Origin of the sequence: Streptomyces javensis, from assembly GCF_039525925.1 — a bacterium.
GTDB classification, from domain to species: domain Bacteria; phylum Actinomycetota; class Actinomycetes; order Streptomycetales; family Streptomycetaceae; genus Streptomyces; species Streptomyces asiaticus.
The window spans coordinates 1-53,372 of record NZ_BAAAIF010000073.1 but is presented as its reverse complement, the minus strand read 5'-3'; the positions used below and the strand labels follow the sequence as shown (position 1 = coordinate 53,372).

At 69.1% G+C, this 53,372-nt stretch carries 58 protein-coding genes and 4 pseudogenes; 14 read left to right on the top strand and 48 right to left on the bottom strand.

Annotation, left to right across the window (positions count from 1 at the left end; translation table 11 throughout):
- Positions 1-217: 217 nt before the first annotated feature.
- Together ABD329_RS39825 and ABD329_RS39820 are read right to left on the bottom strand one after the other, a co-directional pair.
- Positions 218-1,198: pseudogene (locus tag ABD329_RS39825) on the bottom strand (CehA/McbA family metallohydrolase).
- Positions 1,199-1,386: 188 nt separating this feature from the next.
- Positions 1,387-1,842, bottom strand: a pseudogene (locus tag ABD329_RS39820) (transposase); the annotation flags it as partial.
- A gap of 53 nt (positions 1,843-1,895) precedes the next feature.
- Here ABD329_RS39820 and ABD329_RS39815 point away from each other — a divergent pair.
- Positions 1,896-3,980: an ISAzo13 family transposase gene (locus tag ABD329_RS39815; protein ID WP_198278206.1), complete on the top strand. Its 2,085-nt coding sequence runs from the start codon at positions 1,896-1,898 to the stop codon at positions 3,978-3,980.
- Positions 3,981-3,995: 15 nt separating this feature from the next.
- On the opposite strand, the pseudogene ABD329_RS39810 reads toward ABD329_RS39815, so the two are convergent.
- The 3 genes and pseudogenes from ABD329_RS39810 to ABD329_RS39800 form a co-directional block, all read right to left on the bottom strand.
- Positions 3,996-4,829, bottom strand: a pseudogene (locus ABD329_RS39810) (IS256 family transposase); the annotation flags it as partial.
- Positions 4,830-4,881: 52 nt separating this feature from the next.
- Positions 4,882-6,561, bottom strand: a pseudogene (locus tag ABD329_RS39805) (ISAzo13 family transposase).
- Positions 6,562-6,615: 54 nt separating this feature from the next.
- Positions 6,616-7,737: a Gfo/Idh/MocA family protein gene (locus ABD329_RS39800; RefSeq protein ID WP_198278207.1), complete on the bottom strand. Its 1,122-nt coding sequence runs from the start codon at positions 7,735-7,737 to the stop codon at positions 6,616-6,618.
- Between the two features lie 62 nt (positions 7,738-7,799).
- Between ABD329_RS39800 and ABD329_RS39795 the strand changes: the two genes are divergently transcribed.
- Together ABD329_RS39795 and ABD329_RS39790 are read left to right on the top strand one after the other, a co-directional pair.
- Positions 7,800-8,186 (top strand): winged helix-turn-helix transcriptional regulator, encoded by a 387-nt coding sequence (locus ABD329_RS39795; RefSeq protein WP_198278208.1) that lies wholly within the window; start codon positions 7,800-7,802, stop codon positions 8,184-8,186.
- Between the two features lie 382 nt (positions 8,187-8,568).
- Positions 8,569-9,219: an SMI1/KNR4 family protein gene (locus ABD329_RS39790; RefSeq protein WP_198278209.1), complete on the top strand. Its 651-nt coding sequence runs from the start codon at positions 8,569-8,571 to the stop codon at positions 9,217-9,219.
- 71 nt (positions 9,220-9,290) lie between these two features.
- Here ABD329_RS39790 and ABD329_RS39785 read toward each other — a convergent pair whose 3' ends face one another.
- Together ABD329_RS39785 and ABD329_RS39780 are read right to left on the bottom strand one after the other, a co-directional pair.
- The gene (locus ABD329_RS39785; RefSeq protein ID WP_198278210.1) at positions 9,291-11,273 is read right to left on the bottom strand and encodes a hypothetical protein; all 1,983 of its coding nucleotides are present in this window, start codon (positions 11,271-11,273) and stop codon (positions 9,291-9,293) included.
- A gap of 619 nt (positions 11,274-11,892) precedes the next feature.
- On the bottom strand, positions 11,893-12,102 hold the full coding sequence (locus ABD329_RS39780) for a MarR family transcriptional regulator (RefSeq protein ID WP_425574434.1): 210 nt from the start codon (positions 12,100-12,102) through the stop codon (positions 11,893-11,895).
- Here ABD329_RS39780 and ABD329_RS39775 point away from each other — a divergent pair.
- Positions 12,053-12,424: an FHA domain-containing protein gene (locus tag ABD329_RS39775; protein WP_246618594.1), complete on the top strand. Its 372-nt coding sequence runs from the start codon at positions 12,053-12,055 to the stop codon at positions 12,422-12,424. The genes ABD329_RS39780 and ABD329_RS39775 overlap by 50 nt on opposite strands.
- On the opposite strand, the gene ABD329_RS39770 is transcribed toward ABD329_RS39775, so the two are convergent.
- Positions 12,378-12,554 carry a hypothetical protein gene (locus tag ABD329_RS39770; protein WP_246618595.1) on the bottom strand — a complete coding sequence of 59 codons (177 nt, stop codon included), beginning with the start codon at positions 12,552-12,554 and terminating at the stop codon, positions 12,378-12,380. The two genes, ABD329_RS39775 and ABD329_RS39770, sit on opposite strands and share 47 nt — an antisense overlap.
- Positions 12,555-12,606: 52 nt before the next feature.
- Positions 12,607-12,897, bottom strand: coding sequence for a hypothetical protein (locus tag ABD329_RS39765; RefSeq protein ID WP_198278216.1), 291 nt, complete (start codon positions 12,895-12,897; stop codon positions 12,607-12,609).
- 197 nt (positions 12,898-13,094) lie between these two features.
- Here ABD329_RS39765 and ABD329_RS39760 point away from each other — a divergent pair, with 197 nt between their 5' ends.
- On the top strand, positions 13,095-13,523 hold the full coding sequence (locus tag ABD329_RS39760) for a hypothetical protein (RefSeq protein WP_198278211.1): 429 nt from the start codon (positions 13,095-13,097) through the stop codon (positions 13,521-13,523).
- A gap of 598 nt (positions 13,524-14,121) precedes the next feature.
- On the opposite strand, the gene ABD329_RS39755 is transcribed toward ABD329_RS39760, so the two are convergent.
- From ABD329_RS39755 to ABD329_RS39715, 9 genes are all read right to left on the bottom strand, one after another.
- Positions 14,122-14,310: a hypothetical protein gene (locus tag ABD329_RS39755; protein WP_198278212.1), complete on the bottom strand. Its 189-nt coding sequence runs from the start codon at positions 14,308-14,310 to the stop codon at positions 14,122-14,124.
- Between the two features lie 143 nt (positions 14,311-14,453).
- Entirely contained in the window at positions 14,454-14,915 is a 462-nt protein-coding gene (locus ABD329_RS39750; RefSeq protein ID WP_198278213.1) for a hypothetical protein, read from the bottom strand.
- A complete protein-coding gene (locus tag ABD329_RS39745) occupies positions 14,915-15,751 on the bottom strand; it encodes an Lsr2 family DNA-binding protein (protein WP_344317682.1) in 837 nt (278 codons plus the stop codon). Before ABD329_RS39745 ends, ABD329_RS39750 begins: the two co-directional genes overlap by 1 nt.
- Before the next feature lie 11 nt (positions 15,752-15,762).
- Complete coding sequence (locus ABD329_RS39740) at positions 15,763-15,942, bottom strand: hypothetical protein (RefSeq protein WP_344317681.1); 180 nt, start codon at positions 15,940-15,942, stop codon at positions 15,763-15,765.
- A gap of 22 nt (positions 15,943-15,964) precedes the next feature.
- Entirely contained in the window at positions 15,965-16,249 is a 285-nt protein-coding gene (locus ABD329_RS39735; RefSeq protein WP_344317680.1) for a hypothetical protein, read from the bottom strand.
- Entirely contained in the window at positions 16,246-16,704 is a 459-nt protein-coding gene (locus tag ABD329_RS39730; protein WP_344317679.1) for an ASCH domain-containing protein, read from the bottom strand. Before ABD329_RS39730 ends, ABD329_RS39735 begins: the two co-directional genes overlap by 4 nt.
- Positions 16,701-17,378, bottom strand: a complete 678-nt coding sequence (locus ABD329_RS39725; RefSeq protein WP_344317678.1) for a GGDEF domain-containing protein — start codon at positions 17,376-17,378, stop codon at positions 16,701-16,703. Before ABD329_RS39725 ends, ABD329_RS39730 begins: the two co-directional genes overlap by 4 nt.
- A gap of 170 nt (positions 17,379-17,548) precedes the next feature.
- Positions 17,549-17,674, bottom strand: a complete 126-nt coding sequence (locus ABD329_RS39720) for a hypothetical protein (RefSeq protein ID WP_344317677.1) — start codon at positions 17,672-17,674, stop codon at positions 17,549-17,551.
- Entirely contained in the window at positions 17,675-17,914 is a 240-nt protein-coding gene (locus ABD329_RS39715) for an AAA family ATPase (RefSeq protein WP_344317683.1), read from the bottom strand. It abuts the gene before it with no gap.
- 24 nt (positions 17,915-17,938) lie between these two features.
- On the opposite strand from ABD329_RS39715, the gene ABD329_RS39710 reads away from it, so the two are divergent.
- From ABD329_RS39710 to ABD329_RS39700, 3 genes are all read left to right on the top strand, one after another.
- Positions 17,939-18,412: an HIT family protein gene (locus ABD329_RS39710; protein WP_344317676.1), complete on the top strand. Its 474-nt coding sequence runs from the start codon at positions 17,939-17,941 to the stop codon at positions 18,410-18,412.
- Between the two features lie 129 nt (positions 18,413-18,541).
- On the top strand, positions 18,542-19,087 hold the full coding sequence (locus tag ABD329_RS39705; protein WP_344317675.1) for a GNAT family N-acetyltransferase: 546 nt from the start codon (positions 18,542-18,544) through the stop codon (positions 19,085-19,087).
- A 139-nt stretch (positions 19,088-19,226) separates the two neighbouring features.
- Complete coding sequence (locus ABD329_RS39700) at positions 19,227-19,787, top strand: GNAT family N-acetyltransferase (RefSeq protein WP_344317674.1); 561 nt, start codon at positions 19,227-19,229, stop codon at positions 19,785-19,787.
- Positions 19,788-19,898: 111 nt separating this feature from the next.
- Here the strand turns inward: ABD329_RS39700 and ABD329_RS39695 are convergent, their stop codons facing one another.
- The 27 genes from ABD329_RS39695 to ABD329_RS39565 all read right to left on the bottom strand — a co-directional run bounded on the left by ABD329_RS39695 (position 19,899) and on the right by ABD329_RS39565 (position 40,604).
- Positions 19,899-20,474, bottom strand: coding sequence for a hypothetical protein (locus tag ABD329_RS39695; protein WP_344317673.1), 576 nt, complete (start codon positions 20,472-20,474; stop codon positions 19,899-19,901).
- 110 nt (positions 20,475-20,584) lie between these two features.
- Positions 20,585-21,361, bottom strand: a complete 777-nt coding sequence (locus tag ABD329_RS39690) for a hypothetical protein (protein WP_344317672.1) — start codon at positions 21,359-21,361, stop codon at positions 20,585-20,587.
- A gap of 39 nt (positions 21,362-21,400) precedes the next feature.
- Positions 21,401-21,595, bottom strand: a complete 195-nt coding sequence (locus tag ABD329_RS39685) for a hypothetical protein (protein WP_344317671.1) — start codon at positions 21,593-21,595, stop codon at positions 21,401-21,403.
- On the bottom strand, positions 21,592-22,083 hold the full coding sequence (locus tag ABD329_RS39680) for an AAA family ATPase (RefSeq protein ID WP_344317669.1): 492 nt from the start codon (positions 22,081-22,083) through the stop codon (positions 21,592-21,594). The genes ABD329_RS39685 and ABD329_RS39680 overlap by 4 nt, the downstream gene beginning before the upstream one ends.
- Positions 22,084-22,155: 72 nt before the next feature.
- Complete coding sequence (locus ABD329_RS39675; RefSeq protein WP_344317668.1) at positions 22,156-22,386, bottom strand: hypothetical protein; 231 nt, start codon at positions 22,384-22,386, stop codon at positions 22,156-22,158.
- 89 nt (positions 22,387-22,475) lie between these two features.
- Complete coding sequence (locus ABD329_RS39670) at positions 22,476-22,820, bottom strand: hypothetical protein (RefSeq protein WP_344317666.1); 345 nt, start codon at positions 22,818-22,820, stop codon at positions 22,476-22,478.
- Between the two features lie 13 nt (positions 22,821-22,833).
- The gene (locus tag ABD329_RS39665; protein WP_344317665.1) at positions 22,834-23,298 is read right to left on the bottom strand and encodes a Pycsar system effector family protein; all 465 of its coding nucleotides are present in this window, start codon (positions 23,296-23,298) and stop codon (positions 22,834-22,836) included.
- Between the two features lie 82 nt (positions 23,299-23,380).
- Entirely contained in the window at positions 23,381-23,668 is a 288-nt protein-coding gene (locus ABD329_RS39660; RefSeq protein WP_344317664.1) for a hypothetical protein, read from the bottom strand.
- A gap of 128 nt (positions 23,669-23,796) precedes the next feature.
- Positions 23,797-24,228, bottom strand: a complete 432-nt coding sequence (locus ABD329_RS39655) for a hypothetical protein (RefSeq protein ID WP_344317662.1) — start codon at positions 24,226-24,228, stop codon at positions 23,797-23,799.
- Positions 24,229-24,258: 30 nt separating this feature from the next.
- A complete protein-coding gene (locus ABD329_RS39650) occupies positions 24,259-24,720 on the bottom strand; it encodes an RRQRL motif-containing zinc-binding protein (protein WP_344317660.1) in 462 nt (153 codons plus the stop codon).
- A gap of 260 nt (positions 24,721-24,980) precedes the next feature.
- Positions 24,981-25,232 carry a hypothetical protein gene (locus ABD329_RS39645; protein WP_198282118.1) on the bottom strand — a complete coding sequence of 84 codons (252 nt, stop codon included), beginning with the start codon at positions 25,230-25,232 and terminating at the stop codon, positions 24,981-24,983.
- Between the two features lie 129 nt (positions 25,233-25,361).
- The gene (locus tag ABD329_RS39640) at positions 25,362-25,838 is read right to left on the bottom strand and encodes a hypothetical protein (protein WP_198282119.1); all 477 of its coding nucleotides are present in this window, start codon (positions 25,836-25,838) and stop codon (positions 25,362-25,364) included.
- A gap of 95 nt (positions 25,839-25,933) precedes the next feature.
- Positions 25,934-26,761: an NUDIX domain-containing protein gene (locus ABD329_RS39635; protein ID WP_306420238.1), complete on the bottom strand. Its 828-nt coding sequence runs from the start codon at positions 26,759-26,761 to the stop codon at positions 25,934-25,936.
- Positions 26,762-27,033: 272 nt separating this feature from the next.
- Entirely contained in the window at positions 27,034-27,573 is a 540-nt protein-coding gene (locus ABD329_RS39630) for a DUF6197 family protein (RefSeq protein ID WP_344317658.1), read from the bottom strand.
- Between the two features lie 96 nt (positions 27,574-27,669).
- Positions 27,670-29,790, bottom strand: a complete 2,121-nt coding sequence (locus ABD329_RS39625) for a chromosome segregation protein ParM (protein WP_344317657.1) — start codon at positions 29,788-29,790, stop codon at positions 27,670-27,672.
- Between the two features lie 88 nt (positions 29,791-29,878).
- A complete protein-coding gene (locus tag ABD329_RS39620; protein WP_344317655.1) occupies positions 29,879-30,295 on the bottom strand; it encodes a conjugal transfer protein TraB in 417 nt (138 codons plus the stop codon).
- Between the two features lie 18 nt (positions 30,296-30,313).
- Positions 30,314-32,593, bottom strand: a complete 2,280-nt coding sequence (locus ABD329_RS39615) for an ATP/GTP-binding protein (RefSeq protein ID WP_344317654.1) — start codon at positions 32,591-32,593, stop codon at positions 30,314-30,316.
- A 151-nt stretch (positions 32,594-32,744) separates the two neighbouring features.
- The gene (locus tag ABD329_RS39610) at positions 32,745-32,981 is read right to left on the bottom strand and encodes a hypothetical protein (protein WP_198276081.1); all 237 of its coding nucleotides are present in this window, start codon (positions 32,979-32,981) and stop codon (positions 32,745-32,747) included.
- On the bottom strand, positions 32,978-33,469 hold the full coding sequence (locus tag ABD329_RS39605; protein WP_198276082.1) for a hypothetical protein: 492 nt from the start codon (positions 33,467-33,469) through the stop codon (positions 32,978-32,980). The genes ABD329_RS39610 and ABD329_RS39605 overlap by 4 nt, the downstream gene beginning before the upstream one ends.
- 192 nt (positions 33,470-33,661) lie before the next feature.
- Complete coding sequence (locus ABD329_RS39600; protein WP_198276083.1) at positions 33,662-36,223, bottom strand: collagen-like domain-containing protein; 2,562 nt, start codon at positions 36,221-36,223, stop codon at positions 33,662-33,664.
- A 142-nt stretch (positions 36,224-36,365) separates the two neighbouring features.
- A complete protein-coding gene (locus tag ABD329_RS39595) occupies positions 36,366-36,737 on the bottom strand; it encodes a hypothetical protein (RefSeq protein ID WP_198276084.1) in 372 nt (123 codons plus the stop codon).
- Positions 36,738-36,857: 120 nt separating this feature from the next.
- On the bottom strand, positions 36,858-37,049 hold the full coding sequence (locus tag ABD329_RS39590; RefSeq protein WP_281404617.1) for a DUF5999 family protein: 192 nt from the start codon (positions 37,047-37,049) through the stop codon (positions 36,858-36,860).
- 231 nt (positions 37,050-37,280) lie between these two features.
- Positions 37,281-37,541, bottom strand: a complete 261-nt coding sequence (locus ABD329_RS39585) for a WhiB family transcriptional regulator (protein ID WP_198276102.1) — start codon at positions 37,539-37,541, stop codon at positions 37,281-37,283.
- Positions 37,542-37,681: 140 nt separating this feature from the next.
- Positions 37,682-37,870 (bottom strand): hypothetical protein, encoded by a 189-nt coding sequence (locus ABD329_RS39580; protein ID WP_198276086.1) that lies wholly within the window; start codon positions 37,868-37,870, stop codon positions 37,682-37,684.
- A 286-nt stretch (positions 37,871-38,156) separates the two neighbouring features.
- The gene (locus ABD329_RS39575; protein WP_281404618.1) at positions 38,157-38,912 is read right to left on the bottom strand and encodes an ATP-binding protein; all 756 of its coding nucleotides are present in this window, start codon (positions 38,910-38,912) and stop codon (positions 38,157-38,159) included.
- A 177-nt stretch (positions 38,913-39,089) separates the two neighbouring features.
- A complete protein-coding gene (locus ABD329_RS39570) occupies positions 39,090-39,905 on the bottom strand; it encodes a hypothetical protein (RefSeq protein ID WP_198276088.1) in 816 nt (271 codons plus the stop codon).
- Between the two features lie 315 nt (positions 39,906-40,220).
- Positions 40,221-40,604, bottom strand: coding sequence for a hypothetical protein (locus ABD329_RS39565; RefSeq protein ID WP_198276089.1), 384 nt, complete (start codon positions 40,602-40,604; stop codon positions 40,221-40,223).
- A 161-nt stretch (positions 40,605-40,765) separates the two neighbouring features.
- Here ABD329_RS39565 and ABD329_RS39560 point away from each other — a divergent pair, with 161 nt between their 5' ends.
- From ABD329_RS39560 to ABD329_RS39550, 3 genes are all read left to right on the top strand, one after another.
- Positions 40,766-42,070: a GNAT family N-acetyltransferase gene (locus tag ABD329_RS39560; protein WP_198276090.1), complete on the top strand. Its 1,305-nt coding sequence runs from the start codon at positions 40,766-40,768 to the stop codon at positions 42,068-42,070.
- A 597-nt stretch (positions 42,071-42,667) separates the two neighbouring features.
- The gene (locus ABD329_RS39555) at positions 42,668-43,990 is read left to right on the top strand and encodes an NsdA family TPR-like regulatory protein (RefSeq protein WP_198276091.1); all 1,323 of its coding nucleotides are present in this window, start codon (positions 42,668-42,670) and stop codon (positions 43,988-43,990) included.
- 8 nt (positions 43,991-43,998) lie between these two features.
- Positions 43,999-44,568, top strand: coding sequence for a GNAT family N-acetyltransferase (locus ABD329_RS39550; protein ID WP_198276092.1), 570 nt, complete (start codon positions 43,999-44,001; stop codon positions 44,566-44,568).
- A gap of 1,139 nt (positions 44,569-45,707) precedes the next feature.
- Here ABD329_RS39550 and ABD329_RS39545 read toward each other — a convergent pair.
- Positions 45,708-46,250 carry a hypothetical protein gene (locus tag ABD329_RS39545; protein WP_198276093.1) on the bottom strand — a complete coding sequence of 181 codons (543 nt, stop codon included), beginning with the start codon at positions 46,248-46,250 and terminating at the stop codon, positions 45,708-45,710.
- A gap of 212 nt (positions 46,251-46,462) precedes the next feature.
- On the opposite strand from ABD329_RS39545, the gene ABD329_RS39540 reads away from it, so the two are divergent.
- Both ABD329_RS39540 and ABD329_RS39535 read left to right on the top strand, forming a co-directional pair.
- The gene (locus ABD329_RS39540) at positions 46,463-48,919 is read left to right on the top strand and encodes a hypothetical protein (protein ID WP_309142657.1); all 2,457 of its coding nucleotides are present in this window, start codon (positions 46,463-46,465) and stop codon (positions 48,917-48,919) included.
- Between the two features lie 150 nt (positions 48,920-49,069).
- Positions 49,070-50,233, top strand: a complete 1,164-nt coding sequence (locus tag ABD329_RS39535) for a protein kinase domain-containing protein (protein WP_309142658.1) — start codon at positions 49,070-49,072, stop codon at positions 50,231-50,233.
- A 98-nt stretch (positions 50,234-50,331) separates the two neighbouring features.
- Here the strand turns inward: ABD329_RS39535 and ABD329_RS39530 are convergent, their stop codons facing one another.
- A complete protein-coding gene (locus tag ABD329_RS39530) occupies positions 50,332-50,754 on the bottom strand; it encodes a hypothetical protein (protein ID WP_198276094.1) in 423 nt (140 codons plus the stop codon).
- Positions 50,755-50,914: 160 nt separating this feature from the next.
- Between ABD329_RS39530 and ABD329_RS39525 the strand changes: the two genes are divergently transcribed.
- The gene (locus ABD329_RS39525; protein WP_198276095.1) at positions 50,915-52,750 is read left to right on the top strand and encodes a hypothetical protein; all 1,836 of its coding nucleotides are present in this window, start codon (positions 50,915-50,917) and stop codon (positions 52,748-52,750) included.
- 17 nt (positions 52,751-52,767) lie between these two features.
- Here ABD329_RS39525 and ABD329_RS39520 read toward each other — a convergent pair whose 3' ends face one another.
- Positions 52,768-53,094 (bottom strand): Ku family protein, encoded by a 327-nt coding sequence (locus tag ABD329_RS39520; protein ID WP_246618300.1) that lies wholly within the window; start codon positions 53,092-53,094, stop codon positions 52,768-52,770.
- Between the last annotated feature and the right edge of the window lie 278 nt (positions 53,095-53,372).

Here is a 53,372-nt window from a genome sequence, read left to right as displayed (position 1 = left end):
GCCTGACCGGCGAAGCCACCATCTCCTGGCGCGATCCGAAAACCGTCACTAAGCAACCAATTCCGGGATGAAACACTGGGAGAAAACGACCTCTTACACCAGTTCAACGGCTCCGGTCCGCTACGAAAGACGCGCCGACCTACATCAGGGCCTGCTCGAACTGGCCTGCAGCCTCATCTGCCTCTGTCGCCTGCGCACCTCACGGTGAAGCGAGCGGTCAGTTGAGGACGATCGGATTGGTGAGTGCGGCGACGTGCCCGTTGGAACGGCGGACCTCAATGCGAACGAACGCCGAGTGCACCGCCGTCGTGTCCCACTGCACCACCCCCGCCTCGTCAGCAGGGAGAGACGCCCGGTGAACCTTCCCTCGATCGGTGTGGAAGCTGACGGTCCCCATTGGCACACCTCGTACTGCTGCCTGCACTTCCACCTGCCCACCATGAGTCGCGAGCCGTTCTCCCACCCCGACAACGCGACCATCGGCATTGGCGGTGAACGACACGTACACGTCCGCCGACTCGGCGATCCAGCTGCGGCCGGCACGGATTCCGGCCAAGACCGCCTCGGTGCTCAGCTCCTCGGCGAAGACCACGGTGTGAGGGATACCGATCTGCCCTTCCAAGTGGGTGTCGCTGTTGCCCATCGCCGGCCGCCACGAGCCCGTGCGGATGTCCGCCGCGAGGCTCCGCCCCCACTCCGTCAGAGCTGCCTCGTTGTCAGCATTCCAGGGCCGGTCCGAAGTCCACAGTCCGTTCCACACCTCCACCACGTCGAAGCCCCGGAAGGGGAACATGAAGTCGCCCGACGGGTAGGGCGCATGCGGGTGCGCGGCCACGCACAGGCCCCCTACTCGATGGACCTGATCCAGGAACTTATCAACCAATCCGTCCCTGACCTGGTGATTTCAGTCGACGACCTCGCCGGGATTGATGCCGAGCGCGAGCCAGTGCCCGGTCTTCGTGGTCACTTCCTCACCAAGGACGATCAAGAAGTCATCGGCGGCCAAATGCCCCCATGCACCCGGGGTCGCGGCTGAGTTGTGCTCCGTCGTCGCGATGAAGTCGAGCCTGGCGGCGCGCGCCCGAACGGCCAACTCTTCAGGGGTGAGTTCCCCGTCTGAGTGGACGGAGTGGACATGACAGTCCCCGCGATACCACGCCGCCCCGCGTCCGACCGCCCGCGCCGACGGGAAGCTCAAGCTCGACAAGGTTCCCTCCCCCCAAAAGTCCTGTCGAGCCAACGCGCAGGCAGGGCAAGCAGTTCCGTCGCATCATTGCGCAGCATCTCAGCCGAAAGGTCAGACCAAGATCTCATTCTGAAACGATCAGTTAGGGCGTGCAGATCTTTAAGGGTCTGTCAAACGAGTGGTGTAACTGGGGCTGATGGTTACTGACGGGCTGCGGAGAGGCGGCCGTCGAAGGTGATGTCGAAGGCGTTCAGTGCGGTCTTCCAACGCATGGTCCAGCGTGCCTGGCCCTTGCCGGTGGGGTCGAGGGACATGATCGCCATGTAGACGCACTTCAGGGCGGCCTGCTCGTTGGGGAAGTGGCCGCGAGCCCTGACCGCCCGGCGTATGCGGGCGTTGGCCGACTCGATCGCGTTCGTCGTGCAGACGATGCGGCGGATCTCGGTGTCGAATCGCAGGAACGGGATGAACTCCTCCCAGGCGTTCTCCCACAGCTTCACGATCGCCGGATACTTCCGGCCCCAGGCATCGGCGAACTCGGCGAACCGCTCCAGGGCGGCCTCTTCGGTCGGCGCCGTGTAGACGGGCTTCAGAAGCTTGGCGATCTTGTCCCAGTCCTGGCGGGCGGCATAGCGGAAGGAGTTCCGCAGCAGGTGAAGCTGTAAAGAATCAACCCGTTGCTTTCATCAGACAAGTTCGTTGCTCTGGTATGAGCTTCGCCGACGACGTTCTGGATCAGCTTGCGCTGCGGTTCCAGGTCGTTTTGCCGCACCTGAACGAACGTCAGCGGCGTCTGATGCTGGCCCAGGAGGCGCGACTGCTCGGACACGGTGGAGTACGGGCCGTGGCGCGGGTGGCCGGGGTGAGCGAGAGCACGGTCCGCAACGGGGTGTTCGAGCTGGAGGCCGGTGGGGAACCGCTGCCGGACGGCTGCGTCCGGCGCCCCGGGGGTGGCCGCAAGCCCGCCGAGGAACAAGATCCGTTTCTGGTTCCGGCGTTGCTGAAGTTGGTGGAGCCGGACGAACGGGGTGATCCGATGTCGCCGCTGCGCTGGACCACCAAGTCCCTGCGCAATCTCGCAGAGGAGCTGACCCGGCAGGGACACCAGGTCTCCGCTCCGACCGTCGGTCGGCTTCTGAAGGGGCAGGGCTTCAGCCTGCAGGCCAGCGCCAAGGCGCTGGAGGGCAAGCAGCACCCCGACCGGGACGCGCAGTTCCGCTACATCAACGAGCAGGTCAAGGAGCACCAATCCGGCGGTCAGCCGGTGATCAGCATCGATGCCAAGAAGAAGGAACAGCTGGGGCAGCTGCCGAACCCCGGCCGGCAATGGCGCCCCGCCGGCGATCCGGTGCAGGTGGAGGACCACAGCTTCTACTTCATCGGCCCCGACGTCGACGTGGCGATACCCTTCGGCATATACGACCTGGCCCACGACAGCGGCTGGGTGAACGTCGGCACCGATCACGACACCTCGGTGTTCGCCGTCGAGTCGATCCGTCGCTGGTGGCGGGCCCGCGGGCGGATGGACTACCCGGATGCCGACAGATTGTTGATCACCGCGGACTGCGGAGGGTCCAACAGCTACCGCTACCGGTTATGGAAGGCCGAACTCGCCGCGTTCGCCGCCCAGATGGGTCTCACGGTGACCGTCTGCCACTTTCCGCCGGGCACTTCGAAATGGAACAAGGTCGAGCATCGGCTGTTCTCCCACATCACCATGAACTGGCGTGGCAGGCCCCTGACCAGCCACGAAGTCGTGGTCAACAGCATCGCTGCGACCCGCACCCGGACCGGCCTGCGCGTTCACGCCGAGCTGGACACCGGGACCTACCCGGTGGGAATCTCCGTCAGCCGCGAGCACTTGCGCTCTCTGCCGGTCACGCCCCATGACCAGCACGGATCCTGGAACTACACAATCGCCCCGGCCGGTGCCGCCGGCGACTGCGCGACCAACACGAGCGATCGGGACCAGAGCAGGTCGCAGGTTCTGGCGATGCTCTCCGACCCGCGTCTGAGCGGCATGACCTCCTCGGAACTGGAGACACTGTGCGCCCAACTGGCCCCCGCGCAAGCTGCCCAGGCCGAACAACGCAAGTTCCAGCAGCGCGGCGGCCGCCGTCTGAAGGCCCCCGGAGCACACGGCAGACCCCTGCTCTCGAACGCCGACCGCATCCTCATCACCGTGATCTACCTACGCCGCGTCTGCTCCCAGAAGGTTCTGGTCGATCTACTCGCCATCAACGCGGTCACGATCGGCAAGGTCATCAGTGAGACCCGCACTCTCATGGACGCCCAGCAGGTCACCGTCTCGCAGACCGCGCACTACTTCTCCTCCGCCCAGGAGCTGCGCGACTGGGCGGAGGACGGCGCGACCACCAGGCGGATGGAACTCTCCCAGACTCTGTCTCACCCCGCCCTCACTGGTCTGTCCCGCCCGGACTTCCAGGCTCTGCTCGATCGGATCACCGTGCCCTATCAGGCAGCTCTCGAACATCGTCGTCATCGCCAGCGCGGTGGTGATCGGCGCCCGGGAACCCGTGGTGGCGTCTTCCGTCAAAAGATCACCGACGCGGACCGGATCCTGGTGACGGTCCTTTCCCAGCGAGCCCTATGCGACCAGCAAGCCCTGGCCACCTTGTTCGGTGTCAGTCGCGGCACCATCCGCAACGCCATCGAGGATGTCCGTCCCCTCCTCGAACAGGACACGTACGTCCCGACGCTCGCCGAACGACGCTTCGCCACGGCCACCGACGTACTCGCATCCGTCACAGAAGATGGTGAAACACCATGTTGATTCTTTACAGCTTCGGTGCACCACGCAGGTCTGCACGATCGTCCGCGGCCAGAGGGTCTCCACTGCCTCGGGCAGGCCCTTGAGCCCGTCGCAGACGAGCATGAGCACATCACCGACGCCGCGGTTCTTGATTTCGGTGAGGATGTGCAGCCAGTGCTTGGCGCCCTCGCCGCCGTCGCCGGCCCATAGTCCCAGGATGTCGCGCCGGCCCTCGGCGGTGACGGCCAGGGCCACGTAGATGGGCCGGTTGGCGACCGCGCCGTCGCGGATCTTCACGTGGATGGCATCGATGAAGACCACCGGATAGACGGCGTCGAGGGGGCGGCTCTGCCATTCGGCCATGCCCTCCAGCACCTTGTCCGTGATGGTGGAGATTGTCTGGCGGGAGACCTCGGCACCATAGACCTCCGCCAGGTGGGCCTGGACCTCGCCGGTGGTCAGGCTCTTCGCGGCCAGCGAGATGACCATCTCATCGACGCCGGTCAGACGCTTCTGCCGCTTCTTGACAATCTTCGGCTCGAAGGAGCCGTCGCGGTCGCGGGGCACGGTTATCTCCACAGGTCCGACATCGGTCAGGACTGTCTTGGAGCGTTTGCCGTTGCGGGAGTTGCCGCCGTTCTTGCCCGCCGGGTCGTGCTTGTCATAGCCGAGGTGGTCGGTGATTTCACCCTCCAGGGCGGACTCCAACAGCCGCTTGGTCAGCTGCTGCAGCAGCCCGCCCTCACCAGTCAACTGCAGACCCCCGGCCTGGGCCCGGCCCACCAGCTCGTCGATCAACTGGTCGTCCACGGCCTTCGCCGGCACAGCCTCCACGGGCTCGACAGAGCCGGACACGTTCTCACTGGTCATCGATGCATCTTCCATGATCGGGAGTTACACCGAACGTTTTACAGTCCCATCTTTAACGTGCTTTCTTGATCTTGCTGTGGTTAAGGAACGTCGCGATGTCGGATGGTGTGCGAAAGCGAGCGGTGGAGGCGCTGATGGGATGGTCGTGCGCTTCCAGGAGGGGGCGGACTTCCTGGCTCGCGCGGCTGATGGTTGGGGCGGTGACGCCGAAGAGTTGGGCGAGGAGATCCATGGGGGCGATCTTGCGCAGGTGGAGCACGGTGACCAGGACTCGCTCGGCTGGGGTGAGTTTGGCTTTGGCACCTGTGACGGGGGCCACCAGGCGTTCGCGACCGCGGCGCGCGCGAAGCACGTGCTCGCGTTGAAGTTCCATCGAGGGAGTCAGCGTGTCGATGAGGTCGCTGAGTTGCTGGCGGGTCATGCCGGTCAGCTCCGGGGCCTGCAGGGAATACGGCGTGAGTTGTTGTGATGTCTTCGTCGGCGCCTGGCCCGCTGCGTTGTTTGTGGGCGTCGCACCTTCGGGCAGTTGGGGACGGAGAGTGTAGTTCCAGTCGCCGTGGAATGGGCGCCGTGTGATCGGCAGGGTGTCGATGTCCTCGTCGCTGACCTGGATTCCGGTGGGGTACCGGCCGGTGTCCAGTTCGGCATGCACCGTCAGGCCGGTCTTGGTGGTGGTCGCAGCAATACTCTGGACGATGACTTCGTGGCTGGTCAGGGGCCTGCCGCGCCAGTTCATGGTGATGTGGGAGAACAGTCTGTGCTCGATCCGGTTCCACTTCGATGTTCCGGGAGGCAGGTGGCAGACGGTGATCGCCAGGCCGGACTCGGTGGCGAACTAGGCAAGCTCAGTCTTCCAGGTGCGGGTGCGATAGCCATTGGAGCCGCCCGCGTCGGCGGTGATCAGCAGCCGGTCGGCCGTCGGATAAGTAGTCCGTCCGGCGCCGTTCCACCAGCGTCGGATCGATTCGACGGCGAACGCGGCGGTGTCGTGGTCGGTGCCCACATTGACCCAGCCGGTGTTCGCGGTGATGTCGTAGATCCCGTAGGGCACGGCCTTGCCCAGCTCGCGGTCGGGGAAATCGTGGGTGTCGACTCGCACTGGTTCACCCTTCGGCTCCCATTCGCGGCCGTTGTTCTTGAAGAGGCCGACCAGTTCCTTCTTCTTCGTGTCCACACTGATCACCGGAGCCCCGTCGTCCCGGTGGTTGCGGGCCTGCTCGTTGAGGTAGTGGAACTGGGCGTCCCGGTCGGGGTGCTGCTTGCCCTCCAGAGTTTTGGCGTTGCTCTGCAGGCTGAAGCCCTCCTCGCGCAGGAGGTCGCCCACCGTGTCCGCGGAAATCTTGTGGCCCTGGCGGGTCAGCTCCGCTACGAGCTTGCGGGTTGATCTGGTGGTCCAACGCAGCGGCGACATAGGATCACCGCGGATGTCCGGCTCGACCAGGGCGAGCAGCGCGGGCCGGAGCCGGGGATTCAGATCGGCGATCCGCTTGCGGCCACCGCCGGCCCTGCGGACCCGCCCCAGCGCAGGCTCCCCGGAGTCGAGTTCCCGTACTCCGAGCGACACCGTCGCCTCCCGGACACCCGCAGCCCGAGCGACCGCTCTGATCCCGCCGTGACCGAGCGACCGGGCCTCCGCTCCTATCAGCAGACGTCGCTGCCGCTCGTTCAGATGCGGCAGGATCGCCCCGAACTTCGCCGCCAGCACTGCCCGTTGCATTTCCAGCCCACCCATACCAGAACAGCGATCCACCGAACGGAAAGCCACGGGTTAAAGATCTGCACGCCCTTAGAGGCGGATCCGCGTCCCCGAATCCCCCGACCGCTCGATCGCGTCAAGCAGCCGCTGCCGCCGCGCCGCGTGCGTGAAGTCCGGGGCAAGCGCCGTGCCCTGGGTCAGGTCAGCGTGGATCTGGGCGTACTGGGCGCCCACGTTGTAGGCGGGGCTCCTCCACAGACCGGCAAGTTCCGGTACGTCCGAGTAGCGGGCGGGCAGCGGGATTTCGGTGAGGGGAGCGGCTGTGCCCCGGGCGCCGTGGACGGTGAGCGCGGCCTGCTGAAGGTGGCCGTGGTCGCCCGTGATGACGAGGTCCCCCTCGGTGCCGTTGATCTCCCAGTGGAAGTTCGTGCCCCGGGAGAGCCCGGCGCGGAAGTGCAGCGAGGCGACCGCGCCCGATGCAAGGCGGCCGCTCACCGCGACCTGGTCGTGCACGGACATCGCGGCCGCGCGGCCCGTGCCCTCCTCGTGCACCACGGGCCGCCGCGTTGCGAGCGTCGAGGAGACCTCAGTGAACTCGCCAAGCACCTGGGCTACGGCGTCGACGGTGTGCCCGAAGGGGATCGTCAGCATGGTGCCGCCGTTCTCGCGGTCCAGGAGGTACGCGCCGCCCGGCTCGAAGGTGGCGCCCCACCGGCGCCCCGACGCCACCAGGCTGGTGGAGAGGACCTCGCCCACGTACCCGTCGGTGACCAGGTCCCGCACCTGCCGCACCACGGGCGCCGAGCGGGCCTGAAGCCCGGCGAACGTCCGCACTCCGGCCTTCGCCGCGGCGGCCGCGAGCTCCTCTGCCTCGGCGAGCCCGTTGCCCAGCGGCCACTCGCAGAGCACCGCCTTGCCCGCGCCGAGTGCCGCGAGGATCACCTCGCGGTGCAGCGGCACCCGGACGCTGACGACCACGAGGTCCACCTCGTCGCTCGCCACAAGTTCCGCGGTGCTACCGAAGGCGAGCGGCACCCGGTACTTCTCGCCCGCCGCTCGGGCGGACTCGGCGCTCGAGGCCGAAAGGGCGCGCAACTCGTACCCCTTGAGGCGGGAGAGAGCGGGCAGGTGCGACTGGGGAGCCCAGCCGCCGCGGGCGGAGAGGCCGACAAGGCCAACGCGGACAGGGGCGGAAGCAGCGGTCGAGTTCATGCCGCGAACGTACGGATACCCCCGTACTCACCTGCAAGGGCACCAAGTATATTTTGGAAACCATGACAGCTCAGAGGCGGTTTTCCGACATGGCCGAGCGCGCGTACCGGCACGACATCTACGCGCTGCTCTGCCCGGGCCGTGCCGTCTTCGAACTGCTCGCCAACAAATGGACGGGCCTGGCCATCACCGCCCTGGCAGGCGGCCCCCGCCGCTTCGGCGAGCTCCGCCGCAAGCTGGAGGGCGTCAGCCCCAAGGTGCTCACCCAGACCCTGCGGCGCCTGGAGGACAGCGGCCTGGTCGTGCGCACCATCTACCCGGAGGTCCCACCGCGTGTCGAGTACGAGCTGACCGAACTCGGCCGCGGCGCCCTGGAGCCGCTGGCCCATCTGCGCACCTGGATCCGCGCCAACACCGGCCGGTTCGCTTCCGAAGGGCTGGGGGAATGAGCGGCCGAGCTGCCTGTCGAGTTCTTCATCGCTCTCGCCGCCGCGATCATGACCGTCTGTAGCCTCATCCACCGGGCATGGACCCCTCTGTCGCTGGCCCAACCGCCCCCGAAGCCCATCCGGTGACCTACTGGCGGACGCTCTAAGACAGAGTGCAGCGCTGGCCCAGAAGGGCTCAATATCACGGCGTGATAATTGGAGCACGGCAGAGTGGCGGGGGAGTGGGGGCTGCTGGTGAAGCCGCTCGGTCCCGGGTGGGCTGGGCTGGTTGTGGCTGCCGGAGGGCCGCCAGGGACCTCGATCTGCGCCCAGGCCCTGTGCAGGGCCGCACCGGATGTGGTCTTCCCTCTTTCAAATCCGCGCCCTCGGTACGGTGAGCCCCATGACCGACGACATAACGCGGATGGCGGAAGCGTGGGCTCGCATCGAGGCGTGGCTGTGTGAGTATGCTCCGGCTTCGGCCGCCCTGCTGCGGTCTCCCGCTGGCGAGGAGGAGATCGCAGTTCTGGAGGAGGAGATCGGACTGCGCCTGCCGCCCGTGCTGCGCGCCTGGTATCGGCTCCACGACGGTGCGATCGGTTCCTGGCCCGAGGACGACATTGAAGAGTGGGCGGTGGCCGGCTGGCTCCCGATGCACCGGACGTGGCTGAGGCTTGAGGAGGTCAGGCGCCTGTACCTGACGCAGGTCCAGGACTGGGAGCGCGAGCCTGGTCTGATCCCGATTGCCTGCAACCCCGGCGACGGCTGGTACGGCTTGTATCTCGACGCCCGTGAAGGCGAGCCCACTTATGGGAACCTCGGCACCTGGGCGGTCGATCAGGAGAGCGAGCCCCTGCCGGGCGGCACCGATGGCTGGCCGCTTGCGGACTGGCTGGAGGCCACCGCTGTGGCCTTGGAGGAGCGTCGCTGTCTGCGGATGCCGGATGGCACCGAGAACATCCATGAGATGCCGGTGTTGAACCGGGGTGGACTGGACTGGGTCCACGCCCGTACCGGTGTTGAGGACGGCATGCGGCGCCTTACGGACCTGTAGGCGATCACGGCGGGCGGTGCGGCGAAGGGAGGCTGCTTCGCCGCACCGGCCGCTTGTGTTTCAGGGGTGCCTTACGGCTTGGGGACAGTGCATGTCACGGTCGCCTTGCTGGCGTCGCAGTGCGCGAACTCGGGGAAGGCCACCCAGTACTCGTCCTTGTCCAGGAGGTGGAACTTGCCCGAGGCGGAGAAGTTCCCGGGGAACCCGGCCATCGAGCCGGAGTTGATCCAGCCCGACATCGTGGAGCGGCCGCAGACCTCCTTCCAGGTCGGTGCGGTGGTGCGGATGTCGTCGTACAGGTGCCATTCCCCCTGGGTGGCGCGGGTGGCGTAGGTCTGCACGCACTGGTCGCCGGAGGTGACCTCGTTCAGGCCGCCTTTCGCAGCCGGCATGCCGCCGCTGTTGTAGGAAGCGGCGTAGGCGAACTCGTCGCAACTCGCCGAGTCCTTGTTGTTCGGTGTCAGCTCCGGCACGGTGGTGGCGTCGGGGTTGCCGGACTTGGCTGCCCAGCCGTCCGGGCAGATCACCTTCCGGTTGTCTTCGGGGTCGTGGTTGGTGGCGTTCTTGTCCGCCTTTGGCAGGAACAGCATCGGCTTGCCTGCCGCCTTGCTGCCAGGGTGGTTGGGGAGCTTGGACTGTATGAGCCAGGCGTGGGCGACCGCGGGCGGGTACTTCTTGAAGTTCATCACCCACGTCGGCTTGTACTCCGAGAACACGCATCCGGGCTTGGCGGGGTCGGCAACCTTGTCGCAGCGGATATCCAGGTCGGGGGTGGAGGTACCGAGGTTTCCGGCCCACTTTTCCAGCGTGCCCGGGGTCGTGCCCCACAGCTTCCAGATCATCTGCACCGACGCCACGTTGCTGGTGTCCGTACCCGACGCGGTATGCGTGAAGGTGGCGTACGCCGTATGCCAGTCGGTACCGGTCGTGGACCAGGTCGGTGCTCCGGTCCACTGGGGTGCGCTGGTGGAGCACTGCGGGGTGCAGCTGAACTCCGGCGTCATGGTCAGCGGTCCCCACTCCGAGAGGCCGCCCTCGAAGTCCTTGAAGTCGACCGGGACCAGCCAGAACCGCTGCTGGAAGGTGGTCGAGGCCGGGTCAAGCTTCATCTGGATCATGGAAGCGAACGTGGCGACGCCGACCTGGATGATCTCGCCGTTGGGCAGCTTGCTGTAGGTGCGGCTGTGGATCGGGGTCGCCTTCTTCAGGCACGCCTCGGTGCGCTTGAAGTAGTCCGTGCCCACGAGGAGGTTGTGGCACCATTCGAACAGATCATCTGCGTCCGTCGTGGTACGGAGGCGCTTTTGCACCTGGGCTCGCTGGTCCTTGGTCAGGTCACCGGGCTCGCCCATGGTCAGGCAGTGGATCGTGTTGTTGCCGGTGTCCGTACAGCCTTTGCCCAAAGGCGCCGGGAGCACGTTGGGGGATGCGAGCGGTGGCTCCGGGTCGGGTACGTTGCGGCGCCCCTCCTGTGGTTCCTGGTAGGCGTCCAGGTCGACCTTCGGCGCGTTCTTGTCCGGCTCGGGGAGTTTGATGTCCACGGACCGGCTGCGGATGCGGAACTTCGCCCACGGTGACCATGTCGTCTCATACAGGCTGCCGTCGTAGGCGGAGGTGTGGAAGGTGTAGGTCGTGCCCGGCTTCAGCTTCCCGTAGGGGACGGTGACCTCTGCGGTCGTCCCGGACCCCACGTAAGGGGACACCAGGGCGCCGTACGGGTTGTCGTCGGTGAGCTTGACCTGGTCCTTCGGGTTGCCGCTGGCGTCGGTCGTGTAGACCTCGAAGGTCAGGTTGGCCTTGTCACCGTCGGCGTCGGTCACGGTGTTGCGCAGTACGGTGGTGGTCCGGTCGACATTCCACACCCCAGAGGTCTGGGTGAACGTCGGCCCGGCCTGAGGATTCTTGCCCGACACCGGACGGCTGGCCGCCACCAGGCCCGCACGCTCTGGGCCGGCCGCCGGGCGCGCGGACGGCGCACCGTCAGGGTCAGGGTTGGGGATGAAGTGCACGCCGGTGGGAGCCGGTTGAACGGCCGCGGCGGTTCCGTTCGCCATGGCCAGGGGTGCTACGGCGAGCAGCGCGGCGCCGACGGCGATACGCGATAAAGCGCGTCTTAATCGTCTGTCTGTAGTCAAGTGGTTGGTCCTCTGGTCCCGGATGCAGGGCTGGTCGGTCACTGATTGCGACATCTGTTCGATGTCGAACGCATCATTCCTATACGGACCGTGACCCGAGGACTACGGGACCAACAAGGCGAACAGGGCGATCAGTTCAATGAGGACGTGACGATCAGCACGGTTTAGGCAGGGTTGTACGCGGCGGGATGACGGTCCAATAACGCTACGGCGCGGAGGCGAGGGATAGCTCCGAGGTCAGAAGCGACTGGGCGGGGAGGAGGGGAGCACCGCAGAGCTGGGTGGTGCCGACCCCCGCGTACTTCACGCCCGAGAGGACTGCCCGCCACCGCGGCGGCCGGCCGCTGGGTGCTTCTCAGTGCACTTCCCCGCCACCCAGGCCCTCTAGCCACGCCAGTTGCTGCGTCAGAAGCCGACCGAGCAAGGAAGGCGCAGCCGACTCCGGCACGGGCCACCTGCAACTGGTGCGCCGCACGCTTCCTGATCCGGGCACCGTTGGCCGAACATCTTGATCGCGAAGCGGGGAGAAGCAGGCGCCTCAGTCATTGGGGTCTTGGCGGTGTCGGTGACTGATGCGTCGCGCTGTCCAAGCCCGGACGGTATCCGCGAACCAGTACGGCTTGCCCTCATCCACCACATCGGGGGTCAGCAGCAGTCCGTGCTTGCGGTAGGCGCGAACGATCTCCGCCTGCACACCGATGTGTGCTGCGATCTCCTTGTACGACCAAAGCGGTTCGGTCGCAGTCAGCAGATCTGAAGAAGAGGAAGCGGCGCCCGCGGCGTACGTCCTCAGCCGCCGCACCACCTGCCTGGTCGGCCGAGCGAGCGAGTACGGGATCAGGCTGGCCCCCACCGAGACTAAAGCCTCCCGGCACCACTGCCTGCTCGACGTCAATCCCCCGCATGGGCGGGTGCGGGACCTCGGCAGCAGCAACAGCACCTATCAACGGCGAGCGGCTGGCGCCAGGACCGGTCGGCCGGGACTTGGCCGACGGCGACGCGATCCGCGTCAGCGGCGCGGTACTACGCGTCTCCGTCCAGGCGGAGGAGCACCCAACCGCGCACGCTGACGCGCGGGACCCCGTCAACGCACTGCACATGCTGCTCGACGCGGCCGAGGCTGGAGAACCGGAACTCACCGGCATCCGCAGCTACCAACTGCTCCAGGAACTCGGCCGCGGCGGACAGGGTGTCGTCCACCTCGCCCGGAATGAGGAGACCGGCGAACTCCTCGCCCTCAAGACCCTGGGCCTCACCGGTTTGTCGCCAGCCACGTCATTGCCGCACCGAGCGGCTGCTGCACCGCCGCGTACCCGCCCTTCGACCCCAGACCCTCTGCCCCATATTGGTCCGCCAGGCGCTCCGCGCGCCGGATCAGCCGCACCGGCTCCGCATACGCCGACGCATCCTCCGCAGTGAGCGCGATCCGCAGACGCTTCGCCGCCTTCAGCTTGGCCGTCATCAACTCCTGACACGACGGCGCATCTGTACAGCCGCCCTCATCCACGGCCTGATACGCGGCCAGCGCATCATCCACCGACATCGCCGGAGTGGCTGCTGGCGGCGTCGCGGCGGGCTTCCGGTCTTTCCCGGACCCGTCCCCACCGTTATCCTCACCGCACCCCGCCACCCCTGCGGCGATCACCACTGCAGCCGCCCACGTCCCCACTCTGCGCATACTCCTCATGCCGCGCATGATCCCACCCAGAGCTATACGTCGTGACCGGCCGATCCGGCCGCATGAGTGCCGACTCCTGGGGTCACGAGGTCTGCCGTCTCGCCATCGAGCTGAAAGGCCGACGCCATCCTGGTCTCGAGGACAACTTCGGCGGCGACACGGCTAAGCAGATCATCACCCAAGCATGGAGAGACCTCCAGCACGATGGCCAGGCCAAGGGACTCCTCATGCCAAACGTCATCGAGATCCACGCCAAGCAGGGCAAGCGCCTCAAGGTCGAGCCCATCGCGCAGATCTACGCCCAGGGCCTCGTCTACCACCTGGGCGAGTTCCCCCACTTCGAGGGACAGCTGGTCATCTGGATCCCCGGCATGGACTTCCCCCGATCGCATCGCCGCCGCGGTGCACGCGCTCACCAAGCTGGCTACCCCCGCTGCGGCGGCGACCGGCACACCTCATACGCCGACCACAGATTGTCTGGTCACCGGTGACAACAATCCCGACAACATTCCTCGGGACGTCGTCCATAGGATTCACCACCAAGGATTCCTGTAGGAATCGCCTGCCGATCCCCGCAGATCGGCCTACAGTGGAGCCCGTCAGTGGCACAAAAGGATGTGCATGCACCACATGATGCGTCCGGCGTGTGCTGACAGGGGCGGGGCCCCGACCGCGTGTGCGAGCAGGGCCCCAATCGGATGGACTAGCTGAATTGGGGCGCCTTCACTCCTCAGCCACCCAGCAGCCACTGGGCTACGGCTAAGACGAAGGACCAAAAGCCCCAGTTCAGCGGTTTCCTGCGCATCATTTCTCACCTCCCCTCACGTGATGGAGAGGGGAGTAGCGATGCATAGTCCACCGTGATGATGACCTTACGTCGAGTTACGCCCTCTTGAGGCAGGTACCGCGAAATCTCCCGAGAAGCTTGTGCCCACGGCAATATCCGCCGCGCGTGCCCGTACCCCGTGACCAGGCGCGGGGCCTGACTTCGGCGGGGCGCAGCTGCACGGTGGCGGCCACGACGGGGTCCGTCGTGAAGTCCTGGACGTGGCCGCGGGGCAGGACGCGGCTGGGCAGGATGCGGTGGCCCTAGACGCGCCGATGGTAGGCGTTCGTGACGGCCAGGACGTGCCGGTCGGTGAGGTGGCCTAAGGCCAGCAGTCCTTCGCATTCCAGGCCGGTGGGGGTGACGGGGATGCCGTAGTGGGTGTCGAAGATGTCCTCGGTGCCGGTGAAGGAGAAGATCGCGCCGGGTCCGGCGTCGGTGAATGCGGTCATGGGCCGTGGGCTTTCCTTTGTCTGCGGGTGGTGTGGCGGCGGAGCGCCGTGCCCGCACAGGCGGGCACGGCGCTCGGGGTGTGCTGGTGCTGACGATGGGCGCGTTCTGCTCTGGGGTGGGCTGTGCTGCGGTGTGGTGGCCGTCAGTGGGGACTGCCGTTTTCGTAGGCGTCGATGAGGTCGCTGATGGCGTCCGGGTTCGGTGCCTCGCCGACCCAGGCGCCGTGCTCGGTGAAGACGGGCACGGTCGTGGTGTCGGCGTCGAATACGCAGCGGTAGGGGCCGTACCGGTCGAGGACCATGCCGTGCAGGGCTCCCATCGGCGCGGCTGCCAGGACCTCCAGGGCATCGACGCTGAGATGGATGGGTGCGGCGGCGTCGGGCTGGGTGAGGAATCCCGTGACGCGCAGCAGGTCGCCGGGCTGGACCTCGGTGAGCAGCGCCTGCGCGATGCGGGGGTCACTGGTGGCGCAGGCCCAGACGACGTCGTCCACGGCAGTGTCGGTGGGGGAGACGATCAGTTGAAACCGGGCGGTGCCCGGGCTGTCGCCGGGTGTGGGGAGCGTGTCGAGGTAGCTGTCGACGTCGAGGTACGTGGTGTCCATCAGTCCGCCTCGGCCAGGTTGGCGGCGGAGCGGGCGGCGTCGTAGGCGTCCAGGACGGCCTTGGCCGGGGTGCCCCGGTCGGCGACCCGGTGGCCGTTGGCCCGCGCCCACGTCCGGATCGCGGCAAGTTCCTCCTTGCTGCGCCTGCCCGTGGGGACCGGGGCCGGGGTGGGGGACAGGGGTGTGGTGGCGCGGCCGCTGGTCTTCACCTCGCGCAGCTTCGCCTGTGCGGCTTCCAGTTCGGCCTTGGCCTTGGCGACCCGTTCTTCCGCGTCCCGCTGTGCGGCGTCAGTGGCGTGGCGTTCGGTCAGCTCGGTGAGGTCGCTGCGGACGCGGGCGGCGCGGTTGCGGATGCTGGCGGCAGTGTGGTTCTCCGCCCAGGTGAGCAGTGCCTCGATGCCGTCGGTGACCGCCGTGTCGTTGGGCGCCGGGACAGCTTCCTCCGGCGTGGTAACACCGTCGCCCGTGTCCGGGGCGGCGGGCAGGCCGGCATGCTGCACGGCTTCGGCGAGTTCGCTCTCGGACAGTCCGAGCGTGCTGCGGACGTGCTCGGGGGTGTCGCCGTTGTTGAGCATGGAGGCGGCTACGGCGGTGAAGGCCTTGTCGGGCATGGGGGCTCCGGTCGTCGGGGTGTCGGTGGTGGGGAGGTGGGGCAGCAAGCGCACGAGATCGTCCTCGCCGCGGGGCAGTCCGAGCGCGCCCAGCAGCTCGGCGAGGTCGTCCTTGTCGCGGGCGCGGCGGGCGATCAACGTGGAAGCGGCGGCGGCCTGGCCGGGGCTGTTGGGGGTGAGTTGGAGGGCCTCGGCTTCGAGGGCCTCTTTCATGTCGGTGAACATGGCCGGCCCCCCTATGCGGCGCTGGTGCGGGGCTTGCGCTGGGCGAGGGCCAGGAGCTCGCGGTTGCGCTTTTGCTGGTCGGGGGTGAGCGGCTGGGGTTTGGCCGTGCCGCGGCGGCGCCAGTTCGGGTGAGCGGGGGGCTCGGGGTAGGCGAGGGCGGGGTCGACGTCGTGCTGCGGGGTCCTGCTCAAGAGGGGCCTCCAGGTGGAGGGTTCAGATGTGGTCGTCGGCGCGCTGGCGTTTGGGCTGGATGTCGGAGGCGAACCGCCCCTGGCGTCGGGCTTCGGTGGGGTTCGCGGCGATCCAGTTCTCAGCGCACGCCTTGTGCGCGGGCTCGCCGTAGTGGGAGCGCATGGGCGTGGGCTGGTCGCACAGCACGCAGGGGCGGTCCTGCCAGCGGTCGAAGTGCTGGCTGTCGCGCCATTCGAGGAGGCCGCCGGGAGCCGGGATCAGGCCCGGCTCGAACAGCGGCTTCTTGTTCTTGCGTCGCGTGCTCACGGCCGGAAGGCGGGCAGTTGCTGAAACACCTGCGCCACCAGGTCCGGCGACGGCTTCCAGGGACCGAGCTGTCCGCCGGCAGGAACGGGCAGGGCGAGCTCCTGGATGTCGGCGAGCACCAGGTGCCACACACCGGGCTTCGCCCACTCGGTGCAGGGCCGTTCCCCGGCGGGGTCCTGGTGGCAGTCGGTGATGCGGGCGATTCCGATCACGGCGCCGGTCGGCATCTGGCGGCCGTGGATCGTGCGGGCGACCAGCGGGATGCGCAGCGCGGGCCGGTCGATCCGCTGGCCCGCGTGCAGCAGCACCCAACCCGGTTTCCAGCCCGGCTTCCGCTGCCCGGAGCGGTTCTCGATCGTCTTGGCGCCGGTGAGGATGCAGGTGGCCCACGGCTGCTTGATGGTGATGCCGCGGATCCAGTCGCCTTCCGGCAGCACGGGCTTGGCGGCGCTCATGCGGCTCGTCCCCACAGGTGCGTGCCCGGGCGGCCCGCGCGTCGGCCGTTGACGGACGGCACCGTCGCGTGCTTCTTGGTGGCGAGGTGCGCGCGGCCGGAGTGCTTGCCCTCGTAGAGGGCCGCGTCGGCGGCCCGCTGCAACAGGGACAGGTCGCGTGTGCCGATCGCGTCCGGGGCCGCGGCGCCGACCGAGGCGGCGACGTCGATGACCTGACCGTCCTCGAGGGTGACCGGGGTGTGCAGCATCCGCACCAGCTGCTCGAGGCGTGCGTCGCGGCGGCCGCGGGGGAGAGGCAGCACGACGGCGAACTCGTCACCGCCCAGCCTGCCGACAGCCGCGCCGCGTCCGGCCCAGGCCGTGAGCCGGTCGGCGGTCGCCCGCAGCACCGCGTCCCCGGCCGGGTGGCCAAGCGAGTCGTTGACGTCCTTGAAGTGGTCCTGGTCGACCAGGATCAGGCACACGTCGTCGCCGTGGCGGCGCAGGACCTGCCGGGCCCGGGCGGTGTAGGCGTCACGGCGCAGCAGTCCGGTGAGCGGGTCCTTCTTCGCGGCGGCCAGGCGCCGGTGCAGGGCGATGGCGTGGACGGTCCAGCCGGTCATCGGGATGGCGGCGGTGGTCAGTAGGAGTGCGCGCTGCCCGATTCGGGCCTGTGCACGCAGGACGGAGTCCATACTGGGAATCTCCCTCTCGTCTCGTACGGGTTGGGAAGGGCCCGGGGCAGGCGAACTGGTTTGGACGCCGATGTGCGCCTGTCCCGGGTTGATCTACAGCTCGAGGTCGCCGTTGTCGGCAGCGCGGACTCGGCTGTACGGGTCGTTCCAGCGGCCGGGCGCCGCCGGGCTCACCGCCCTGCTCCCGCCGTGACGAGCTGCGAGGCCAGGTAGACGGTGCCGAAGCCTTCGGCGAGCAGCTGCTGGCGGGTGAACGTCAGCTCATGGAGTTCGCGTACGACGTGGGCCGGAACCACTCAGTCGCGGGAGGCGTTCTGTGCTTCCACCGTGGCGAGCGGGACGTCAAACGGGACTGCTGCGGTGGGGCGTTGCCAGTAGCGGGCACGGGCCAGCAGTCCGGCTCTCAGATGCAGCATGACGTTGGTGGAGTCGAGGAGCATGATGAGGCCCCGGGCGAGTCGCACGTCCAGGAGCAGGTTCTGGATCTCGGCTGCGACCGGGGTAGCGGTCTGGTTGCGGAATAGCTCCTGGTTGATCAGCCGTGTGTAGGGTCGCTGATCATGACTGATGACTGGCGGAAGGACCGGATCGGTAGCGCCCTTCGGGGTGAGAATCCGACGGTGCTCCGAAGGTTGAAGGCCGGGTTCGCAGTGGTCGGGGACGTTCAGTTCCTGCCCGGATACTCGGTGCTGCTGGCGGATGCTCCTGCTGTTCAGCGACTGTCGGAGCTTCCTCGGAGTAAGCGGCTGGCGTTCCTAGCTGACATGGACAGGCTCGGGGAGGCCGTCGAACGCGCCTGCAGCCGGTTGGATCCTGCCTTCCGGCGGGTCAACCTTGAGATTCTCGGGAACACCGACCCGTTCCTGCATGCGCATGTGTGGCCCCGGTTCGAATGGGAGCCAACCGAACTCGTGAGTAAGCCCGTGTGGCTGTATCCGCGTGAGCGGTGGAGCGAGGAACGGTATGCACTCGGCCAGCAGCACGACGCCTTGCGCAAGGCGATCGGTGAGGAGCTTGACCGGCTCGCAGGCTGACGACCCGCAGCAAGGTGATGTCATGATCGACGAGCCACCTCGGCTGCGTAGGCGGTCCTCACAGCCCCGGCTGACCAGCGTTCGGCAGCCGACTTGATCGCTGCCGAGCCGCTGGCTAGCTTGACCGGCGTGACTGACCTCAGACCTCTCGCCTGGCCACCTGCCCCGTTAAAGACCGAGCGGCTGGTACTCCGCGAGTCCGAGGCGCGGGACCGCGCAGCGGTCATCGAGCTGAACGCCTCGCCAGAGGTGGGAACCTACCTCGGTGGTCCTCGACCGCGTGCCGAGCTCGAACGCACGATGCCCGAGGTGCCCGGGCGGCGCCCTGGCTTCTTCGTGGTTGAGCTCGAGGGAGCGACGATCGGCACAATCCAGCTCGACCCGCAAGACCCCAAGCGTCCGGGTAACCGCTTGGAGGCAGGGGAGACCGAGCTCGGCTACCTGTTCCTGCCGCAGGCGTGGGGACGCGGATACGCGACCGAGGCGTGCACAGCGGCACTCGACTGGTTTGCCGGCGCGCTTCCCGGTGAGCCGGTGGTGCTCTACACCCAGACTGCCAACGTCCGTTCGATGCGCCTCGCGGCGAAGCTCGGGTTCACCGAGCTGGAGCGATTCGAGGCGTACGGCGCCGAGCAGTGGTTCGGCGTGTGGTCCTCGGTCGCGCCGCTCGCTTGAGCTCGTGCTCGACAGCGCGGATCTACGAGGCCACCGATCGGTCGTCGGCCTCGGCCGGCGGCTTGACCTCGCGGAGCACGTCGGAGGGGAAGCGTACGGTGACGGGAAGCTCAGACGGACGGCTGCATAAGATCCCTGGATGGCAATCAGCAGCTACCTTTTACAAGGACCGCGGGTGGCCATCCGCCACGTCTGCCGTCAGGACTACGACGAGCTGAGGGTGCTAGCTCAAGACAGCGCCGAGATGCTCCAGCGCTGGCTGGGCACCCGGGACAGCACGGAGGCAGCGTTCGAAAGCGGCCTTCAGCGGTTCGAGCAGCCCACGCATGAAGGCTTCGTGATCTGCTTGCGCAGCACCGGCGCCATTGTTGGCGGGGTCAATATCAACAACATCGTCCGAGGCACCCTCCAGAGCGGAACTCTGGGCTACACCGCGTACGCCTCTACGACCGGCCACGGCTACATGACCGAAGGGCTCGGGCTCCTCATCCAGCACGCCTTCGGCGAAATGGGACTGCACCGACTGGAAGCCAACATCCAGCCCGACAACACGCCCTCACTGGCCCTGGTCGAGCGCCTGGGCTTCGAGCGCGAGGGCTATTCGACCGCCTTCCAGTTCATCAACGGCGAATGGCGAGACCACGAGCGCTGGGCCATCACTGCGGAGACGGCAGGGGAGGCCGCACAGCCTGCTGAGTGAAGACACCGCTCAGGTCGGCAGATGACCAGCTGCCGTTTCGACGGCTGGCCATGTGTCCAGCGCTCGCCCACCCGGGGATCACGGGGTGAGCGAGCGCCAGTATGAGCCGGCTCAGAAGGGCGGCTCGGTGCTGGTGTGGGCGGGGTCGGCGTAGCTGCTGGCTCGGATGCGCAAGCGGTAGTCGCAGTCGACGGGGGCGCCGGGCGGGGTGTGGAGTTCGTCCAGCAGGGCGATCAGGTGGTCTTCGTCTGCCAGTTCCACGGTGAGGTAGGTGCCGCAGGAGCAGGGGGTGATGAGGGTGAGGACGTGGGCCAGGTCGCCGTCCTCTCCGATGTCCTCCTCGCGGCGGGTGTAGTGGAGCCACCAGCCGCGCTGCCTGTCAGCGGAGCCGAGGTAGGTGACGGCGGAGGCCATCAGCTGCATGTCCGGGACGGGCGGGTAGCCGGTCCAGGACATGGGCTGCACGACGGTGTCGAGGGTGTCGGGGAAGGCGCCGGTGAGCACGGCGTTGGCGGTCAGCACGGCCTGGAAGGCGGCTTCCTCGCCGCGTTCCCGCTCCCGCTCGGACAGGTCGAAGGCCTTTACCCGCTGGTGCAGGACGGCGATCGGCTCCAGGCCGGTGTCATCGCCGTAGTGCGGGCTGTCGTCCTGGTCCCGGCGGGCGGAGGCGAGTTGCACAACGGTCATGAGGCGCGTTCCTCCTCTCGTGGGTGAGGTGAAGGGCCGGGCGGGTCTGTCCGGTCCTCCGCACCGCCCCAACCCCCGGGCAATCGGGTTGGGGCGGCACGGAGCGTCCGTCAGGCGGCGGCCGGGACGGGGTTGTCGAGGTCGACGCCGCGCAGAGTGTCGAGCACGTACGCGTCGAAGCGCGCCTGGTGCTGGGCTGCGGTGGCCAGGTCAACGGCCCGGGCGCGAGCGTAGGTGACGGCCTGCGGGCTGGCGCCGGATGCGGCGAGCACCTTATCGGCGGTGTCGCCTGCCAGGCGCTGGTTCCACCGCTGGGCGGCGGACTCACGCCGGTCGCGGGCGGTCGCGCTGACCACCGACTCCACCCACATGCGGCTGCCGCTGTTCCGGCCGCCGCACAGGTGCCAGTTCCAGCGCCGGTCGCGCATGCCCTCGGGGTCGGCGTCCCAGTCGGCGGCCCACCCGGGGGCGCGCTCGGGGATCTCGCGCTCGATGACGTCCAGGACCTCGCGGCCGCCGGCTCCGAGGACCGGCCAGGCGTCGGTCTCCTCACTGACGCGGATCTGGTGGGCGAGCAGCCGGTAGGGGTAGTGGCGCTGGCTCCAGTTGCCGGTGTCGCCGACCGGTTCAACGATCCACAGCCGGATCGGCCAGGTGACGGGCCAGATGCCGGTGTCCTCCAGCACCTCGCCGACACGGTTGACCATGCGGAAGTAGGAGAAGGCTGTCTCGTCGTACCACTTGGTGCGGCACGGGGCGGGGTGGTCGATGACCTGGCCGACAGCGTCGGCGAGGCTGACCGGCACTCCGGCCCGGCGGCTGTGCTCGAGGATCCCGTCGGCCGGGGTGGCCATGTACCAGGTGACAGTCTTGGGCGTGCGTGCCATACGGTCCTCCAGGGAGGGATTCAGGGCGGCCGGGGCCGCTCATAACTGGACGGTGATCGGGGTGCGCGGGTCGCCCACGCTGGTGTGGACGGTGCGGCGGTGCGCGGCAAGGCCGGCGGCACCGCCCTGGATCGGCAGGTGGCAGGACGGGCAGCCGCGCCACCACTCGTCACCTGCCGGGAGATCGGCCGGAGTGAGCGGGTGGGGGTGCGGGCCGGGTGCCGCCCGGCTCACCGTCCGGCTCCCGCCGTGGCGAGCTCGGAGGCCAGGTGAACAGTGCCGAAGCCTTCGGCGAGCAGCTGCTGGCGGGTGGGCGTCAGCTCATGGAGCTCGCGTACGACGTGCGGCGGGACCACGCGGTCGCGGGAGGCGTTCTGGTTCTCCACCGTGGCGAGCGGGACATCGAACAGGACCGCTGCGGTGGGGCGTTGCCAGTAGCGGGCGCGGGCCAGCAGTCCGGCTCTCACGTGCTCCACGACGTTGGTGCTGTCGAGGATCGTGCGGAGGTTCCGGGCGAGCCGCGCGTCCAGGAGCAGGTTCTGGATCTCAGCGGCGACCGGAGTTGCGGTCTGATCCGCCTCCGAGTCGGTCGCGGCCAGCCGGAAGAGATCGAGGCAGATGCGCCAGCTGGCGGGGTACCGCAGGGCGAAGGTCGACTTGCCGCAGCCGGGTGGGCCGACCAGGGCGCACATGGTGCCGGCGGGCAGGGTCAGCGGTTGCATCAGGTCCTTTCAAAAGGGAGAGAGCCCCGGCCGCGGTGCTCGGTGGCCGGGGCTCTGGGTGCCGGGTGCTGCTCAGGCGGCGGTGTTGTCCACCGTGGTCGTGCTGGTATCGGCGGCCGTCTCGTACGGGGCGGTGAGCTGGTCCAGCGCACGGCGGATACGCGCGGCGTTGCCGAGGACGTAGTCGCGGTGCCGCTCGGGGGTGATGGGCGTGGTGTAGGCGGCGAGTTCCTGTTCAGGCGTGCCGACGACCTCCACCAGGTGTTCCAGATGGGACATGGCACCGACCATGTCGGTGATCATCGGTGTCTCCATGCCGGAGACGCGGTCGGCGTGCGGGCGGCCGGTCGTCGGGCGCTAGGGGCTGCGGCCGAAGGTACGCGCGGACTTCGTCATACGGGATCTCCTTGCGGGTGAAGGGCGCGGGCAGCCCAGATCAGGAGTTGCCCGGCGTTGTCGGTGAGCAGGGCGGCGGCTTCGTGCAGCGGGCATGAGACGTCGCCGTCGCGGTCGGGCTCGATCTGCTCAGCCCGGCGCGCGGCAATGGTGAGCAGCTGCGCGAGGGCCGGGATGAGCCCGCCGGGCAGGTCGGTGTCCTTGATGAGCTCGTGCAGGATCGTGGCGAGCTCGGTCTGGTCGATGTCGTCGCCGGTGAGGTCGTCCTCGATCTGCTGGAGCGCGAGCTGGGCGATGCCGACCGAGGCGCGGACGCGGTCGATTCGGATCCGGGTAGTCATCGCGGGCCGCCCGTCAGATCAGGGCGCCGGCGGCGGCCATCAACAGCAGTGCCAGGGCGGCCAGGCTGAGGTCAACTGCCCGGCGCAGATGCTGGTACTTACGCATGGCGAGGACGGACAAGACCCGGATGCGTGCCGCGCGGGTGTCCCCATGCATGCAGGCATGGATCTTGTCTTCGTCGATGCGCGCCCAGTACGGGAAGGATGCCTTGTCGTCGCCACGCAGGCGGGGCCGGACGACCAGGAGCAGCAGCACGGCGGCGGCCGCCAGGGCGAGGACGGCGGTCGCGCCGAAGACCTTTGTGGCGGGTGGCAGGTCCTTGTCGGCGACGGAGGCGAGACCGGCGAGTACGGCGCCGTTGAAGGCCAGCAGTAAGGAGGCTTTGCCGTCCGTGCGTCCGATCTCGTTGACGACGGATGCGCAGGCGGTGTCCAGGTTCTTGTCGACGGTGGAGGCGGGGACCGTGACGGTCGTCATGAGCGGGGTTCTCCTTGCGGAACGTGACGGGGCGGCCCGCGTGATGTGTGGGCCGCCCGGGGTGGCTTCGGTGCGTCGGAGGTCAGAACGGCGGTTCGTCCGGCCAGGGGGCACGTACGGGCAGGAGTCGGAGGGTCGGTACGGGGCGGTCCCAGCACCAGCACATCTCGCCGCCCGGGTAGGGGCCCTCGGACCACCAACCGCCCTCTCCCTTGCAGTCCGGACAGCCCGGACGGGGCTTGGGGTGGAGCCGGATGGCGTGCCGGGACGCGGTCAGCTCCCAGGCGCCGGCCTTGAGTGCGACAGCGGCCGCCGTGACCGTGAGCGGTACGGCGGCCGCGAGCAGCAGGGCGGTTCGGGCGCGCACCACGTCAGTTCCGGGGCGGGTGCGGCTGGACCAGGAACCGGATGCCGGTGCCGCTGGAGTTGGGCTGGGACGTGAGGAAGTGCGGCTCACTCTGGGTGAGCTGGACCATCGCATGCTTGATGAAGTCGTCGTCACGCTGGAGGTCGACGCGGTCCGCGTGGAAGTCGGTGAGGTGGACGTAGTGCGGGCTGGTGGTGCAGTGCGGGCGCAGGCCCCACAGCCGGGGAGCGCACCATCTGCGCGGCCTCGGTGTCGTCGGGGCCGGCCGGGACGCCGCAGTTCATCGCTCGGCAGCTGGCCGCATGGGCGTTGGCGAGGTCCGCGGCGGCCTTCTCCGTCAGCCGCGACAGGCGGTCGCTGCTGGCGGCGCGGTAGGTGCAGCCGAGGCAGGCAGTGGCGAAGTATCCGCTGCGGCGGTCGCTGTCGACGGTGTAGACGAGGACGATCGCGCCTTCGGCCGGTCCGACGATGTTGCGGTAGCGCTGGACGACGATCGTGCCCGGGGGTGTCCAGGTCGTCGGGTCCTGTACGGCGGGGCGGCGGGTGAACAGGCTCAGTGCCATGGGGTGGCTTCTCCTTCGGGAGGGCGTTGATCAGGCGGCCAGCCGGTGGCCAGCCGGGGCCGAGGAGGTCATGTAGGTGTCGGGGCTGGGCTCGTAGCCCTTGCCGCAGGGGTCGCAGCAGCCCTGGGTGCGCAGCGGGAGGCAGAAGTAGTACCGGCGATTGCACCGGGGGCAGGTAGACCTCGCGGCCATTGCCCGGTCCAGCGCCCATTCCTGCGCGAGCGTCGGCACCCGCTTGGGCCGGGCGAGTTCCACGCTGTAGAGCCAGGCCCGGGTGGGATGGATGCACGCCTGGTCGGGCCGGTAGGAGCACGCCTTGCAGCGCAACACCGCCACCGGACCGTGCCCGCCCGGGCTCAGCCCCTTCTCCCGTAACTGCCGCCGGGTGACCAGACCCTCGGGACAAGCGCGCCGATCAAACTCCGGCAGCCTCGCCTCGCTGCGCGGCACCTTCTTGGCCTCGCGGCGGCGCTTCTTCCGGGAGCGGGGCATCACTGCCTCCAGGCGCCGGGCAACTCGGCGGGACGGTGCGGGTAGCGGGGGCCGGGGCGGAGAGGGCGGGGCCGGCCGATCCGGCGGCGCGGTCTGGGGATGAGCACGAGTGGTCTCCTCCGGTCGTCGGTGGGCAGCGCTGCGCCCCGCCGACGTCGTGCGGTGTTGACGGGGCGCAGCGGGTGGTGCGCAGGCCGGACGGCCTGGCCCGCACCCGACCGCGTGGGTTCGGGTGCGAGGCAGGTGGTCCGGAGCAGGTGTCAGAGGCCGCGGGCGCCGACGAGGCTGGGCCTGGTCGACCATGCGGAGCGGGACGCGGGCGGGCCGTGCGTGACCGTGCGGGACGCCTGCGTGATCTCTCGCAAGGTGTTGTGGAACGTCACGAACAGGGCGAGTGAGCATGCCAAGTTGAGGGACAGCGGGACGTCATAGGTGGCGAGCGAGTACCCCAGGCAGCCGGCGATGGCCGCGGCGATGGTGTCGGCGAGCAGGGAACGAAGACGCTGATTCATTGATCCTCCAAAAGGTGTGGATTGCGCATGGGGGTGTCGGGCTGAAGGGGGCGGTTCGCCGCTCGTGCCTGTTTGCGGGCGTGCCTGGGTGGCGCGGTGGCGAGGGAGCGATTCGGCGGGTCGCCGGGTTCAGCGGGGAGCGACGCGTTCGGCGACGGCGGCCAGGAGAGCGTGGTCGGCCGCGATGCCCCAGTCACGCCGGGCGGCGATGTCGGCCGCGCTTACGCTCGCCAGGTCTTCGCCTTTGCGTTTGACCGCGTACGCCGCGTCCACTGCCGCGACGGCCAGGCGGATCAGTTCCTGATCGGTGGTGAGGGCCCGGAGCTGGTACAGGGGGCCGGTGACGGTGTCCCGGGATGCGTGGCTGGTGCGGCGAGCGGCTTCGAGTTCGTCCGGGGTGGTGCTGGTGTCCGGTTGGGCGAGTTCCCAGCGGCGGTAGAGGTGGCCGCGGTGGGTGCTGAGAGCGTGAGCGAGTTTGGCGGCCGCGGCCGCCAGGGCTGTGCGCTGCTCGGCCTTCTGAGCTGTGCGCTGTTGCAGTGTGATTGTGGTGATGGAGCCCAGCAGAGTGCCGAGCACGGCGATCGCGCTCGCCAGGACGGTCTCCATGCCGTTCTCCTTCCTGTCGTGGTGGGGCCGCCTGGCTGCGCGGTCCTCCGTATCCCGCCTCGGCGGGAGGGCCGGGGCGGGATACGCGCGGTCCGTCAGTGCGCGGTGTGCAGGCGGGGAGTGTCGTCGGCTGGGCTGGTCGGGGCGGCCGGGTGCGCGGCGAGCTGCTGCTGCCACGCAGCGCGGACGATCTCGTTGTGGTCGAAGGCCAGCTCACCGGGCGCGTGCAGCGGTACCCACTGCACAGCAGCCGCGTCGGTCCCGGCCCGGGCCGTGGTGTCGGCGGGGACGGTGACTGTGTAGGCGGCGCTGATGTAGCGACCGCGCGGGTCACGGTCGGGACGGGCGTACAGCCCGACGAAAGTGAGGTCGCCCGGCGAGACCTCCACGCCGGTTTCTTCCAGCAGTTCTCGCGCGGCAGCGTCATGGGAGTACTCACCGGGGTCCAGGTGCCCACCCGGCAGGGCCAGGCTGCCCTTGTGGGGCGGCCATCCCCGTTCGATCAGCAGCACGTCACCGCCTCGGATGCAGACGACGTCGGCGGTGATGCGGGTGTTCTCGGTGGCGAGCAGGGTGACGACCTCGGCTGCGGCCGCGGTCGGCAGGAGGTGCTCGCGCGCCAGCTCGGCGGCCGGGTCCTGGTCGGTGGCGATGGCGTGCTGGTAGGTGTCGCGGTAGCCCGGCAGGCGCTTGGCGATCATTGCCTGGACGAACTCCGTGGCCCAGGGCTCGCCTTGCGTGTGGGACTGCACGATGGCCTGCTGGAATGCCGCCTCCGCCTGGTCCTCGGCCGTGGAGGACGCGACGGCGAGGAATAGGGTGGCCGCCATAGTGGCCGTGTTCTCGCTGACGCCGAACTCGTGCATGAAGTCGGCGGCAAGCTCGCCGCGCATGTCGGCGGTGAGCGTGCTGCGGTGGAACATGTGAATCCGCCAGTTGGGTGTGGGTGTTGCGTTGGGCGGTCAGGCGGCCGTCGGTGGGACCCGCGCGGGGAGGCAGGGCCAGATGACCCGGCGGGCCGGAGAGTGAGCACGCACTGCGCCCCGCCGACGAACTGATGTCGGCGGGGCACCGGCCAGTGACGGCCACGGCCATATCTGGGTGGCTACGACTGACCGCGAGGCCGGACGGCCTGTCCCGCACCCGATCCCCGGTGGGGTTCGGGTGCGAGGCAGGTGGCCCGATGAGGGGGTTGTTATAGATCCCGGACGTGGGCGAGGTCGGCGGCCTGCTTGATCAGAAGCAGCGGGATGCGGGGCTGCTTCCAGCGGTCATTGAAGACAGGCACACTCGCCGCGTCGGGGAACCGTCGGCGGATCGCTTCGAGGAGGATCTCCAAGGCACGGTTCTCCAGGACCTGGTCGCCGCTCGCTTCGGCGTGGATGGAGCCGTACAAGCAGACGGCGCCGTCTTCGTTGACCATGGCGCCGCTGCACCAACCGCCGGTGAGGAGCCGGTGATGGGCTCGCTGGAGCAGCGCGGCGACCGGGGTGGGGTACAGGTCGACCGGGGCCGCGGGGGTGGGGATCGCGTCGGGGACGCGGATGATGTCGGTCAGGTCGATGGGGGTGGTGACGATGTGGGCGCTGTTGATGTCGACCGCGAGCCCGGCAAGCTCCAGGCGGATCGTCATGGCCGCGTCCACGGCCGCCATGCGGGCTTCCAGGTCCGGCTCGCCGGTGGTGCCGACGTCGGCGGGCTGGCGTGTTCTGTAGGGGGTGGGGGTGGTGAGCATGGGCGGGTCTCCTCGTCAACGCGGAAGGGGCGGCCCGGGTGGGCCGCCCCTTTGGCGGGTGGTGGTCAGGGCTGGCGAGGAGCCGGGCCCGGCCGGTTATGCGTTCGTGAGGTTTTTGATGGCTTCCAGTGCCTGGCGGGGCGAGGTGACCGCGTCGCGGCGCGTGGCGGAATTGCCGCCGCTACGGCGTTTGCCGCCGCCCTTCTTGGGCGCGTCGTCGTCGCTGTCCTCGTCGTCGCCGGGTTCGGGGCCGAACTCGCCGGGTCGGGGCGGCTCGGTCCAGTCGAACCACAGGCCCCGCGCTTCGAGCTCGCGGATCTCGTAGTCGGTCAGGGTGGCGATGGTGTCGGGGAAGTAGCGGTCGATGCCGTCCTTGAAATTCATGAACAACGTGCGCAGGACCTCGGGCTGCTTGGCTTCGACGATCCAGCCGGCGCCGCCGGTGTTGGAGTCGGCGGGCGGCTCGGGCTCGCCGCGCATCACTCGCTCGATCCGGCCCGCCTCCGCGGGGGAGAAGGACCGGGGGAGGGGGTCGGGGATGTTCTCGGAGGAGATCCCGAGGGCCGTGAACATGGAGGTCACCTTCTTGGGTGCCACTTTCAAAACGACCGGGATGCAGTTCTCCCGGAGGTTCTCGCACAGCAGCTGTGTGAAGCCGTCCTGCACGTAGATGGACTGGCCTGCGACCTTCAGTCCGACTCCGTACTTGCGGCCCTTGACCGAGACCAGCTCCGCAAGCTCCATGATCTCCGCGCCGTACAGGCCGTCTCGGGCGGCGGAGAGGAACTCGTCGAGGTACGCGGACAGCATCCGGTAGGGGCAGCCAGGCCGGGTCGCGTCCCACTCGTGGACATGGCCGTCCTCCCACGGCATCTTGCCGCGGATCTCCATCAGCGCGACCAGGACCCGCAGGAGCCGGGCCATGTAGAGCGGGCCGACGCCGTAGCGGGCGGTGTGCTTGCCCAGTGCCGCCGTCTTCTCGTCCGGGGCCTCGGTGGCGAGCATGACCACGGCCCCGAACAGGGCGTCGGCCGCGACGTGCAGGCCCATCAGCTGGGTCTTGCCGCCGCCGGACGGGGCGACGAACAGGCCGTGAGCGGCTCCCCGGTCGGTGTAGACGCGGTTGCGGGCGGGCTGACCGTTGCCGAGGTAGCCGGTCACCCAGCGGCCGTCCTTGTCCGGGGTCAGCAGCTCCCTCGTTGCGCGGAAGACCTGCGCGAGCGGGCTGGAGTCCCACAGGGAGACCAGGACCTGGCTGCCGTCGACGGTGACGAACAGGCGGCCCTCGTCGTACTTGGTCTTCAGCGCGGCCGCCAGCGCGTGCTGATTGACGCGCGGCTCGCCCATCTCGTCGGGGACCTGGGCGATGTAGTGGGTGACCTTGCGCTGCTTGTCGCGGACCTCCTTGACGAACTCCGAGCCGGGCACGGGGCCGCCGGCGGCACCGATCCGGTCGGCCCACCACTCGCGGGCTGTGGGAGCCTTGCGGCGCCGCTCGTTCGCGTCGGGGGTGACGTGGACGTGCTTCCAGGCGGGGCCGCCCTCGCGCCCGTACTGCCGGACCACCTCCTCGATGTGCACGTCCGTCACGTCGACACTGAACGCGGCGGCGACATCTGCGTCGGTGAGTCCGGAGATCGGCCGTCCCGCCTCGGAGGCCCGCAGCAGCATCGACAGGTCGTTCGGCATGCCCTCGTGCGGGGTGGCTTTGACGACGATCGTGCGGCCGGGCAGTCCGCGGTTCTGCCACAGCCAGCGGACCTGCCGGGTGAAGGGGTCCGCGTCGTCGTCCGGCTGCGCCACAGACAGCTCGGGCGCGGGCTGCAGTTGCGGCGCCGGGACGGGGGCGGGGGCGGCGAGGGCGGGCCGGTGGTTACGGCGGCTGTGCTTGGAGAACGGCATCACCAGCAGGCCGGCCGCCGCCCATCCGGCGGCGAGCAGGGCGTCCATGCACCATGGTCCCCAGCCGATGGTGTGCTTCGCGGCGACGTCGACGGCCGCCGCGAGCACCAGCGGGGACCAGCGCAGGATCTTGCGCCCCGCGCCGGGCTTGTCGCTCTTGCAGGCCAGGACCCAGCCGCCGACGCCGGCGGCGCCCGCCAGCTGCACGACCGTGCTGACGGGGCTGTCGGGGGCGATGTTCGGGGCCGCGGCGAGGACCGGGGCGGCCAGGGTGTAGAGGGTGCGCTCCAGGGCGACGCTGCGCGGCACGGACACGGAAAGCTCTCCTTCGGAAAGACGGCGATGGGCGGCCCGCCGTCGGTGGCGGGCCGCCCATCCGGAGGTTGGGGATGGGTGGGGCGGGTCAGTGGGCGAAGAAGCCCGGCTTGGGGGTGCGCTCCGGGCGGCTGGAACGGATGTCGTCCAGGCCCTCGTACAGCCGCGCGTGCGTGCGCCGCGTGTCGTGAGCGAGACCGGACACCTCCTGGGCCGTCTCGTGGAGCTTGCGAACCTCCACGGCCGCGCCGCCCAGGGCGACGGACACCTGGTTCGTCATCTCGATGAACTTGCGGTCCAGTTCCGCGTTGGCGATGGCCACGGCCAGACCCTCCGCGCGCTGGGCGTTCTTACGCATGCCGCGCAGCAGGGCCTCGAGCTCGATCCCGGCCATGTCCATGGCCTGGCCCAGCCTCTTGAGATTGGCTTGGACGGCCTTGTAACGGTTGTCGCCCTCTGTGGAGACGGCAGCGCCGCCGCCGGTGTAGGGCTCGAGGTCGCTCATCAGCGAACCCCCCTTTTCCTAGTCGTGGTGAGCAGCGGCGGAGGCGTGGGCCAGGCCCGCGTCGTCCATGGCCTGGATGTCCTCGCCGTAGGTCCGGCCGACCGCGAGGGCGGCGAGGCGGGCGGCCTCCGAGGCGATCTCGCACTCGGTGGCACACCGTTCGGCCAGTTGCTTCATCCGCATCGCGGCGTCGGCCAGGTCCGTGACCCGGTCGACGACCTCGGCGGCGATGTTGTGGTCACCGATCAGGTCGGCCGCCATGTCCCGCAGTGCGTCGGCGACCTTGCCGAGCGCGACGGCCAGGTCCTGGGCAAGGTCCTTGTCGAGCCCGGCGGCGACCGCGATGTTCACGACCTCCATCAGGTACTCACCGAAAGTGATGTCGGTGCGGTGCTTGGCCGCCATGCCGGCCTGGCCCGACGCGGGCTTGTTGACCTCTGAGGTCACGGGGTCCTCCTGTGCAGTGGGTCGGGTGGTGCCGGGACGCTGGGTGTGGGGCTCCGGGGCGGGCGGCAGGCTTTTGGGCCCCGGCGCGATCTCCACGCCATCCAGTGGGTCGCCGGGCTTGTACCGGCCGGGGCTGTAGACCTGGAAGCCGGTGTCTTCCGAACGAAGCGGCCCGCCCGGGGGATCTGGCTCTTCCTTTGGCTTCGCCCTGCGCCAGTGCCCCCAGGCACCCCGGGACCGGCGGTTGAAGAACGACCGCAGCCGCGCCTTGACTTGCTCTCTGATGCGCTCCCACATGGCGTCGTCGTCGGGCTCCTCCTCGGACGGCTCCTCGGGGTCCTCATCCGGCTTGTCCCCGGCCTTGTCCTTGTCCGGCCCGTCCCCGGAACGGTCGGCGCCGGAAGCGTCCTTCGTCCCGCCGGTGTCCTTCGGGTCCTCCTCCTTCTTCGCGCGTTCTTTCTCTTCGCGGTCCTTCTCGGCCTGCGCGCGGCGTTCCTCCCAGCGCCGCCGTGCTTCGTCCACCAGCGCGTCGACGAAGGCGGTGCGGCCCTCCGCTGCGGCCGCAGCGGCTTCCCGTTTGGCCTTCCGTTTCGCCTTCCGTTCGGCGGCACGCTCGTCTTTGGCGGCCTTGGCCTCGGCGTCTTTCGTATCCTTGGCCTCGGCATCTGCGCGGCGTTTGTCCCAGCGGCGCTGTGCTTCCTCCGCCACGGCCGAGCCCAGGGTGGTGCGGCCGTCGGCGGCCTTGGCGGCCTCCCGCTTCGCCTTCCTCGCGGCCTTCCGCTCGGCCTTCGCCGCGCGGCGTTCCTCCCGCTGCGCCTGCCGGTTGGCACGGTCCTGGTCGCGGTCCTTGCTGCGGTCGGCGAGGTTGGCGGCCTGGTTGGCGCTGCGCCGCTGCTGCCGTGCCGCCTGGCGTGCGGCGGCGCGCTCCTGGCGGCCGCGGGCCCGTTCGGCCGCCGGGCTGGAGGCCGGCGAGTTCTGTGCTTTGTTGCCGTCGCCCTTCGAGCCGCCCGAACTGCCCTTGCCGGTACCGGACTTACCTCCCCCGGAGCCGCCAGAGCCGTTCTGGCGGCCTTTGGAGCCGCCGGACGACTCATTGCCCTTCGAGCCGCCCCCACGGCCGCCAGCGGAGCGATCAGAGCCCTTCCCGGCACCCTTGGGGGAGTTGCCGCCCCCGGGGCCGCGTCCGGCCCCTCCGCCCGACCCGTTTGTTCCCGAGCCCCGGCCACCGCCGGCGTTGCCGCCGCCCCCGCGTGAACCGCCCCCGCCGCCGACCTTCGAGCGGCCCTTGTCGGCGCCCATGCCGGAGCTGGAGGACCGCGAGCGGTCGGCGTCGGCCTTGCCACGTGCTGCCGCCTTGTCGGTCTTCGCTTTCGCCATCGCGGCGTGGAGCTTTCCGTTCTGCTCCATCATCGCGGTCTCCTGAGCGGTACGGGCTTTCAAAAGCGCGGTCTTGCGCACTATTTCGGCCTCGCGGAAGGGCGCTTCTCCGGCGTGCCGGTCCCGCGCCACTTCCAGCCGGTATTCCAGCCAGTCACCGAGCCGATCGGCGAGAGAGCGAGGCTGGGCGTATTCGCCTTCCTCTTCCTCTTCCTCGTATTCTTCGTCGTCGGAATCCGGAGAACTGGGCATTCCCGTTTCCCGCAAAGCGGTTTCCGGTGAAATCGGCCCGCGAACAGGCGGGAGTTCCGTTGTCGTCGCTGCCGGGGATTCCGGAGGGACAGCGCCACCGGCACCGCCGTCAGGCGGTTCGGAATAGAAGAGATCCCCGCCGTCGGGAGCGTCCGGCATGTCTCCGGAATCGCTGCCCCGAGTGCGGAGGTGGACCACATTGCTGTCGGTGTCGTCGGACACGCGACTCCCTCCTCCTGGGCTTGACAGTCGGCACCGGCCTCGCGTACGCGCGCGCGTCACGCGCGGCACGCGTCACGCGCAACACGCGTTGGGATCACCGAAGGGCCGCCCCCGGGGATCGGGAGCGGCCCTTCGTGCGGGACGCGGAGAGCTAGCCGAAGTGGCGGCTGTAGACGTTGTGCAGGGCGAGCGCGACCTCGCGGACGAAGTCCGGTTTTCCCTCGCGATAAGTCTGCGTGCCCCGCATATTCGCGACGCGGAGCCAGTAGTAGAATTGGCCGAGTTCGTTACCGTGCTGAGCGATCAGCTCTTGCTTGATTTTCTGCTCGTGTTTCGCACGGTTGAACGCCTTCCGCTCTGCTTTCGTGAGCGGGCGACCTGCGCTCACGCCGACTCCCTGCGGTCCAGGTTGTAAATCGACGTGGGGCCACCATAGCCCATATTCGGGCTCTGCACACCCGGCTGTCCCGGGTTTTCCGGGGCGGCCTGGAGCGGCGGGTTGTTCTTCCGTTCCTTGAGCTGCGCCTTTTCCTTGCGCTGCTTCTTGACCTCCTTCACCTTTTCGTCGTGGGCGTGGCGCTTATGGGCGCTCTTTTCCAGTCCCGAGGTGACGTTCTTGAGGTTCTTGAGGAGGTCGTTCAGGGACTTTTCTACCGGGAAACTGCGCAGGAAAGCCTGGCCCATCTTGTCGCCCTCCACGCGGGTCCCGCGGCAGTGCACGCGGGTCTCGCGCTGGAGGATCTCCAGCTTGGCGGCCATGTCCAGCACGACCCGGTGGAAGTCCGCGAGGTAGTGCGCGTAGGCGGCGGGGTTCTGCGCGACCTCGCGCAGCGCCGCGTTCGGGTCGTCGAAGAAGGGCTTGTCTTCGGTGCTCACGGGGTTCCTCCGCGGGTCGGATCTGCGTACGTGGGGGCTGGTGGTGCTCGTTCGGGCCTGGGCCCGCCGTACCCGCTCGGGGCGCGGGTACGGTTGAACTGGCCTGCCGGCCGTGGCCGTCACCGGACCGCGCTCGGTGGGCGAGCGCGGTCCGGTGGCGACTATGAGCGGCAGGGCGTGCGGGCGGTCCGGTCAGCGGACCGTGTGCTGCTTGAGGGCGACGGCGATCTGTCCGGCGCGGTCCGTGGCGATGGAGCCGCCCTCGGCCCGGACCGCCTTGGCGATGTTGGTCCGGTTCAGCGGCTCGTTCGCGGTCCGGAGCCGGTCCAGCGCGGTCCGCTCCAGGTCCGTGAGCGTGATGACCGTGCGGTCCGGACCGCCTTCCTCGTTCCGGTCCGGACCGCTCGCGCTGTCCGGCGCCTCCTGGTCGGCCGGTCCGGTGCGGTCCGCGTCCTGCGGTCCGGGAGCGGCGTCGGTGGTCCGGACCGTCACCCCGCGCGTGCCCGCCGCGCTCTGGGTGGCGGGCGCGGTCCGAGGTCCACGGTCCGGACCGGGGCCGGTCGGCAGGTCAGCGCTCTGCGGTCCGGCCGGACCGGCCTCCAGGGCGAGCGCCGGTCCGCCGGTCCGGTCCGTGGCCCCTGCGGTCCGGACCGGGCCATGGACCGCCTTCCGGTCGGCCGGACCGGACCGGACCGCGTACCCGCCGTGCTGGACCGGACGGACCGGAGCGGGGCTTTCCAGCGGCCCGTGCCGGTCCGTGCGGGTCAGGGTGAGGACGGTGGGGATGGCGGCCGGTCCGTGATCGTCGGCCCCGATGCGGGGGACGACGACCCGGTGCAGGGCCAGGCCGGTCCGGACCGCCTTGCGGTCCGCGAGCTGTGCACCGGCTGCGGTCCAGGCCCGGTCCAGCGTGGTCAGGCGCGAGTCGGTGATCGCCAGCGACCAGGCGGTGAAGCTGTGGACCGGGTAGCGGAACCAGCGGACCGCCCCGATGGAGGGCCGCGCCTTGGCGACCTTGCCGTCCTCACGGAGCTTGCGGCGGTGGATCAGTGAGGCGTACAGCTCCCACAGCACCATGCCCACGATGCTCATGGCGGCGAACGCCACCGCCTTCGGGGTGAAGTGCCAGTAGGTGATCTGCTCCGTCCAGATCTCCTGCTTCGCGTCCCAGACCCGGCTGCCGGCCACCGGCTGCCCGGAGGCGTGCCAGAAGTTCATGACCGCCGCCCCGAGGGCGAAGATCCAGGTGGAGACCCGGTAGAGGGTTCCGGCGTCGCCGCTCTGGCGGGCCTGGTGGTACATCCAGCCCACGAACGCCGTCGACAGTTCCCAGGCGGCGGCGAACAGGATCGTGAACGGGACGACCCAGCCGAGGATGTCCTCGGCGAACCCGGCCTGGCCCGTCCACGCGACGGCCATCGGGGCGGTGATCGGGCCGATCACCATCAGGCGTTCCGCGTTGACCTTCACGAACTGCTTCACGCGGTCGGTCAGGGCCGGCTTCCCGGCGCGGGAGGCGGCCCGCAGCTCACGGGCCTTGGCCTTGCGGGCCTCCTTCGCGTCCCTGCGCTCCCCTTTGGCCTGGATCTTGAGGCGCTTGCGTTCCAGCGCCCGCTCGGTGCGGTCGGTGGCGCGCTTCATCCGGGCGGCGGCTTCGGCCACCATGTCGTCGGCGGCCTTCAGCGTGACGTCCGCGTCCGCTTCCCGCAGCCGGGCCTGCGCCAGGGCCTGCTCGGCTTCCTTGAGCTCCGCGTCCCGTTTGGTGCGGGCCGCGGCCAGGATGCGGTCGGCTTCCTCGCGGGCGGTGCGGGTCAGCCGCTCGGCGTCCTCGGCCGCCGTCGCCCGCAGCCGGCCGATGTCCTCCTTGGCGAGCGCGCGTGTACGAGTCGCATCCGCGCGCGACGCCTCCCGCTCGCGGGCAGCGTCCTCACGCAACTCGGCGGCCGCCTTCTCCGCTTCAGTGCGCACCTGCGCGGCCTGGGCGGCCGCGCTCTCGCGCAGCCGGTCGGCCTCGCTCCGCGCCCGCTGGAGGGCCTGGTCGGCGTCGGTGGCGGCGCGGCTGCGGGTCTCCGCAGCGGTGCGCTCCGCCGCCGCGAGCAACTCGGTGCGCTCCGCCGCCGCGTCGGCGAGGACCTGCGCGGCCTCCGCCTGCACCGTGTCGGCCTGCGAGGCCGCCGTGGTGGTGACCTCCTGCGCCTGACGGCGCGCGTCGGCGAGCAGCTGCTCGGCAGCCATCTTGGCGTCGGCGAGGATCTGGTCGGCCTCGCCGGACGCCGTCGCCGTGACGCTGTCGGCCTCCGCGCGGGCGTCGGCGAGCAGTTGCTTGGCCTTCGCGTCGGCGTCGGCCAGGACCTGGTCGGCGTCGGCGGCCGCGGCGCTCGCGGCGTCGGCGCGGACCTGGTCGGCGTCGGCCTGGGCGGCCGCGAGGACGCGGGCCTGCTCGGTCGTGGCCGCCTCGGTGATCGAGGCCGCCTCCGAGCGGGCGCCGTCCAGCAGTTCGGCAGCGCGGGCCTCGCTGTCGGCGAGGATGCGCGCGACGTCGTCGGCGGCCAGGTCCCGGAGGTCGGCGGCGCGGTCGGCGGCATCGGCCAGGACCGGGTCGGCCTCCTCGAACACCAGCGGCACGGTCTCATCAGGAGCGGCGGCCTGGGCGGGGATGGAGGCCGGAGCCGCCGGCGCCTTGGCGCGCCCGGCGCCTCGGGGCTTCGCGGCCGGGGCGGGCTTCCGCCTGCGCCGGGTGGTGGTGTTGGCCACGGGGGTGTCCTCTCTTACTCCGGCGCCTCGTGCAAGAGGTCACCGCGGGTCGGCGTCGGTCGGTAGGGTCGTGACCAGGCCCTCCGAGGCCCCGGCAGCGCTAATGCCGAGGACTCGGAGGGCCGTCTACTCGAGCAGGTGGTCAGGGACGGGCGGGCAGCGCGCTGCCGTCCGGCCGCAGGTGCTGGCGCAGCCAGGCGACAGCGGCCGGGGTCATCGCCCCGGTGTCCGGCTCGCTCAGCGGCGCAGTGTCGATGTCGTGCATCGCGTCGGTGGCCGGGAGCAGCCGCATGTAGACGGGGTCGATCCCGGCGCGGGCCCGGTTGCCGCTCAGCTCGGTCAGGTCGTAGAGGACCTTGCGAGTGTCGGCGTGCGTCCAGGACCGCTCCACCCGACCGACGAAGGTATGGCCGGGCAGCCCGAGCCAGAACCGTTCGACGTCGCGGAACAGGACGATGTCGCCCTTGGTATAGGTGACCTTCGGCTGTACGGCCTGCGTCTGGGGCTGGGTCACGTGCTCTCCTCATCGCGTACACCGGCGCGGGGCCGGCGGGTCCGGACTGCCCGGCTCCCAGTCACCGCCCGACCCGGCCGCCGGAGAGTCGGCGGCCGGGACGGGCGGATCAGGCAGCCGTCAGGCCGCGACCCCGACGGGCCGATGCGGGGCGATGACCCGGCCGTCGGGGAGCAGCTCGCCGGTGTCCTCGAAGAGCAGAAGGCCGTTGCACAGAAGGCTCCAGCCCTGCTCCGGGTGGGCGGCCACAACGTGTGCGGCCTCCCGGTCCGGGCTGTCAGCCGTCGGGCACTTCGGGGTGTGTGTACACAGGGAGTCCGGCAACCGGGTGGTGCCGGTGATCGTCGCGGTGTCGAGCGGGGTGCTGCTACGCATGGGCTCTCCTACGAGGGAAGCCCGAGATGGTCTCCCGGGCTGGAGGCGTGCGAAAGGCCGGCCGCCCGTCCTGCGGGCGACCGGCCTGGTCGAACAGTGCCCGGCGGGAGGGAAGTTGGGTTTCCGTCCCGCCGGACGGTCAGCCTCGGCGCTCCTGGTCGGCGTCCGTCATCCTGCCGCCGCCTGCCGCGCCCGGTTGCGTGCGGCGCGGCGCTTCATGGCACGGCGCTCGTCCTCACTCATTCCGCCCCAGACGCCCGATTCCTGACCGGACTCCAGCGCCCACTGCAGGCACTGCTCCATCACGGGGCAGCGGCGGCAGACAGCCTTGGCTTCATCGATCTGCAGCCCGGCGGGGCCGACGTTGCCGATCGGGAAGAACAGCTCGGGGTCTTCCTCACGGCACACAGCGTTGTGACGCCAGTCCATCGTGTCCTCCATTGATCGTTACTGTCCGGACTGTCCGGCTGTCTGCCCCAGCCCGGAAGGCTGGAGTAGGCAACGCACAGGCACGGGGCGGGTGTTGCCGTGCGGGGCGCCTGGCAGCGGCGCCCCGCAAGCGGTCAAGATCAGCTCTCCAGACTGCTGATCTCGTCGTTCAGCTGGTAGATCCGGTCGGCGATCTCGGCCCGCCTGCTGCGGGACAGGCTCGGCCCGATCAGCTCCCGGTGGGCGGCCGCCAACTGGTCGCGGGCGCGCTGGAGCGGCGTACGGGGATCACGCGGTATCGGCGCGGTAGTGGGGCTGTGTGCGCTCATGGGAACCCTCTCGGGGTGGGTGGATGGCGTGCACGGGGTGGCCTCTGTCCAGCGCTCTGTTCGTCGCCGTAGCGGCGGCGTCGGCCAGAGCGAGAGCTATCGGATGGCAGGGGCCGCGGGCGGCGATGGCCCGCGCCGCGCGGTCCTGCGCGGCACGGGCCATCCGGAGGAGATCAGCCACGGGCCTGCTGGTCTCGGCGGCTCTGTTCGTTGCGCTGACGGAGCTCCTCTTCCATCCGCTGGCGCTCTTCGTCGGTCATGCCGAGACAGCCAAAGAACATGAGGATCATGCCGATACCCCCGCGGACTGCCCCTGACCCAGGCCGGGGGCGGTCATGCCCGCCCCTGTCGTGGGCACGACGTCGTCGTCCTGGGGCTTGATGGGGTCGTGGTCACGCTGACCGCACCAGTCACACGCCGTCGGCGCCGCCGTCCGTTTGCCCGGCCACGGGTGGTCCTTGCACGTGCAGTCGTCCGCGGGCTTTCCGCAGATGCAACCCTGATCAGCACTCGCGCCGCGGATGTGACACCTGACCTGCTTGCCGAGCGGCGAGCGCTCGACAATCCAGCCCGGGGCGAGTACATCCAGCAGGAGCAGGCCCCGGCCGGACTCGGTGTCGTCGTTGTCCATCGCCGTCACACGCCGCTGCGGGAGATGGTCACCGTCAGGGTCGTGGACGGCCAGGGTGATGCAGCCGTCGAGGGTGGTCTGCACCTCCACCACCAGCAGCGCATCGGGACAACAGGCCCGTACGGCGTTGCTGACGAGCTCGGAGACCACCAGCTGCGCGGCCTCGGCGGTCTCGTGGTCCGCCCCGTACGCCACCGGCACCGTGCCGACCATCTCTCGGACGGCGCTGAGCGTGACGGGTGAGGCGCTTACCTGGGCAACGGCACCGCGAACGCGATGCCGAGCGTGCAGCCCGGGGACGGTGGGGAGGTGCGGCCGCTCCTGGCGATCCTGCCGGACGCGGTGCAGCGCCTCCGGGATGCTCGGGTCGCTGTCTCCCGCGTGTACGCGCGGAGGCGGGGGAGCTGTCATCATGGTTCCCAAGGTCGATTCCTCTCGTAGTCGGGTGGTGCGCGACCGACCACGGCCCCGGGGCGCAATCCCGGGGCCGTCATCGTTTTCCTGGCTGTCGTACGAGCAGCCACGGCCCCGGCCGCCCCGCTCGATGCGGGGCGGCCGGGGCCGTGGTCGATCGTCTCGGTGTGCGGGTCAGGCGGCTGACCTGGCCGAAGTCTTCTGCACGTACTGCTTGCCCAGCTCGGCCTGTCGCCGGTCGTGCGCCTCCACGTCCTGCGGCACCAGCGGGACCTGGGTGCCGCGGAACTCGGAAACCGATCCCGGGACGCGCTCCGCGCAGCGGTTGTTCGCCGTCTCAACCGCCTCGCCGCCGTGCTTGGCCCACTGCCGCTGACGCCCGGCCGGCCACTGTTCTGCCAGCTTCCGCGCGGTGCGGCGCTCCTGGCGCTCCTGCTTCTCGCGGGCCCCGCGGCGGGTGGGCTCCTGGTTGAGCGCGAGGACGTAACGACGGGCGAGGACGCCGCCGTCGGTGCAGTGCTGACCGTCGACGCACCGCGTGCAGCCCTTGCGATGAGCGAGATAGGACTGGCGGGTCGACTCCAGCGTGACCTCCGCCTTGATCCGGGAGACCGGAGAGGGCGGGGCCGGGAGCGGCTTGTAGAACTGGCGGGACGCGCGCCGGTTCTCCTGGGGCATCGCATAACGCAGCAGCCGGTCTTGCTTGGCCTGCCACCGTCGGACGTCGATGTCGACGATGACGACCTGGTTGCTGCCGGGGCACATGACGTGCTTCTCGCCCTCCGCAACCTTGTCGGAAATGCAGTGCTCGCGGATCTTGAGGACCTTGTTACCCATGATCCGACGCCAGGTGCGGCAGTCGGGGCACGCGATCGATTTCACTTCGGCCGGACGGACGTTGAAGTCTTCCGCGGCCATGGTGCTGAGCAGCAACGGCGCACGACGGTTGGTGTTCTTGGTCCGGACGCGGCCGGGACGAATGCGGGGCATCGAATCCTCCTGACGTGAGAGCGGGTGCGAGTGCTGCCTTCTCTGCCGCGCCAGGCCGGCCTATCGGCTGGGTGATCCTGGCGGACAGACAGCGCAGCAGCGCCGTTCGAAGTGGTTCTGTGGTGCTCGATATTCGGTACAGGCGCCTCGGCCGGGGGAGCTCGGCTCACCCCACTGCCGCCGCCCCCAGGGACGGTGACTCCTGCTGTTCTGCGGTGGTGCTTGGGCAGGGACCGTGGTTCCGGCTCCCTCAGCCGGCGCCGCCCGAGGGCGGTCCCGGGTGGGGGAGCCGGGCCCCGTGAGGACCCGGCGAGATCAGGCTGCGGGCGACAAGGAGAGAGGGGACGCCTCGGGCGCTTCGGCCACCTCAATACGCACTGGCCGCACGCTCTCGATGCCGAGAGGGGGAACGACCGGCGTACCGGACGGCCGCAGGCCAACCGGCACCTCGGGCCGGGCCCGCCGCTCGGCGATAGTCGCCTCAACCACCCAGCCCGTCATCACTTGCAGACCCTCCCACCCGGGCAGGCGACGCTGCTGCGCAGCCCACAGCCACACCTTCTGCGTCACGTCGTCAACCTCGTCGACCGGGTCAGCGCCCGCAGCGGCCAGGCGCTCAGCGGCGTGCGCGGCGAGGCGAGCGGAGTACTGGCCGTAGAGCGAGGCCAGATCGGTGGTGGGTGTGGAGGTGACGTTCATGGAGGGTGCCCCTTTCAAGAAAGCACAGTTGAACTAGGCGAGCTAGATTGACTACTCAATGCCCGCCGCATCGAAGATTGCACGCTGAGCTACCGGGGTCAAGCCCTGAAAACTAGATCAGCTAGATTGACTACTCATTGACCGGGAGGTAGACATCTGACATGGCAGTCAGCGGCAGGGCACGCGCCCTCTACCAGCGCATCGCGGACAAGATCCGCGATGAGATCGTGGACGGAACCCTCGGCCCGGGTGCCCGACTGCCCACAGAGGCCGAGATCGCGAGCGAGTGGAACACAACTCGGACCACGGCCGTACAGGGTTTGAAGGTGCTGATCAACGAAGGCCTGATCGTCAGCGATCGCCCCCGCGGCTACTTCGTCCGCAGCCGTCGGCCGATGGTCTACCGCCCGCAAGGCGAGTTCCGGAAACGACCACTGTCGCCGGAGATGGACCAGTTCCTGACCCAGATGTCCGAGGAGGGTCGCGAGGCCAGCCAGCACATCGAGGTCAAGGTGGAGACCCCCACGAAACACGTTCGGGAGCGCCTCCAGCTGGATGAGGATGAGTTGGTCGTTGTGCGCCGCCGGGTCCGCTTCGTGGACGGCGTGCCCTACAACACCAACGACAGCCACTTCCCTCTTGCACTGGTGCAGAACAGCGAGATCATGCGCCCTGACGACATCGCCCGTGGGGCCAACGGTGTGCTGGCTGAGCTGGGATACGAGCAGGTCCGCGCTCTGGACGAGATCCATGTTCGAATGCCTACTCCTGATGAGGCGGACCGGCTGCAGCTCGGCCCCGGGACCCCAGTCGGTGTGCACCTGTGCACCGGCTTCACAGAGGACGGCAAGCCCGTGCGCACCGTGGTGAATGTGCTCCCGGGCGACCGGCACGTCATCACTTACGAGCGCAGTCGCCAGCAGCTCAGCTCGGACCCGACGATTCGCCAGGCCACGGAAGAGGACCTCCGGATCATCGTGGAGCTGTGGGGACACGCCGCGTCCTGGTTGCGCAATCGAGGCATCGACCAGTGGCAGTACGCACCGCATGAGGACCGGATCAAGGCGAACATCGCCGCAGGCGAGTGCTGGATCGTTGAGGTCGACCAGGCCCCCATCGCCACCATCACAGTGGACGAGCACGCCGATAGCGATTTCTGGAACCAGGAGGAGGCCGCTGAACCAGCCCTTTACGTGCACCGTATGGTTGTCCGACGCGATGTCGCCGGTCTCGAAATCGGCTCTGCCATGCTCGACTGGGCCAGCCAGCGCGCCGCCGACCAAGGCAAGACCTGGCTGCGCCTGGACGCCTGGCGGAGCAACGGCGATCTGCTTTCCTACTACAGCAACCGCGGCTTCACACACGTACGCACAGTGGACGCGGAAGGCCGGCAGAGCGGTGCGCTCTTCCAACGCCCAGCAGGTCAAGAGCGCGGCGTCGGCCCCAAGCTGACTACGAGCAGCTGATGCACTGGGTCCCTGCCCCGAGAGCGGCGGCCAGCCCTCGCTCGTGTGCCGAGCAGTCCGCCGCTCCCGAATCATGCGGCTCCCCAAGTCGACGGCCACGGCGCTCACCGCTCCTGTCGCCTCGACGGTGCCAGCAGGGCCTTAAGGACGACACCGCCGACACTCGTACCCGCCAACGTCATAGCGATGTCGCGGATCGCAATTATCAGCACAATCCCGACAGCGCCACCGACCAGCACCCCAGTGATACCGACGACAGGAAACTTTCCGTGCCGACGCGTTCCAGCGTCAGCAGGCACCGGGGGTACCTGGCCAACGGACATGAGGTCGAGAGATCGGCCGTGCGCGTCGGTCACCAGGTGCCGCTTCTCGGACATGGCGCCCCCTCCTCAGCTCAACGGACTCTCGTGAATTCGCTGTTCACAACCGTGGATTGCGGGAGCATGACCAGACGAGGTCCCACAGCTGCCCCGTCCCGGACCAGTCCAGGACATGAAGCGGACCACTATCGGACCAAGGCGTTCGCTCTGCTGATTTGCCGTCGTCGCCGCATGACACTGGTCGCGCAGAGCACGCATTCGTGACTCGGGAGGACCAGTGGCCGGCAACGCACGCCAAGGAGATCCACGCACCACGCTGGAGTTCCTACTGCGCCAGCAGCCGCGCACGTACGAAGAGATCGTCCGCGAATTCGGACGGCTCGCCGAAGAGCTGGGAGAGAACGTCACCCTCAGCTCTCGGCATCTACGTCGGCTGGCCAGTGGTCAGCGGGCCAACACCACCCCGGTCATGCGCCGCGTTCTGCAACAAATGTTCGGCAAGCCGCTCGATGAACTGCTCGCCCCGTGGGACGGCGGAGCGTTACCGGCGGTGGACGAATCTACGGGGCTGGTCCTGGCCACAGGGCGGCCGACGGCAGACCGGGAGTTGATTGAGATGGCAGCACGACGCGCCAAACACTTCGCCCTTGTGGCGGGCCAAACCGAATTGACGTCCGACGTCATGGAACAGGTACACGCGGACGTTCAGCAGCTGGCTATGGACTACCCTCAGCGACCGCTGTCGGAGCTGCTGCCGAATCTCATCGCAGCGCAGGACACCGTCTTCACTCTGTTGGAACAGCAACGACGTCCCGATCAGGGAAGGCAGCTGTACTTCCTCGCCGGGGTAACCGGAGGTCTGCTTGCGAAGGCGTCGCACGACCTTGCCGACCCCCATGCGGCACTGACACAGGCACGGACAGCGTTCGTCTGCGCGGACAACGCCGACCACAACGGCCTGCGAGCCTGGATCCGAGGCATCCAGTCGCTGGTCTCCTACTGGGCTGGCCGCACACGGGAGTCCGTCCGCTACGCCCAGTCGGGCACGGAGTTCGCCACGAACAACACATCCAGCGTGTGGCTGCCGATGAACGAGGCTCGTGCCTGGGCAGCGCTCGGCAACGCGAATGCGGCACGGGCCGCGATCGAGCGAGCGGAGAGCGCCTGGGACAGCGTTCAGGAGGATGAGGTCGACGAGTTGGGCGGCCTGTGCAGTTTCGGCCGCACTCGGCAGATCTACTACGCGGCTGAAACCTTGTCGTGGCTGCCCTCCCAGGCCGCAGTCGCTGGCGATTACGCCACGCGTGCGGTGGAGGCATACGAGGACAGTTCGTCTCCCGAGTGGGCCTTCGGTGACCAGGCCGGCTCCCACAGCGCCCTGGCCATCGCGCGCATCCAGGCTGGCGAGCTGGAAGGCGCCGAAGAGGCAGTGGCTCCAGTCCTCGGTCTGACTCCCGAGCAGCGCATCAACGGAATCATCCACTGCACGCAGCGTGTGCACCGCGCGCTGCGTGACTCGCCCCTCGCCGATGCTGGCGCTGATCTGCAGGAGCAGATCGAACTCTTCACCCGCACACCGCTCAAGTCGCTGCCACGCTAGGAGACCCGTTGCCATATCCGATCCGCCTCGTCGGCGACAAAGTCGTCCTCCGCGAGTTCGCCGTACCGGACGTCGAGGACGTCTTGGCGATCATCGGTGATGAAAAGGTCACTGAGTGGCTGTCCTTCGACAGCCGAAATCGGGACCAGGCCATCGCCATGATCGAAGGGACTCTGGAGCGCGCTCAGCAGGAACCGCGGACCGAGTACTACCTGGCGGTGACCAAGCAGGGCGGTGACCGTGTCATCGGCTTCGCGCGGATCGGATACGCCGGCGTCAACGCCGGAAAGTTGGGCTACGCGATCGCAGCAGCGGAATGGGGCCGCGGCTACGCCACAGACGCGGCCCGCGCCCTAATCGGATATGCGTTCACCGAGCTGGGCCTGCACCGGATCAGCGCGGCGATCGGACCTGAGAACGCAGCGTCGATCTCCATGGTCGAGACGCTCGGGTTCACCCGGGAAGGAGTGCTGCGCGACCACGTCTTCACGAACGGGTCCTGGCGGGACAGCGTGCTGTACTCCCTCCTGAAGCACGAGTGGCGCCCCTGTGACCGGAGCGCATATGGGGCTCGGTGACGGGGTGAAGGCAAGTCGTCGGCGCCGGGGCACCATACGTCTACGCTTCCCGCCTGGTGGGAAGCCTAGACGCACGCTGCCCGGCTGGCGGGAAGCGCGGAGGTGTTCGTTCGCAGCCCTTGGTTCTCGCTCGCAGGATGTGTTCAGCTCTTTGGCATTGCCAGCGCCGCTCGGGAAGGAATTGGGCTGTGATGGTGCAGCCCTGATGTGGAGTCACTTGATGTCAGCTGTGGAACATCTCCGCTCGGGCGACACGGGGTCCCCGGGCGCTTCAAACGTCGCGGCGGGGGAGTATCGTGTCTCCGACGTTGATCAAAAAGAGAATGGCCCCCACGACCTTCAGCAAGTCGAGGGGGCGGGCCGTGGGACTTCTGTGGTGGTAGTCCCTAAGCCTGCCGACCACCCGTTTCAGCGAGTCCAGGTGATCGACATGACACAGGGTACCCGTACCCTGCACCAGACACACAGCACCCCGCCGTGGGGTCAGCGACGCATGCGTGAGCGCTGGCCCGTCGGCGGGGTGTTCGCGTTTGATCCCGCCCCCGCGCCGAAGCGCCCCTCTGTTGAGGGGGTCGGGATGAGGTAGGTCGTCGGCCGCGTCCGCTTGGTGGTTACCAGCCACCTGCGGATCCTGCGGCCCTTCACGTCACCGCTCCGGCTACCAACCGGGGCGAAGGCCAGATCGTCCGGCACCACCCGGTCGATCTGAGCGAATCAGGTTCCTCCCAGAACCACGAAGCACCGTTTGGGGCTTCGTCATGCCCACCCGCACAACAGGAGGCGTTGTCATTTTGCACGACCACTTTGGGTTTCGCCAGCCCAGTTATGCCCTTTTCACCCACGTTTGCCGGTTGAGGGCTTCCCGTCTGGTGAAATCTCACAGCCCGTTTTGCCTGGTCCATCCCGCCCGGCGGGACGATCGGCCGACCGGTGTCACACCGCAGTGGATTCCCACACCTGTAGCAGGTGTGAGGACCACTTCCGCGTTCACCGTCCTGCCCGTCCACTCCTATGCGCCCCGTGTCAGCCGTCACGACGGTTCGCTTCGATCTCTGTCCACAGGCCGGACCGCCGAGCCTGTCGGAATGATCTCCATGACCTTCTCCGGCAAGTCTGGCCAGCGGAGTGTGTTCTTGAAGTCAGCCGCCAGCGGCAAGTTCCCGCGGCGCGTCGGATTTCTTCTCCCCGAACGCCCACTGCCCGTTCGGGGCCGAGTACGGGGTTCCGGGCGGGACAGTCAGCCACAGGCACCCGTCGTCGGCGATGAGCAGCAGGCCCTGAGCGTGAAGCGAGTGCACGGAGTCACGCGTTTCGGTCTGTGTGACGCCCATGGCCTCGGCCAGGTTCGTGTTCTCCAGGATGAGGTCGAGATGTCCGGCGGCGCCCAGCGGGATGTTCGGTCCGTAGAAGCGGCGGTAGTCCAGCATCAGCCGCATCGTGGTGGCCTCCCGGGACTCCGTGCCGAATGCCGCGTCGATCTTGCTCATGACGTCGTCGTCGGCGCCGATCGGGCGTTCCCAGTCCTGGTAGAAGACGCCGGGCGGCTTCAGGTCGTACAGGGTCTTGGGCTGTCGGGGGCGGGGAGTCCGAACTGGGCGGGGGCCGATTCGCTGTGCGGCAGCCGCCCTGCGGGCGGACTCTCGGGCACGGCGGGCTGCCGGGTCCTTCTTCTTGGATGCCATGTCCTGGGCAACGACGGGCCCGCCAGCAGGTTCCCCTCCGCGCCGTCTGCGCAGGTGGGCCGATGAGTGCAGTGGCGGCGGTGGACGCGGTTGGGTTCCTGCCGGGTCCTCGCGTCGCCAGGACGCCTCTTGGCCCTGTTCCGGCGACGCAGCAGCGTCCGGGGCATCCTCTGGCGTTGGGCTGGCAGGCCCGGGCTCGGCTCGGGGGTGCTGTGCGCGCGTTGCTGGACACGGCTGGTTTGACCGGTGCCGTGGACGCAGTGCGGCTGGCAGTGATCGTGCTGGCGTCGCGGACACCGTCGGAGACCGGTGAGGTGGAGATCCGCACGGGTGAGTTGGCCCGGTGGCTGGGGATGTCGGCGTCGTACGTCGCCTCCGACGTGCTGCCGGCGCTGCGCGCGTCCGGTGTGGTGTCTGTCGATACGGCGGAGGGGGAGTACGGCCAGGACAACGGGCTGAAATGCCAGGTGCTGCCGCTATGGGCGGCGCAGGGCGTGGTCGGACACCCGCTGAATCTGTCGAAGAAGGAGTACGCGACGCTGCTGCGGCTGGTCGAGGCCGTGATGGCGCCGGGTTGGAAACACCGGGACGGTCGGGTGACTCCGGCCGGGCTGATCGGTGCGCGTACCGGTCGGGGCGCGGCGACGGACCGGCTGGCGCTGCTGCTGCTGGCGTTGGAAGCGCGGCAGACCGGGCGGGTGCGGCAGTGCGGCGGCGTGGTGGACTCCAAGCGGGGTCGTGCTGCGGTAACGGTGGCCCGGCTGCTGGGCTGCTCGGCGTCGGCGGGGGAGCGGGTGCTGGAGCGGCTGGAGAACCTAGGCCTGGTGCGCCGGGTGCGTCTGCAGACGAGCTCCGGGCTGGCGAACCGGTCGCGGCTGATGGTGCCGGTGGTCGCCGCCGCGCACGGCCGCACGGTCGCCGACGACGTCCGGGGGGACCGTGCGGAGGCCCTGGAGCCTGAGTTTTCAGACCCCGACGTTGCGGCAGGGCCTGGTGAGCCATCGGAGCCGGAGAGGGAATCGCAGGTCAGCAGCATGCCAGTGACGGATGTGACTGGTGTTGCAGAGCCCGACGTTGCGGCAGCCCTTCACACTGATCACCCTCACCTGGTTGCTCCTGTTGTTCCCCCGCAGCTCTCTGGTGGCTTTTCCGGCGAAGGCCGTGGGGGTAAAGGCCCTCGGCCGGAGCGCGCGTACGCGCGCGAGGACCAGGCCGTTGACAGTGAAACGGCCTCTGCCGGGTCAGCACTGATGGTGGCTGAGGATGGCCCGCTACGCGGGGAAAAGCCCAAGGAGTCTCCAGTCGAAGGGCGTGATGGGCAGCGTGCTGCCGGTGCTGAGGCCGGTGGCCAACCAAAGGCCGTGGGTTGGGACAAGGCGCAGCGGCAGCGGAGGGTGGGCCTTCCGGCTGATCTTGGTCTGCGGGTGGCGCTGGGGCCCGTCGCGTGGTTGTGGGAGCGGCTGAATGGCTGGCAGCAGGAGCAGGTCGAGGCGGCTGCGAAGAGGGAGCTGGGGCGGCTGAAGAATCTGCTGATGCAGCCGGATGCCGCCCCGCAGTTGCTGGCCGACCGGCTCACCGACCGGCTGGAGGAGATCGGCGGGGAGGCCCTGGTGCGGAGCCCGTACAGCTGGCTCATCCGGCGGGGCTTGGTGCAGCGGCCGGCCTGCCCAGACGGCCGCTGTGACGACGGGATCCGGCTGGACAGCGGCGGCGACTGCGAGAACTGCCGCAACGTGATCCACCTCCGCCGTGCCCGGCGCGCCCGGATCGCGGCGCAGATCGACCGGGAGCTGCCCGGCCTCGATGTCGACCAGCGCCGCCAGGTCCTTGAGGACCGGCTTCGTCAGCAGGCCGCTATCGAGGCGGAAGACGTCATGCGGCGCCGCGAGCAAGCCGCCGCGGAGCAGGCCCGCCGGGACGCTGCCCGTGCGGCTGCCCAGGAGCGGGCAGAGCGCGAACGCGCGGCTGAGGCCGCCGCCGACGCGGTTCGCCGGGCGCTGCCGTGTGAGGACTGCGGGCAGGAGCGGGCGGCCGGGCTGTGTGAGGCGTGCGGCTACCGGCGCCGGACCGAGGCCCTGACGGTGGAGGCCGGCCTGGTCGCGGCCGCCTGGTCCGCTGATCTGGACGACCCGGACGATGTCGCCGCCGTCACCGCCTGTGTAAGGGCGTCCCTGGAGACCGACATCGCCACCGCCCAGCGCGCGTTCATGGAGCTGGTGGAGCCGGGCGAGCTGGATGCGGACCCGGTCGCAGCGGCGGCCGCGCTCGCCTTCGCCGCGCTCCAGGTGGTGCAGCAGGAGGCCCCGGAGTACCGGCGGTGCGCCCTGGAGATGCTGGGCCGCACGGCGGCCGCCGAGGCCGAGGCGCGCCAGGCATACGGAACGGCCCTGCGAAACCGGCCTGTTGGCGCCCTCGAGGACGAGGCCGAGTCGGCGGCCGCACAGGTTGCCTGGCAGGCCCGGCAGCGGACCGCGGAGCACCTGCTGACCACCCAGCTCGCCCAGCTGCGGGAGGCGACCCGGGCGATGCCTGAGCCCGCGGACGATGGCCCGGTCTGCGCGGGGTGCGGCAAGGACGTTCGGCGGGTCACCCCGGGCGGGTTGTGTCTGGGCTGTGAACAGGTGCGTTTCAACCGTGAGGTACGCGGCCGTGGACCCGCTGTCGCATGAGTGATGCGTCCATCAACCTCCCGAGACCGCATAGCTGGGGCGGGCCGCAGCTGGTCAGCGGTTGGTCTGCCGTCGGTGGTTCCGTCGGCGTAGCGTGACGGGTACATCCGTCGAAGACAGTGCGTCGCGGTGGCTGTAGAAGGGGGAACTGTGCGGGCAGGGACTGTGCTGGACGGGCGCTACCGGCTTATGGAGCCGATCGGGACGGGCGGGTTCGGGCAGGTCTGGAAGGCGCACGACCCGAAGGTCGACCGGACGGTTGCGGTCAAGGTCCTCACCGGGGCCGGCGGGCTGGAGGGCAGCCAGCAGGTCGCGCGGTTCGCCCGCGAGGCTGCGGTCGCCGGCGGCCTGTCGCATTTCTGCATCGTCACCATCCACGACTTCGGATCCGCTCTGCACGACGGGCAGATGTTCGCCTATCTGGTGATGGAGTTCCTCCCGGGCAAATCCCTCAGCACCGTCCTGGAAGCCGGGCCGCTGGACATGGGGAAGACCCTGACGACCGCGAGCTGTGTCACGGACGCCCTGGACGCCGCTCACCGCGCGGGACTGACCCACCGGGACATCAAGCCCTCCAACATCATGCTCCTGCCCGACGGCCCGGCCAAGGTCGTAGATTTCGGCATCACCAAAGGCAGCGACGACCGCCACGACATCACCGCCACCGGCATCCTCATCGGAACCCCCGCCTACATGGCCCCCGAGTGCTTCTCCGGCACCTTCGACCACCGCTCCGACTTGTACTCCCTCGGCTGCGTCCTCTACGAGATGCTCGCTGGCCGGCGCCCCTTCGACGGCACCTCCTGGCACCTGGTCCATCAGCACCTTCACGAGCAGCCCCCACCCCTGCTCAGCCTGCGCCCGGACACTCCACCGGAGCTGAACGACCTCGTAACCCGCCTGCTGGCCAAAGATCCATCCGACCGCCCGCAGAGTGCCGAAGAGGTCTGGGCCATCATCGGGGACATCGGTGACCGCCACTTCAGCGAGGCCCCACCGCGCCGCGGACGGGACATCGCGTCCGAGGTACGCCTGAGTCGGGATGAGGCAGCTGATGGCACGGTCATCGTTCTGCGTATCGTCGGCCCCAAACCCTGCCCGGACTGCGGCACCGCCCAAGCAGGCGTACAGAACCCAGCCAGCTGTTCTGCGTGCGACGGGTCCGGCGAGATCAAAGAAAAACGCAGCGTGAAAGTCCGCATCCCTGCTGGGGTCCGGGAGGGCCAGCAGCTACGGCTCAAGGGGCTGGGAGCACCCGGGACGAACGGGGGCCAGGCGGGGAACCTTTACGTCACCGTGCAGGTCGGTCGATGAGTACGGCGCGCTGCCGAGAAACAGCCCACGCGTTCGGCATGGTGCGGCCCAAGCCGAACGCGTCCAGTTAATCGAGCTTGCCCGCCCTTGGTCTGCGTCTACCGCTCCCCGAAGCCGGGCAGCAGCTCCTCCTGGCCGTGAACGATGCCCGGGAAGAGGCGGATGCGCTCGTACCGAACGCCCCGGCGATCAACGGCCTGTTCCCGTACCCCCCACGGCGCTTCGGGCAGGGTGACCTTCTCGATGTACTCGTTGCAGCCGTGGGTGCAGGCGAAGGTGTCCTCCCACAGCGTGACGTCCTCGGTGCTGCCCGGGATGCGCATCGTGTGGATCAGGACCGCCCCTTCCTCGCAGTCGCACTCCTCACCGTGCAGCCCGTCCGAGCTCCCGCACGGGCACGGCTGCCCCGGTTCCTGCTCCGGGTCCTCCCACGACAGCTGCGCCTCCAGCGCACGCCGTGCTGCTTCCTTCTCATCGACGGCTGTGCCGGCCGTCGCGTCCTCCCCTTGCTGAGTCGTCATGGCCAAGGACGCTACCGGGGTCAAGGCGGCCCGCCGGTCGACTTGGAACTCTTTCTTCTCCCGTTCTGCATCACGGCATGTGCCGGTGGTGGCTCAAGCGCATCTGGAGGGATCAACGACGCTGGTGGCAACATGAGTTGGGGCGAAAGGGTGGGGCTTCTTGCAGGATGACAGGCGGCAGATCCAGACGGCGGTGTTGGGCAGCGCGGACTCGGAGGAGCCGCTGATGCTGCCACTGGAGGCGATCGAGCTGGACGCGTTCCGCCGCCGGTTCGAGCACGAGACGTTCTGGTGCGGGCTGCTGCTCGGCGGCTGCGGCGGCCAGCTGACCACCAAGCTCTACACCGACCGGGTCTGTCACTTCGCCCATCACCCGGACCCGGACGGGCTGCCGCACGTGTGCCGGCGCCGCTCCCGGGGCGTGGCCAGCGCCGACCACCTGTACGTGAAGGCCGCGGCCGCCACCTGGCTTCACGGCCGGGGCGAGCAGGCCCGCTTCGACTTCGCCCAGCCCGACGGCGTGCCGGTCGGCTCCGTGGTCGACATCCACTGGCGGCGCGGCGGGCTGCGGGTGCATCTGGACCAGGCGGTGGCCCCGGTGTGGGACGAGGGCAGCGAGCCGGTGCTGGGGATGTCGGTGCCGGTGGACCGGGACACGCTGATCCGCCGCTGGTACATCCACCGCATCCGCCTGGACAGCGAGGGCACCGCCCGGCGGGTCCGTATCGGCACCGAGGCGTTCGCGCGGCCCACGGAATGGTTCGGCCTGGACGACTGCGCGATGACGGAGCGGGGGCTGTCGACGCCGGCCGTCGAACGCATCATCAGGGCACGTACCACGGCCCCTCCGTCGCGCTGGCCTGCGGCGAAGGCCAAGAAGGAACCGGACGTTGAGGCCCGCGCGCAGGTGCTGCTGCGCCAGCTGGCCAGTGCCCGCAAAGTGGAGTCCGTTGTCGTGGTGAATCGGGTGAGCCGCGAGATAGCCGACCTGACCGGGGCCAGTTCGGCGATACAGACGGAGTTGGCCAACGCCGTACGCGACGCGCATCAGTGGCTGCGGGGCCAGGCCGACGTCCGGCGTGAATTGTTCGCGCGCCTGGACGAGGCCGTGACGACCCGGAATGCCAAGCTGGCCCGAGAACTGCTGGCCCGCGCCAACGCGACCGCCGCGCACGACCGGACCGAGGACGAGGACCGGATCGCGGGTGCTGCCGTCGACTTCGTGGTCGCGCAGACCCGAGTGCAGGAGGCCGCGAACGCTGCGCGAGCCATGGAACGGGCAGAAGAGGAGTTGGCGGAGTTGACCGCGCGGGCCGCCTTCGAGACGGTGCGCCGGGTCCTGAGAGATCTGCGACACCGTCCGCGGCGCCACATGTCGAAAGCGACGCTGTACAGCCAGGTGCAGTTGCTCGTCGAAGAGGCGGACAAGGCGGGCAAGTACGTCACCGCGTCCCAGCACCAGGAGATCGACCGCTGGGTAAAGCGTGCAGAACGCGCACAGGCTGGCGCGCCCGCCCCGACGGCTCCTGCACGGACTGTGGGGAAGGACCCGGTGTCGTCGAAGCCGCGCGCGAACGCGGGCACCGGAACAGCAGAGCAGTCCAACACGATCACGGTGTGGGTGTGGAAGGACCGCTACGGCGGCCTGCACGCCGCCGACACGCCCCGCCCAGAGGCATCCGTGCGGCATGTGCCGCTGCCCACCGAGGCTGGCCCGCTGCAGCGCCTCTACGGCAACCTCACCCGCATGATCGCCGAGCGGGAGGCCGTAGGCGGCCCCGTGCACACCGGTCGGGCCTCGCTGTTCGTGCGGATATGGGAGAAGCACAGCGGTGAACTGGCCGTCACTCTCACCCGCCGCAAGGGCTGCACCGCCGTGACGCTGGCGCTGCCAGCCGAGCTGGGGCCGCTGCGCGAACTGCACGACAAGGTGGTGGCGCAGATGAAGGCCCACAACGTCGCTCGACAGCCGCAGACGAAGCGCAAGAACGGCTGAGCTTGTCCTTCACTCGCTTACGACGCCGGCCGCTTCCTCGAGGTCTTCTTCGCCGCTGCCTTCTTCCCGCCTGCGCTCGTCTTCTTCGCGGCGGTCTTCTTCGGCGCCACCCGCTGCCCGCTGATCTCGCGTACCTCAGCTTCGTCGCCGGCGTCCTCGCCGCGGCTCTTCCTGGCGGCGCGCACGCTGTCCTGTAGTGCGGACATGAGATCGACAACCTTGCCTTTGGGCTCGGCAGGAGCTTCCATCTCGGGCGGTTCGACCCCTTCGGCCTTGGCTCGGATGATCGTTTCCAGCGCCTCGCGGTATTGGTCCTTGTACTGGTTGATGTCGACGTCGCCCATGGCCTCCATCAGCGTGACCGCTTCATCGACTTCGGCATCGGAGATTTTGACCTACTGCGGCGCGATCCCCTCGGCACTGCGGATCTCGTCATCCCAGTGCATAACCTGAAGGACAGCGGCCGCTCCCTCCTCCGGTGACCGTTGGCCCGGCCCGTCGGCGGCGGGCGGGCACGCAGAAGGCGGCGTTCGGCGGCTGTATGCACAAGGTCAGGTAACGGGCGGGACCGGGATGTCGTAGGCGATGTCCCAGCGGTCCGCGGGGATGAGGAGGTCGGCGG

Excerpts from the sequence above, each read along its gene's own strand:
- ABD329_RS39575 (WP_281404618.1), bottom strand. The coding sequence starts at position 38,912 with ATGACAGCTCCCCCGCCTCCGCGCGTACACGCGGGAGACAGCGACCCG.
- ABD329_RS39545 (WP_198276093.1), bottom strand. The coding sequence starts at position 46,250 with ATGGCATCCAAGAAGAAGGACCCGGCAGCCCGCCGTGCCCGAGAGTCC.
- ABD329_RS39750 (WP_198278213.1), bottom strand. The coding sequence starts at position 14,915 with ATGGACACCACGTACCTCGACGTCGACAGCTACCTCGACACGCTCCCC.
- ABD329_RS39570 (WP_198276088.1), bottom strand. The coding sequence starts at position 39,905 with ATGCCCCGCATTCGTCCCGGCCGCGTCCGGACCAAGAACACCAACCGT.
- ABD329_RS39765 (WP_198278216.1), bottom strand. The coding sequence starts at position 12,897 with ATGTCGGTGGATGATGCGCTGGCCGCGTATCAGGCCGTGGATGAGGGC.
- ABD329_RS39730 (WP_344317679.1), bottom strand. The coding sequence starts at position 16,704 with ATGAGCGCCGCCAAGCCCGTGCTGCCGGAAGGCGACTGGATCCGCGGC.
- ABD329_RS39760 (WP_198278211.1), top strand. The coding sequence starts at position 13,095 with ATGAGTGCCGACTCCTGGGGTCACGAGGTCTGCCGTCTCGCCATCGAG.
- ABD329_RS39635 (WP_306420238.1), bottom strand. The coding sequence starts at position 26,761 with ATGTTCCACCGCAGCACGCTCACCGCCGACATGCGCGGCGAGCTTGCC.
- ABD329_RS39620 (WP_344317655.1), bottom strand. The coding sequence starts at position 30,295 with ATGAGCGACCTCGAGCCCTACACCGGCGGCGGCGCTGCCGTCTCCACA.
- ABD329_RS39580 (WP_198276086.1), bottom strand. The coding sequence starts at position 37,870 with ATGAGCGCACACAGCCCCACTACCGCGCCGATACCGCGTGATCCCCGT.
- ABD329_RS39630 (WP_344317658.1), bottom strand. The coding sequence starts at position 27,573 with ATGCTCACCACCCCCACCCCCTACAGAACACGCCAGCCCGCCGACGTC.
- ABD329_RS39650 (WP_344317660.1), bottom strand. The coding sequence starts at position 24,720 with ATGCCCCGCTCCCGGAAGAAGCGCCGCCGCGAGGCCAAGAAGGTGCCG.
- ABD329_RS39690 (WP_344317672.1), bottom strand. The coding sequence starts at position 21,361 with ATGGCACGCACGCCCAAGACTGTCACCTGGTACATGGCCACCCCGGCC.
- ABD329_RS39655 (WP_344317662.1), bottom strand. The coding sequence starts at position 24,228 with ATGGCACTGAGCCTGTTCACCCGCCGCCCCGCCGTACAGGACCCGACG.
- ABD329_RS39520 (WP_246618300.1), bottom strand. The coding sequence starts at position 53,094 with ATGGGCGACGTCGACATCAACCAGTACAAGGACCAATACCGCGAGGCG.
- ABD329_RS39785 (WP_198278210.1), bottom strand. The coding sequence starts at position 11,273 with ATGGCGAACGGAACCGCCGCGGCCGTTCAACCGGCTCCCACCGGCGTG.
- ABD329_RS39795 (WP_198278208.1), top strand. The coding sequence starts at position 7,800 with ATGACAGCTCAGAGGCGGTTTTCCGACATGGCCGAGCGCGCGTACCGG.
- ABD329_RS39710 (WP_344317676.1), top strand. The coding sequence starts at position 17,939 with ATGACTGATGACTGGCGGAAGGACCGGATCGGTAGCGCCCTTCGGGGT.
- ABD329_RS39585 (WP_198276102.1), bottom strand. The coding sequence starts at position 37,541 with ATGGACTGGCGTCACAACGCTGTGTGCCGTGAGGAAGACCCCGAGCTG.
- ABD329_RS39665 (WP_344317665.1), bottom strand. The coding sequence starts at position 23,298 with ATGACGACCGTCACGGTCCCCGCCTCCACCGTCGACAAGAACCTGGAC.
- ABD329_RS39700 (WP_344317674.1), top strand. The coding sequence starts at position 19,227 with ATGGCAATCAGCAGCTACCTTTTACAAGGACCGCGGGTGGCCATCCGC.
- ABD329_RS39645 (WP_198282118.1), bottom strand. The coding sequence starts at position 25,232 with ATGAATCAGCGTCTTCGTTCCCTGCTCGCCGACACCATCGCCGCGGCC.
- ABD329_RS39560 (WP_198276090.1), top strand. The coding sequence starts at position 40,766 with ATGGCAGTCAGCGGCAGGGCACGCGCCCTCTACCAGCGCATCGCGGAC.
- ABD329_RS39640 (WP_198282119.1), bottom strand. The coding sequence starts at position 25,838 with ATGGAGACCGTCCTGGCGAGCGCGATCGCCGTGCTCGGCACTCTGCTG.
- ABD329_RS39565 (WP_198276089.1), bottom strand. The coding sequence starts at position 40,604 with ATGAACGTCACCTCCACACCCACCACCGATCTGGCCTCGCTCTACGGC.
- ABD329_RS39745 (WP_344317682.1), bottom strand. The coding sequence starts at position 15,751 with ATGTTCACCGACATGAAAGAGGCCCTCGAAGCCGAGGCCCTCCAACTC.
- ABD329_RS39725 (WP_344317678.1), bottom strand. The coding sequence starts at position 17,378 with ATGGACTCCGTCCTGCGTGCACAGGCCCGAATCGGGCAGCGCGCACTC.
- ABD329_RS39815 (WP_198278206.1), top strand. The coding sequence starts at position 1,896 with ATGAGCTTCGCCGACGACGTTCTGGATCAGCTTGCGCTGCGGTTCCAG.
- ABD329_RS39790 (WP_198278209.1), top strand. The coding sequence starts at position 8,569 with ATGACCGACGACATAACGCGGATGGCGGAAGCGTGGGCTCGCATCGAG.
- ABD329_RS39680 (WP_344317669.1), bottom strand. The coding sequence starts at position 22,083 with ATGCAACCGCTGACCCTGCCCGCCGGCACCATGTGCGCCCTGGTCGGC.
- ABD329_RS39800 (WP_198278207.1), bottom strand. The coding sequence starts at position 7,737 with ATGAACTCGACCGCTGCTTCCGCCCCTGTCCGCGTTGGCCTTGTCGGC.
- ABD329_RS39530 (WP_198276094.1), bottom strand. The coding sequence starts at position 50,754 with ATGACGACTCAGCAAGGGGAGGACGCGACGGCCGGCACAGCCGTCGAT.
- ABD329_RS39775 (WP_246618594.1), top strand. The coding sequence starts at position 12,053 with ATGTGTGCTGCGATCTCCTTGTACGACCAAAGCGGTTCGGTCGCAGTC.
- ABD329_RS39755 (WP_198278212.1), bottom strand. The coding sequence starts at position 14,310 with ATGACCGCATTCACCGACGCCGGACCCGGCGCGATCTTCTCCTTCACC.
- ABD329_RS39670 (WP_344317666.1), bottom strand. The coding sequence starts at position 22,820 with ATGACTACCCGGATCCGAATCGACCGCGTCCGCGCCTCGGTCGGCATC.
- ABD329_RS39675 (WP_344317668.1), bottom strand. The coding sequence starts at position 22,386 with ATGATCACCGACATGGTCGGTGCCATGTCCCATCTGGAACACCTGGTG.
- ABD329_RS39695 (WP_344317673.1), bottom strand. The coding sequence starts at position 20,474 with ATGACCGTTGTGCAACTCGCCTCCGCCCGCCGGGACCAGGACGACAGC.